The organism is Allobosea sp. OAE752, assembly GCF_050433265.1.
Classification (GTDB): domain Bacteria; phylum Pseudomonadota; class Alphaproteobacteria; order Rhizobiales; family Beijerinckiaceae; genus Allobosea; species Allobosea spartocytisi.
In genome coordinates this window covers 1-55,002 of sequence record NZ_JBNPXO010000003.1, presented here as the reverse complement: position 1 = coordinate 55,002, position 55,002 = coordinate 1, and the positions used below count along the sequence as shown (strand labels likewise).

54 protein-coding genes (1 of these 54 only partly in view) are annotated in these 55,002 nt (G+C 67.0%); 24 read left to right on the top strand and 30 right to left on the bottom strand.

Annotation, left to right across the window (positions count from 1 at the left end):
* The 4 genes from ybgF to glmM form a co-directional block, all read left to right on the top strand.
* On the top strand, nt 1-283 hold the 3' end of the coding sequence (ybgF, locus tag GGC47_RS09390) for a tol-pal system protein YbgF (protein WP_051987575.1). The gene continues 632 nt to the left of window position 1, outside the view; 283 of the gene's 915 nt are visible here — the last part of the coding sequence; the start codon falls outside the window, past its left edge; it ends in the stop codon at nt 281-283.
* 59 nt (nt 284-342) lie between these two features.
* Nucleotides 343-1,335, top strand: a complete 993-nt coding sequence (tilS, locus tag GGC47_RS09385; RefSeq protein ID WP_429067798.1) for a tRNA lysidine(34) synthetase TilS — start codon at nt 343-345, stop codon at nt 1,333-1,335.
* 123 nt (nt 1,336-1,458) lie between these two features.
* Entirely contained in the window at nt 1,459-3,384 is a 1,926-nt protein-coding gene (gene ftsH / locus GGC47_RS09380) for an ATP-dependent zinc metalloprotease FtsH (protein ID WP_038360327.1), read from the top strand.
* Between the two features lie 342 nt (nt 3,385-3,726).
* Nucleotides 3,727-5,070: a phosphoglucosamine mutase gene (glmM, locus tag GGC47_RS09375; RefSeq protein WP_038359611.1), complete on the top strand. Its 1,344-nt coding sequence runs from the start codon at nt 3,727-3,729 to the stop codon at nt 5,068-5,070.
* Between the two features lie 127 nt (nt 5,071-5,197).
* Here glmM and GGC47_RS09370 read toward each other — a convergent pair whose 3' ends face one another.
* Nucleotides 5,198-5,965 (bottom strand): SDR family NAD(P)-dependent oxidoreductase, encoded by a 768-nt coding sequence (locus tag GGC47_RS09370; RefSeq protein ID WP_133564517.1) that lies wholly within the window; start codon nt 5,963-5,965, stop codon nt 5,198-5,200.
* Between the two features lie 136 nt (nt 5,966-6,101).
* On the opposite strand from GGC47_RS09370, the gene GGC47_RS09365 reads away from it, so the two are divergent.
* Nucleotides 6,102-7,139, top strand: a complete 1,038-nt coding sequence (locus tag GGC47_RS09365; protein WP_191125663.1) for an L-idonate 5-dehydrogenase — start codon at nt 6,102-6,104, stop codon at nt 7,137-7,139.
* Nucleotides 7,140-7,266: 127 nt separating this feature from the next.
* Here the strand turns inward: GGC47_RS09365 and GGC47_RS09360 are convergent, their stop codons facing one another.
* The 3 genes from GGC47_RS09360 to GGC47_RS09350 form a co-directional block, all read right to left on the bottom strand.
* Nucleotides 7,267-8,940 carry a formate--tetrahydrofolate ligase gene (locus GGC47_RS09360; protein ID WP_429067794.1) on the bottom strand — a complete coding sequence of 558 codons (1,674 nt, stop codon included), beginning with the start codon at nt 8,938-8,940 and terminating at the stop codon, nt 7,267-7,269.
* Between the two features lie 225 nt (nt 8,941-9,165).
* A complete protein-coding gene (locus tag GGC47_RS09355) occupies nt 9,166-9,852 on the bottom strand; it encodes a glutathione S-transferase family protein (protein WP_038359604.1) in 687 nt (228 codons plus the stop codon).
* The gene (locus GGC47_RS09350) at nt 9,849-10,619 is read right to left on the bottom strand and encodes a haloacid dehalogenase type II (protein WP_038359602.1); all 771 of its coding nucleotides are present in this window, start codon (nt 10,617-10,619) and stop codon (nt 9,849-9,851) included. The genes GGC47_RS09355 and GGC47_RS09350 overlap by 4 nt, the downstream gene beginning before the upstream one ends.
* Before the next feature lie 117 nt (nt 10,620-10,736).
* Here GGC47_RS09350 and gpmI point away from each other — a divergent pair, with 117 nt between their 5' ends.
* Nucleotides 10,737-12,251, top strand: coding sequence for a 2,3-bisphosphoglycerate-independent phosphoglycerate mutase (gene gpmI, locus GGC47_RS09345; RefSeq protein WP_210245664.1), 1,515 nt, complete (start codon nt 10,737-10,739; stop codon nt 12,249-12,251).
* A gap of 186 nt (nt 12,252-12,437) precedes the next feature.
* On the opposite strand, the gene GGC47_RS09340 is transcribed toward gpmI, so the two are convergent.
* From GGC47_RS09340 to GGC47_RS09300, 9 genes are all read right to left on the bottom strand, one after another.
* Nucleotides 12,438-13,301, bottom strand: a complete 864-nt coding sequence (locus GGC47_RS09340; RefSeq protein WP_038359600.1) for an outer membrane protein — start codon at nt 13,299-13,301, stop codon at nt 12,438-12,440.
* A 112-nt stretch (nt 13,302-13,413) separates the two neighbouring features.
* Entirely contained in the window at nt 13,414-13,863 is a 450-nt protein-coding gene (locus GGC47_RS09335; RefSeq protein ID WP_113253719.1) for a low affinity iron permease family protein, read from the bottom strand.
* A gap of 73 nt (nt 13,864-13,936) precedes the next feature.
* A complete protein-coding gene (gene fghA, locus GGC47_RS09330) occupies nt 13,937-14,773 on the bottom strand; it encodes an S-formylglutathione hydrolase (RefSeq protein WP_370954508.1) in 837 nt (278 codons plus the stop codon).
* A 207-nt stretch (nt 14,774-14,980) separates the two neighbouring features.
* Complete coding sequence (locus GGC47_RS09325) at nt 14,981-16,093, bottom strand: S-(hydroxymethyl)glutathione dehydrogenase/class III alcohol dehydrogenase (protein WP_112764469.1); 1,113 nt, start codon at nt 16,091-16,093, stop codon at nt 14,981-14,983.
* A 25-nt stretch (nt 16,094-16,118) separates the two neighbouring features.
* On the bottom strand, nt 16,119-16,409 hold the full coding sequence (locus GGC47_RS09320) for a metal-sensing transcriptional repressor (RefSeq protein ID WP_038359595.1): 291 nt from the start codon (nt 16,407-16,409) through the stop codon (nt 16,119-16,121).
* Nucleotides 16,410-16,608: 199 nt separating this feature from the next.
* Entirely contained in the window at nt 16,609-17,532 is a 924-nt protein-coding gene (locus tag GGC47_RS09315) for a hypothetical protein (protein WP_112764468.1), read from the bottom strand.
* A gap of 335 nt (nt 17,533-17,867) precedes the next feature.
* Complete coding sequence (locus GGC47_RS09310; protein ID WP_051987573.1) at nt 17,868-18,431, bottom strand: NUDIX hydrolase; 564 nt, start codon at nt 18,429-18,431, stop codon at nt 17,868-17,870.
* A gap of 17 nt (nt 18,432-18,448) precedes the next feature.
* Nucleotides 18,449-19,483 carry a DUF3616 domain-containing protein gene (locus GGC47_RS09305; RefSeq protein WP_370954507.1) on the bottom strand — a complete coding sequence of 345 codons (1,035 nt, stop codon included), beginning with the start codon at nt 19,481-19,483 and terminating at the stop codon, nt 18,449-18,451.
* Nucleotides 19,484-19,536: 53 nt separating this feature from the next.
* Nucleotides 19,537-20,349: a helix-turn-helix transcriptional regulator gene (locus GGC47_RS09300; RefSeq protein WP_142021940.1), complete on the bottom strand. Its 813-nt coding sequence runs from the start codon at nt 20,347-20,349 to the stop codon at nt 19,537-19,539.
* Between the two features lie 107 nt (nt 20,350-20,456).
* Between GGC47_RS09300 and GGC47_RS09295 the strand changes: the two genes are divergently transcribed.
* The 4 genes from GGC47_RS09295 to GGC47_RS09280 all read left to right on the top strand — a co-directional run bounded on the left by GGC47_RS09295 (nt 20,457) and on the right by GGC47_RS09280 (nt 22,744).
* Nucleotides 20,457-21,227, top strand: a complete 771-nt coding sequence (locus GGC47_RS09295; protein ID WP_429067787.1) for a class I SAM-dependent methyltransferase — start codon at nt 20,457-20,459, stop codon at nt 21,225-21,227.
* Nucleotides 21,228-21,371: 144 nt separating this feature from the next.
* A complete protein-coding gene (locus tag GGC47_RS09290) occupies nt 21,372-21,581 on the top strand; it encodes a hypothetical protein (RefSeq protein ID WP_038359583.1) in 210 nt (69 codons plus the stop codon).
* 8 nt (nt 21,582-21,589) lie between these two features.
* Nucleotides 21,590-22,537: a dihydrodipicolinate synthase family protein gene (locus GGC47_RS09285; protein WP_142021939.1), complete on the top strand. Its 948-nt coding sequence runs from the start codon at nt 21,590-21,592 to the stop codon at nt 22,535-22,537.
* Nucleotides 22,538-22,576: 39 nt separating this feature from the next.
* A complete protein-coding gene (locus tag GGC47_RS09280) occupies nt 22,577-22,744 on the top strand; it encodes a hypothetical protein (protein WP_156115885.1) in 168 nt (55 codons plus the stop codon).
* Nucleotides 22,745-22,810: 66 nt separating this feature from the next.
* Here the strand turns inward: GGC47_RS09280 and aceB are convergent, their stop codons facing one another.
* The gene (gene aceB / locus GGC47_RS09275; RefSeq protein ID WP_142021938.1) at nt 22,811-24,418 is read right to left on the bottom strand and encodes a malate synthase A; all 1,608 of its coding nucleotides are present in this window, start codon (nt 24,416-24,418) and stop codon (nt 22,811-22,813) included.
* 303 nt (nt 24,419-24,721) lie between these two features.
* On the opposite strand from aceB, the gene GGC47_RS09270 reads away from it, so the two are divergent.
* Nucleotides 24,722-26,098, top strand: coding sequence for a TadE/TadG family type IV pilus assembly protein (locus GGC47_RS09270; protein ID WP_185747947.1), 1,377 nt, complete (start codon nt 24,722-24,724; stop codon nt 26,096-26,098).
* On the opposite strand, the gene GGC47_RS09265 is transcribed toward GGC47_RS09270, so the two are convergent.
* The 3 genes from GGC47_RS09265 to ygfZ are packed head-to-tail and all read right to left on the bottom strand — an operon-like array spanning nt 26,073 to nt 28,245.
* On the bottom strand, nt 26,073-26,687 hold the full coding sequence (locus GGC47_RS09265) for a YfbR-like 5'-deoxynucleotidase (protein WP_142021936.1): 615 nt from the start codon (nt 26,685-26,687) through the stop codon (nt 26,073-26,075). The genes GGC47_RS09270 and GGC47_RS09265 overlap by 26 nt on opposite strands.
* On the bottom strand, nt 26,687-27,349 hold the full coding sequence (locus tag GGC47_RS09260) for a DNA-3-methyladenine glycosylase I (RefSeq protein ID WP_142021935.1): 663 nt from the start codon (nt 27,347-27,349) through the stop codon (nt 26,687-26,689). Before GGC47_RS09260 ends, GGC47_RS09265 begins: the two co-directional genes overlap by 1 nt.
* Nucleotides 27,346-28,245, bottom strand: a complete 900-nt coding sequence (gene ygfZ, locus GGC47_RS09255) for a CAF17-like 4Fe-4S cluster assembly/insertion protein YgfZ (protein WP_142021934.1) — start codon at nt 28,243-28,245, stop codon at nt 27,346-27,348. Before ygfZ ends, GGC47_RS09260 begins: the two co-directional genes overlap by 4 nt.
* Before the next feature lie 150 nt (nt 28,246-28,395).
* On the opposite strand from ygfZ, the gene GGC47_RS09250 reads away from it, so the two are divergent.
* The 4 genes from GGC47_RS09250 (at nt 28,396) to GGC47_RS09235 (ending at nt 32,172) form a co-directional block, all read left to right on the top strand.
* A complete protein-coding gene (locus GGC47_RS09250; protein WP_142021933.1) occupies nt 28,396-29,736 on the top strand; it encodes a dihydroorotase in 1,341 nt (446 codons plus the stop codon).
* A 182-nt stretch (nt 29,737-29,918) separates the two neighbouring features.
* Nucleotides 29,919-30,341: a YciI family protein gene (locus tag GGC47_RS09245; RefSeq protein WP_112764458.1), complete on the top strand. Its 423-nt coding sequence runs from the start codon at nt 29,919-29,921 to the stop codon at nt 30,339-30,341.
* A 74-nt stretch (nt 30,342-30,415) separates the two neighbouring features.
* Nucleotides 30,416-30,841: a YciI family protein gene (locus GGC47_RS09240; RefSeq protein ID WP_142021932.1), complete on the top strand. Its 426-nt coding sequence runs from the start codon at nt 30,416-30,418 to the stop codon at nt 30,839-30,841.
* Nucleotides 30,842-30,900: 59 nt separating this feature from the next.
* The gene (locus GGC47_RS09235; RefSeq protein WP_142021931.1) at nt 30,901-32,172 is read left to right on the top strand and encodes an RNA polymerase sigma factor; all 1,272 of its coding nucleotides are present in this window, start codon (nt 30,901-30,903) and stop codon (nt 32,170-32,172) included.
* Here GGC47_RS09235 and GGC47_RS09230 read toward each other — a convergent pair.
* From GGC47_RS09230 to pdxH, 5 genes are all read right to left on the bottom strand, one after another.
* Complete coding sequence (locus GGC47_RS09230; protein ID WP_370954497.1) at nt 32,169-32,438, bottom strand: hypothetical protein; 270 nt, start codon at nt 32,436-32,438, stop codon at nt 32,169-32,171. The genes GGC47_RS09235 and GGC47_RS09230 overlap by 4 nt on opposite strands.
* 181 nt (nt 32,439-32,619) lie before the next feature.
* Entirely contained in the window at nt 32,620-33,063 is a 444-nt protein-coding gene (locus tag GGC47_RS09225) for a TIGR02301 family protein (RefSeq protein WP_370954496.1), read from the bottom strand.
* Entirely contained in the window at nt 33,060-33,539 is a 480-nt protein-coding gene (locus GGC47_RS09220) for an NUDIX hydrolase (protein ID WP_051987629.1), read from the bottom strand. The genes GGC47_RS09225 and GGC47_RS09220 overlap by 4 nt, the downstream gene beginning before the upstream one ends.
* A 16-nt stretch (nt 33,540-33,555) precedes the next feature.
* Entirely contained in the window at nt 33,556-34,332 is a 777-nt protein-coding gene (locus GGC47_RS09215) for an SDR family NAD(P)-dependent oxidoreductase (protein WP_370954495.1), read from the bottom strand.
* A 53-nt stretch (nt 34,333-34,385) separates the two neighbouring features.
* Entirely contained in the window at nt 34,386-35,000 is a 615-nt protein-coding gene (pdxH, locus tag GGC47_RS09210) for a pyridoxamine 5'-phosphate oxidase (RefSeq protein WP_142021930.1), read from the bottom strand.
* 123 nt (nt 35,001-35,123) lie between these two features.
* Here pdxH and GGC47_RS09205 point away from each other — a divergent pair, with 123 nt between their 5' ends.
* The 3 genes from GGC47_RS09205 (at nt 35,124) to fabI (ending at nt 37,631) form a co-directional block, all read left to right on the top strand.
* Nucleotides 35,124-35,579, top strand: a complete 456-nt coding sequence (locus GGC47_RS09205; RefSeq protein ID WP_112764455.1) for an RT0821/Lpp0805 family surface protein — start codon at nt 35,124-35,126, stop codon at nt 35,577-35,579.
* 159 nt (nt 35,580-35,738) lie between these two features.
* Nucleotides 35,739-36,641, top strand: coding sequence for a DnaJ C-terminal domain-containing protein (locus GGC47_RS09200; protein ID WP_038359563.1), 903 nt, complete (start codon nt 35,739-35,741; stop codon nt 36,639-36,641).
* 150 nt (nt 36,642-36,791) lie between these two features.
* Complete coding sequence (gene fabI, locus GGC47_RS09195) at nt 36,792-37,631, top strand: enoyl-ACP reductase FabI (protein ID WP_038359560.1); 840 nt, start codon at nt 36,792-36,794, stop codon at nt 37,629-37,631.
* A 19-nt stretch (nt 37,632-37,650) separates the two neighbouring features.
* On the opposite strand, the gene folK is transcribed toward fabI, so the two are convergent.
* From folK to folP, 3 genes are read right to left on the bottom strand one after another with little or no spacing between them, the layout of a single operon-like run.
* The gene (folK, locus tag GGC47_RS09190) at nt 37,651-38,166 is read right to left on the bottom strand and encodes a 2-amino-4-hydroxy-6-hydroxymethyldihydropteridine diphosphokinase (RefSeq protein WP_142021929.1); all 516 of its coding nucleotides are present in this window, start codon (nt 38,164-38,166) and stop codon (nt 37,651-37,653) included.
* On the bottom strand, nt 38,156-38,530 hold the full coding sequence (gene folB, locus GGC47_RS09185) for a dihydroneopterin aldolase (protein WP_166653040.1): 375 nt from the start codon (nt 38,528-38,530) through the stop codon (nt 38,156-38,158). Before folB ends, folK begins: the two co-directional genes overlap by 11 nt.
* On the bottom strand, nt 38,527-39,369 hold the full coding sequence (gene folP / locus GGC47_RS09180) for a dihydropteroate synthase (protein WP_142022167.1): 843 nt from the start codon (nt 39,367-39,369) through the stop codon (nt 38,527-38,529). The genes folB and folP overlap by 4 nt, the downstream gene beginning before the upstream one ends.
* A gap of 162 nt (nt 39,370-39,531) precedes the next feature.
* Here folP and GGC47_RS09175 point away from each other — a divergent pair, with 162 nt between their 5' ends.
* The 4 genes from GGC47_RS09175 to ribB all read left to right on the top strand — a co-directional run bounded on the left by GGC47_RS09175 (nt 39,532) and on the right by ribB (nt 47,053).
* Nucleotides 39,532-40,128 carry a histidine phosphatase family protein gene (locus GGC47_RS09175; protein WP_133564470.1) on the top strand — a complete coding sequence of 199 codons (597 nt, stop codon included), beginning with the start codon at nt 39,532-39,534 and terminating at the stop codon, nt 40,126-40,128.
* Between the two features lie 235 nt (nt 40,129-40,363).
* A complete protein-coding gene (locus GGC47_RS09170) occupies nt 40,364-44,383 on the top strand; it encodes a Pls/PosA family non-ribosomal peptide synthetase (protein WP_370954494.1) in 4,020 nt (1,339 codons plus the stop codon).
* A gap of 70 nt (nt 44,384-44,453) precedes the next feature.
* Entirely contained in the window at nt 44,454-45,572 is a 1,119-nt protein-coding gene (gene aroC, locus GGC47_RS09165) for a chorismate synthase (protein ID WP_142021927.1), read from the top strand.
* 200 nt (nt 45,573-45,772) lie between these two features.
* A complete protein-coding gene (ribB, locus tag GGC47_RS09160) occupies nt 45,773-47,053 on the top strand; it encodes a 3,4-dihydroxy-2-butanone-4-phosphate synthase (protein WP_038359548.1) in 1,281 nt (426 codons plus the stop codon).
* Between the two features lie 97 nt (nt 47,054-47,150).
* Here ribB and GGC47_RS09155 read toward each other — a convergent pair whose 3' ends face one another.
* Nucleotides 47,151-48,080, bottom strand: a complete 930-nt coding sequence (locus GGC47_RS09155) for a histone deacetylase family protein (RefSeq protein ID WP_142021926.1) — start codon at nt 48,078-48,080, stop codon at nt 47,151-47,153.
* A gap of 230 nt (nt 48,081-48,310) precedes the next feature.
* Between GGC47_RS09155 and GGC47_RS09150 the strand changes: the two genes are divergently transcribed.
* On the top strand, nt 48,311-48,907 hold the full coding sequence (locus GGC47_RS09150) for a L,D-transpeptidase (RefSeq protein ID WP_112765274.1): 597 nt from the start codon (nt 48,311-48,313) through the stop codon (nt 48,905-48,907).
* A 148-nt stretch (nt 48,908-49,055) separates the two neighbouring features.
* On the opposite strand, the gene GGC47_RS09145 is transcribed toward GGC47_RS09150, so the two are convergent.
* The 4 genes from GGC47_RS09145 to GGC47_RS09130 form a co-directional block, all read right to left on the bottom strand.
* Nucleotides 49,056-49,265, bottom strand: a complete 210-nt coding sequence (locus GGC47_RS09145; protein ID WP_038359543.1) for a hypothetical protein — start codon at nt 49,263-49,265, stop codon at nt 49,056-49,058.
* Nucleotides 49,266-49,480: 215 nt separating this feature from the next.
* Nucleotides 49,481-50,860 (bottom strand): aspartate aminotransferase family protein, encoded by a 1,380-nt coding sequence (locus GGC47_RS09140; RefSeq protein WP_142021925.1) that lies wholly within the window; start codon nt 50,858-50,860, stop codon nt 49,481-49,483.
* A 149-nt stretch (nt 50,861-51,009) separates the two neighbouring features.
* Nucleotides 51,010-52,473 carry an amidase gene (locus GGC47_RS09135; RefSeq protein ID WP_185747946.1) on the bottom strand — a complete coding sequence of 488 codons (1,464 nt, stop codon included), beginning with the start codon at nt 52,471-52,473 and terminating at the stop codon, nt 51,010-51,012.
* Between the two features lie 36 nt (nt 52,474-52,509).
* On the bottom strand, nt 52,510-52,974 hold the full coding sequence (locus tag GGC47_RS09130) for a MarR family winged helix-turn-helix transcriptional regulator (protein ID WP_038359540.1): 465 nt from the start codon (nt 52,972-52,974) through the stop codon (nt 52,510-52,512).
* Nucleotides 52,975-53,178: 204 nt separating this feature from the next.
* On the opposite strand from GGC47_RS09130, the gene GGC47_RS09125 reads away from it, so the two are divergent.
* Nucleotides 53,179-54,804 carry a long-chain-fatty-acid--CoA ligase gene (locus GGC47_RS09125; protein WP_142021923.1) on the top strand — a complete coding sequence of 542 codons (1,626 nt, stop codon included), beginning with the start codon at nt 53,179-53,181 and terminating at the stop codon, nt 54,802-54,804.
* The last annotated feature ends 198 nt before the right edge of the window (nt 54,805-55,002 follow it).

Below are 55,002 nucleotides of genomic sequence, written 5' to 3'. Positions count from 1 at the left end.
TGACCGGCTCGCCACCGACGCGACCTTCTGGCTCGGCGAGAGCTACATGCAGCGCCAGCGCTATCGCGAGGCGGCGGAGCAGTTCCTAAAGATTTCCAAGGAATCGCCGCGCGCCGGCAAGGCGCCTGACAGCCTGCTCAGGCTCGGCATGGCGCTGAACGGGCTCGGCGCCAAGGAGCAGGCCTGCGCCACCTATGCCAAGGTCGGCGTGGATTATCCGCAGGCTTCCAGTGCCGTGCGGCAGGCGGTCGAGCGCGAGCGCCGCCGTTCCGGCTGCGCTTGAGCGCGGTTCCCCCTCTCGATCCTTCGGCGACGCCGGTTTCGGCTGCCGAGGCCAGTGCCTTGTTCGAGCCTCTGGCAGATGAGCCGGGGCTGCTCGTCGCCGTTTCGGGCGGGCCCGATTCCGTCGCTGTGCTGGCGCTGCTGTCGGACTGGGCGAAGCTGCCGGGGCGTCCCTCGATCCACGCCGCGACGGTCGATCACGGCTTGCGGCCGGAGGCTGCGGCCGAGGCCGAGGCGGTCGCCTCGCTCTGCGGGCGGCTGGGCGTCGCACACAGAATCCTGCGCTGGGCCGGGCCGAAGCCCGCCAACGGCCTGCAGGCCGCCGCGCGGCAGGCTCGCTACGACCTCCTCGCGGAGGAAGCGCTGCGGCGCGGCAACGCGGCCATCGTCACGGCGCATACGCTCGACGACCAGGCCGAGACGCTGCTGATGCGGATCGCCCATGGTTCGGGGCCGGCGGGGCTCGTCGGCATGCGCCCGCGCAGCTTGCGAGGCGCGGTCGCGATCGTCCGGCCGCTGCTGGGCCTCGCGAAATCGCGGTTGATCGCTACCGCCGAGGCACGGGGCCTGCCCTTCGTCCGCGATCCCAGCAATGCCGATTCGCGTTTCGAGCGGGTGCGCTGGCGCGAATTGGCGCCGTCGCTCGCGGAACACGGCCTCGATGCGGCGCGGCTCGGATTGCTTGCGGAGCGCATGGCCCGGCAGGAGGGCGCCCTGGCACGCCGGGCGGCGGATGTGCTGGCGCAGCGGCGGCTCCCGGTCACCGTGGGGGAGGAGCGGCGGCTCGGCTTCCGGCAGCTTGCCGAAGAGCCGGAGGAGATCGTCCTGCGCGTGCTGGCGCTTGCGCTGGCGGAAATGACGCAAGGCGTCGAGAGCTATGGGCGGCTGGAGCGGCTGGAGGCCTGCGCAGCGGCGCTGCTCGCCGCATCGCGTGCTGGGTCCGCCACAAAGCGGACGTTCTCCGGATGCATCCTGTCGCTCGACCGGAACGGCGTGCTGAGCTTGCGGCGAGAGGGGCCGCGCAGACGCGGTGTTCACCCTGCGACATCATAGTAACGTGGCGTCGTGCGTTTTGCGTGCGTTTCCCTTGGCAAGGACGCATGTCGCACCTAGATTGCCTGTTAAGTGAAACCAGGCCTTATCCGGTTGGTCCCGGCAGGCCCGATCGGACTGGTGATGAATCCGAATTTTCGCAATTTCGCCCTCTGGGTGGTGATCTTCCTGCTGGTCCTGGCGTTGGTGACGCTGTTCCAGAGTCCGAGCCAACGCTCGAACACCAACGAGATTCCCTACAGCCAACTGATCAACGAGTCCGATTCCGGGCGCATCTCGAGCGTCGTGGTCGCGGGCCAGGAAATCTCCGGCACCTTCTCGGATGGTCGCAACTTCGTGACCTATGCGCCCTATGGCGACCCGAACCTGCTGAAGACGCTGGCCCAGAAGGGCGTGACGGTTTCGGCCCGCGCTCCTTCCGAGGGCACGCCCTGGTTCATGGCGCTGCTGGTGAACTCGCTGCCCTTCGTCATCTTCATCGGCCTGTGGATCTTCATGTCCCGCCAGATGCAGAACGGCGCCGGCCGGGCGATGGGCTTCGGCAAGTCGAAGGCCAAGCTCCTGACCGAGGCCCATGGCCGCGTCACCTTCGAGGACGTTGCGGGTATCGACGAGGCCAAGGAAGACCTGCAGGAGATCGTCGAGTTCCTGCGCGATCCGCAGAAATTCCAGCGGCTGGGCGGGCGCATTCCGCGCGGCGTGCTGCTCGTCGGCCCTCCCGGTACGGGTAAGACGCTCACGGCGCGTGCCGTCGCGGGCGAGGCCAATGTGCCGTTCTTCACGATCTCGGGCTCCGACTTCGTCGAGATGTTCGTCGGCGTCGGCGCGAGCCGCGTGCGCGACATGTTCGAGCAGGCCAAGAAGAACGCCCCCTGCATCATCTTCATCGACGAAATCGACGCGGTCGGCCGCCATCGCGGTGCCGGCCTCGGCGGCGGCAATGACGAGCGCGAGCAGACGCTGAACCAGCTCCTTGTCGAGATGGACGGCTTCGAGCCGAACGAAGGCGTCATCATCATCGCCGCGACCAACCGTCCCGACGTGCTCGATCCCGCCCTGCTGCGTCCGGGCCGTTTCGACCGCCAGATCGTCGTGCCGAACCCCGATGTCGCCGGCCGCGAGAAAATCCTGCGCGTCCATGTCCGCAAGGTGCCGATGGCGCCGGATGTCGACCTCAAGATCCTCGCCCGCGGCACCCCCGGCTTCTCCGGCGCGGATCTGATGAACCTCGTCAACGAGGCGGCGCTGCTGGCGGCCCGTCGCGGCAAGCGCATGGTCACCCATGCCGAGTTCGAGGATGCCAAGGACAAGGTCATGATGGGCGCCGAGCGCAAATCCATGGCCATGTCCGAGGAGGAGAAGAAGCTGACCGCCTATCACGAGGCCGGCCATGCCATCGTCGGCCTCTACGTCCCGGCTGGCATCCCCGTGCACAAGGCGACGATCATCCCGCGCGGACGTGCGCTCGGCATGGTCAAGTTCCTGCCGGAGGGTGATCGCTACTCGATGAAGTTCAAGGAGTTCACCTCGCAGCTCGCGGTCGCCATGGGCGGGCGCGTGGCGGAGGAGATGACCTTCGGCCGCGAGAACGTCACCTCGGGCGCCACCGGCGACATCCAGCAGGCGACCAAGATGGCCAAGGCCATGGTCACGCAGATGGGCTATTCGGACGAGCTCGGCATGGTCGCCTATGGCGACAATCAGGAAGAGGTCTTCCTCGGCATGTCGATGGGCCGCAGCCAGGCGGTCTCCGAGGCGACCGCCCAGAAGATCGACGCCGAGGTCAAGCGCCTCGTCGACAACGGCTACCAGGACGCCAAGGCCATCCTCACCGAGCACCATGACGAGTTCGTCTCGGTGGCCGAGGCGCTGCTCGAATTCGAGACGCTGACGGGCGAGGAAATTCGCGACCTGATCGCCGGTAAGCGCCCGGTGCGCGACGCCGACGACACGCCGCACGCCCCGCGCGGCTCGGCCGTGCCGAGCGCCGGCAAGGGCCGCAAGCGCGGCGAACCCGATGCCGGGCTGGAGCCGCAACCGCAGGCGTGAGGCGGTTCGACTGAAATGAAAAAGGCGGCCTTCGGGCCGCCTTTTTCATGTGTGGTGGGAGATCGCCTCCATTCCGCTTCCGCGCCGTCATCCCGGACAAGCCGCCCATGGCGGCGCCGATCCGGGATCCATGCCAGAGCGCATTTCGGAAACATGCCGGCACGGATCCCGGGTCTCCGCTTCGCTGCGCCCGGGAGGGCAGGGCCTGAATGATGAGAGCGGGGCTATGCGGGGCCGCGTCCCTGTCACGCTCCGTCATATTTTGTGAGAAGGCGGAAAGGTTTTTTGGCTATAGAAGAACGCAAATTCAGGGCGCTGGCGCCCTCTCGGAAGCGATTGGCAATGACGCGCAAATATTTCGGAACGGACGGCATTCGTGGGCGGGCGAACGGCGTCATCACGCCCGACCTCGCCCTGAGGGTCGGGCAGGCCACCGGCCTCGCCTTCCGCCGCGGCGAGCACCGCCACCGGGTGGTGATCGGCAAGGATACCCGCCTGTCGGGCTATATGATCGAATATGCCATGGTGGCCGGCTTCACCGCGGTCGGCATGGACGTCATGCTGCTCGGCCCGATGCCGACGCCGGCCGTCGCCATGCTGACGCGCTCGATGCGTGCCGATCTCGGCGTGATGATCTCGGCCTCGCACAACGCCTATGAGGATAACGGCATCAAGCTGTTCGGGCCCGACGGCTACAAGCTCAACGACGATGTCGAACGCGAGATCGAGGCGCTGATCGACGCCGATCTCGGCCCGCGCCTGGCGACTTCGCCGATGCTCGGCCGGGCCAAGCGCATCGACAGCGCCGATGCGCGCTATGTCGAATTCGCCAAGCGGACGCTGCCGCGCAATCTGAGCCTGGAAGGCCTGCGCATCGTGCTCGATTGCGCCAATGGCGCCGCCTACAAGGTGGCGCCGCAGGCGCTCTGGGAGCTGGGTGCGGAGGTCATCACCATCGGCGTCGAACCCGACGGCTTCAATATCAACCGGGAGATCGGCTCGACCCATCCGTCCACCCTGGTCAGCAAGGTCAAGGAGATGCGCGCCGATGTCGGCATCGCGCTCGACGGCGACGCCGACCGCGTGCTGGTGGTGGACGAGCATGGCCAGGTCGTCGACGGCGACCAGCTCATGGCGGTGATCGCGCGCTCCTGGCTGGAGGATGGCCGGCTCTCGGCACCGGGCATCGTCGCGACGGTGATGTCCAATCTCGGCCTGGAGCGCTATCTGGCGGGCTTGGGCCTGTCGCTGGCGCGTACCGCGGTCGGCGACCGCTATGTGCTGGAGCATATGCGCAATCACGGCTTCAACCTCGGCGGCGAGCAGTCCGGCCATATCATCCTCTCGGATTTCGGCACGACCGGGGACGGGCTGGTCGCAGCGCTGCAACTGCTCGCGGTGGTGAAGCGGATGGACAAGCCGGTCTCGGAGGTCTGCCACTGCTTCGAGCCGCTGCCGCAGATCCTCAAGAACGTGCGCTACAAGACCGGCAAGCCGCTGGAGCAGCAGGCGGTGATGAGCGCCATCGAGGCGGCGAAGCAGTTGCTTGGCGAAAGCGGCCGCCTGGTGATCCGGCCCTCCGGCACCGAGCCGGTGATCCGTGTCATGGCCGAGGGCGACGACCGCGATCTGGTCGAGCGCGCGGTCGACGATGTCGTCGATGCGGTGACGAAGGCCGCGGCCTGAGAAGAGCGCGCGTCATGCTCGGGCTTGATCCGAGCATCTCCTGCCGAAGGAGGCTCCGACGGTTATTCCGGCACGAGATTCTCGGGTCTGCGCTTCGCTTCGCCCGAGAATGACAGCGGCGGTGTCCTTACACTACAGCGGTCAGTCCGCCATCGACCATCAGCAGGTGGCCGTTGACGTAGTCGGAAGCCGCCGAGGACAGGAAGATCGCGGCGCCGACCAGCTCCTTCGTCTCGCCCCAGCGCCCGGCCGGCGTGCGGCTGCAGACCCAGCTGGTGAAGGCTTCGTCGGCGAGCAGCGCCTGGTTGATCTCGGTGGTGAAATAGCCGGGGCCGATGGCATTGGCCTGGATGTTGTGCTTGCCGAGCTCGGCGGCGAGCCCCCGCGTCATCATCTTCACCGCGCCCTTCGAGGCGGTGTAGGGGATGATGGTGGCGCGGCCGAGCTCGCTCATCACCGAACCGATGCTGATGATCTTGCCGCGTTTACGGGGCAGCATCCGCTTCGCCACGGCCTGGGTGACGTAGAACACCGAATGCAGATTGGTGTTCATCACCTCATGCCAGCCCTCGACCGGGAATTCGGTGATCGGCGCCCGCTTCTGCATGCCGGCATTGTTGATGAGGATATCGATCGGGCCGATCTCGGCCTCGATCATGGCGATTCCGGCCTCGACGGCCTTCTGGTCGGTGACATCGAAGGGCGCGATGGAAGCCTTGCGGCCGGCCGCGGTCAGCGTCTGCTGCGCCCGCTCGAGCTTCGTCTTGTCGCGGCCGTTCAGCACGACATGGGCGCCGGCTTCCGAGAGGCCCTCTGCCAGGGCGAGTCCGATGCCCTGGCCCGAGCCGGTGACCAGCGCGACCTTGCCTTCCAGGCTGAACAGCGACAGCGACATGGCGTATCCTCGCAAATTGCCGGAGCCCGGCGTCGGTTTCGTTTGCGCCGGTGGCGCGTCGTTGGGTAAGCAGTTTTCAAACGATTAGACAACGGCGCGGCTAAGCTTGTCTCGCGCCATTTGAGGAGAAGCCGCCATGCGTGCCGTCGTCATCCATGCCGAGAAGGATCTGCGCGTCGAGCAGACGACCGCGCCGGAGCTGGGGCCGCGCGACGTGCGCGTGCGGATGGAAGCCGGCGGCATCTGCGGCTCGGACCTGCATTACTATCTGCATGGCGGCTTCGGCACGATCCGGGTGCGCGAGCCTCTGATCCTTGGCCACGAGATCGCCGGCCGGGTCGAGGCCGTCGGCGACGAGGTCTCGCGGGTGAAGCCGGGCGACCGTGTCGCGGTCAATCCGAGCCGCGCGTGCGGCCATTGCCGCTATTGCCAGATGGGGCTGCAGCAGCACTGCACCGACATGCTGTTCTACGGTTCGGCGATGCGCTTCCCGCATGTGCAGGGCGGTTTTCGCGACGTGCTCGTGGTCGAGGAGCGGCAGGCGGTGAAGGTGGCGCCGGGCGTCACCGCGGCGCAGGCCGCTTTCGCCGAGCCGCTTTCGGTCTGCCTCCACGCCGCCAAGCGCGCCGGACCGCTGCTCGGCAAGCGCGTGCTGGTGACGGGGGCGGGGCCGATCGGCGCGCTCACCATCGTCGCGGCGAAGGCTGCGGGCGCTTCCGAGATCGTCGCGACCGACGTGGTCGATGGCCCGCTGCCGGTGGCGCGTAAGATGGGCGCGACGGCGGCGATCAACGTCATGGCCGAGCCTGACCGGCTGAAGGAGGAATACGGGGCGGAAAAGGGCGCCTTCGACGTGATGTTCGAAGCGTCGGGAAACCAGCATGCGCTGACCGGGGCTTTCGACGCGGTGCGCTCGGGTGGCACCATCGTGCAGATCGGCGTCGGCGGTCAGTTCACCCTGCCGATGAACGTGGTCGTCGCCAAGGAGTTCGACCTGCGCGGCTCCTTCCGCTTCCATGAGGAGTTCGACTGGGCGGTGGCGATGATCGGTTCGGGCAATATCGACCTCTCGCCGCTTCTGACCGCGACGATCCCTGTCGACCGCGCCGTCGAGGCCTTCGACCTCGCCGCCGACAAGGCGAAGGCGATCAAGGTGCAGCTCGACTTCGCTTGAGTTGTAGCTGGCTCGTCATTCTCGGGCCGCCTCAGCGGACCCGAGAATCTCCGGACGAGATAATGCCAGAGCCTTCTTCGGCGAGAGATGCTCGGGGCAAGCCCGAGCATGACGGCTGGAAGCGCTCCTAGAACAACCCCTCGATATGCCCCTGCGCGTCGATGTGGATGCGTTCGGCGGCGGGTTCGCGCGGCAGGCCGGGCATGGTCATGATGTCCCCGCAGATCGCGACGACGAAGCCGGCGCCGGCCGAGAGCCTGAGTTCCCGCAAGGGGACGATGTGGCCGGAGGGCGCGCCGCGGAGCGTTGGGTCGGCCGAGAAGGAATACTGGGTCTTGGCGACGCAGATCGGCAGCTCGCCGAAGCCGGCGGCTTCGAGATCGGCGAAGCGCGCCGCGAGCTTGGCATCGAGGCTGATGCCGGCCGCGCCGTAGATCTCGCGCGCCACCGTCTCCAGCTTCTCGCGCAGCGGCATGGCGTCCGGGTAGAGCGGGGCGAAATCGGCCTCGCCCTCATCCGCGAGCGCGGCGACCTTGTGGGCGAGTTCCTCCGCGCCGGCGCCGCCTTGCGCCCAGTGGCGGCAGATCACCGCCTCGACGCCGAGATGGTTGCGGCAGTAATTGCGGATGAGTTCGTGCTCGGCGGCGGTATCGGTCGCGAAGTGGTTGATCGCGACGATCGGCGGCACGCCGAACTTGCGGATGTTGCCGACATGGCGGGTGAGATTGGAAAGTCCGGCTTCGAGCGCCTTGAGGTTCTCCTGCCCGAGCGCGTCCTTCGCCACGCCGCCATGCATCTTGAGGGCGCGGACGGTGGCGACGACGACGGCCACGGCCGGTTTCAGCCCGGCCTCGCGGCATTTGATGTCGAAGAATTTTTCCGCGCCGAGATCGGCGCCGAAGCCGGCCTCGGTGACGACGTAATCGCCCAGCTTCAACGCCGCGCGGGTCGCGATCACCGAATTGCAGCCATGGGCGATGTTGGCGAAGGGGCCGCCATGGACGAAGGCCGGGGTGCCTTCCAGCGTCTGCACGAGGTTCGGCATCAGCGCGTCCTTGAGCAGCACGCTCATCGCGCCGGTCGCCTTGAGATCGGCGGCGGTGATCAGGCGCTTGTCGCGGGTGCGGCCCACGACGATGCGGCCGAGGCGCTCCTCCAGATCGGCGGAATCACGGGCCAGACAGAAGATCGCCATCACCTCCGAGGCGACGGTGATGTCGAAGCCGTCCTCGCGCGGGAAGCCGTTGCCATTGCCGCCGAGCGAAGAGACGATCGAACGCAGGGCGCGGTCGTTCATGTCGAGCACGCGGCGCCAGGTGATCGTGCGGGTATCGAAGCCGAGCCCGTTGCCCCAGTAGACATGGTTGTCGACCATCGCGGCGAGCAGGTTGTGCGCGCTGGTGATGGCGTGGAAATCGCCGGTGAAATGCAGGTTGATCTGCTCCATCGGCACGACCTGGGCATAGCCGCCGCCGGCGGCGCCGCCCTTCATGCCGAAGCTCGGGCCCAGCGAGGGCTCGCGCAGCGCGATCATCGTCTTCTTGCCGATGCGCGTCAGCCCGTCGCCGAGGCCGACCGTGGTGGTGGTCTTGCCTTCTCCCGCCGGCGTCGGGCTGATCGCGGTGACGAGGATCAGCTTGCCGTCCGGCTTGTCATGGAAGCCGGGAATCGCACCGGTGTCGATCTTGGCGATGAACTTGCCGTAGGGGTGGAGCGCTTCTGCGGGGATGCCGGCTTGCTCGGCAATGGCGCCAACAGGTTGAAGCGTCGCGGCGCGCGCGATCTCGATATCGGTGGGCATCCGTCCTCTCGGAGACTGTGCTGGCCCGCGCGCCTCCCGGGGGCGGGGCGTCGCGACACTGGCCGGAAATGCTGGGCGCTGCCAGCGTTTTCAAAGGGTGATGCACAGCGGAGGCGCTGTGTCCTGCGTCATTCTCGGGCGGCGCCGTGCGCCGACCCGAGAAACTCGGGATTGGCTAGCTGGCTTTAGAGAGGGCCGGGTCAAGCCCGACCATGACGAACAAGCTCACCCCGCCAGACGCGCGTTCTGCGGGAAGAGGAATTTGCGGGCGTCCGCATCGACCTCGGTCTTGAAGGCGAACTGGTCCTTCAGCGCCATGGCGCGCTGGGCGGCCGGCCGTGCCGAGATCTCGTCGGTGTGGCGCTTCACGTTCGGGAACATCGTCGCCCAATCCTCCCCGACGGCGAAGGAAAGCCGCGTCGCCCAGCCCCAGACCGACATGTCGATCAGCGTGTAGTCCTCGCCGAGCATATAGCGCCGGGTCTTCAGCCGCTCGTCGATGATGCCCCAGTGACGCTCGGCCTCGCGGGCGTAGCGGTTGATCGCATAAGGGATCTTCTCGGGGGCGAAGCGGCTGAAATGCACGGCCTGACCGCAATAGGGCCCGATGCCGGTGGCGACGAACATCAGCCAGGACAGCATCTCGCCACGCGCCTTCGGCGTATCCTGCGGCAGGAACTTTCCGGTCTTCTCGGCGAGATAGAGCAGGATCGCGTTGGAATCGAAGACGGTGACGTCGCCATCGGTCAGCGCCGGCGTCTTGGCGTTGGGGTTGATGGCGAGGAAGTCCGGCTTGAACTGGTCGCCCTTGCGGGTGTCGACCGGGACCATCTCGTAGGGCAGGCCGGCTTCCTCGAGGAAGAGCGCGATCTTCGCCGGGTTCGGCGAGGGGTGGTAGTAAAGCTTGATCATGGCAGGCTCCCGCTTGGTCCGGGCAGGTTACGGATCGCGGCATAGGAGACGAGATCGGTCAGCGCGGCAATCGTCACATCCGCATGGAAGCCAAGCTGTTCCGGCTGCAGGCGCAGCGCCTTGAACATCAGCTTCGGGTCGATCGTGCCGGTCGCCTCGATCTCGACCCGCAAGGCCGCGGCCGGCACGCGTTCGATGCGCGCGACCGTGAAGCCATGGGCCTTGGCGCCGGCGATGTCGAAGCCGTTGGAGGAGACGAAGAGGATCTCGTCGCGCGAGAGGCCGAGCCGCTTCTCGACATGGGCATAGCCGCGCGGATCGGGCTTGTAGACGCCGATCTCGTCGACGCTGATGACGGTCTCCAGGAACTCGCCGATGCCGGCATGGGCGACGAGCCGCTTCAGCATGGCCGGGCTGCCGTTCGAGAAGATGGCGAGCCGGTAGGAGGCGAGCCCTTGCAGCGCGGCACGCGCCTCGGGATAGAGCGCAAGCCCGTCATAGGCGCCGGCGATCTCCGCCAGGAATGCGGGCGTCGCGGTGAGGCCCAGTGTTTTCAAGGTGAAGTCGAGGGATTCGGTCGTGACCGTCCAGAAATCCTCGTAGCGACCCATCAGCGCGCGCAGCCAGGTGTATTCGAGCTGCTTCAATCGCCAGATCTGGGTGATGGTCGCGCCATGGCCGGGGAAAGCGGCCTCGGTGACGGCGGCGACGGACTGGACGTCGAACAGCGTTCCATAAGCGTCGAAAACCAGGGCCTTGATCGGCATGGACATCCTCCGTCCGGGGCTAGGTCTCTGATCGTTCGCCTTCTTAGCACTCGCATCGGCGGCGCAGCACATGGTATCCGCACCAGCACCTTTTCCTGAATGCCGAAGGTCAAGCCGATGCCGCCTCGTCCCGTGATGTTGATGATCCTCGATGGCTGGGGCTGGCGCGAGGATGCCGAGAACAACGCGATCAAGCTGGCGAAGACGCCGAATTTCGATCGCTTCTGGGCGAGCAGTCCGCATACCTTCCTGCGGACCTCGGGGCTCGATGTCGGTCTCCCTCCCGGGCAGATGGGCAATTCCGAGGTCGGCCATCTCAATCTCGGTGCCGGGCGCGTGGTGATGCAGGATCTGCCGCGCATCAACCAGGCGATCGCCGATGGCTCGATCGCGAAGGCCGTGGGGGAGAGCGGGCTCGTCGCTGCGCTGAAGGCGAGCGGCGGCGCCTGCCACCTGCTTGGCCTCGTCTCGCCGGGCGGCGTCCATGCGCATCAGGACCACGCCGTGGCGCTGGCGAAGATCGTCGCGGCGCAGGGCGTGCCGGTGAAGCTGCATGTCTTCACCGATGGACGCGATACCCCGCCGCAATCGGCCGCCGATTATGTGAAGAGCTTCGCGGCCGCGCTGCCGGCCGGCGCGACCATCGCCAGCGTATCCGGGCGCTACTACGCGATGGATCGTGACAACCGCTGGGAGCGCGTCGAGAAGGCCTGGAGCGCGATGGTGCTGGGGCAGGGGAATGCCTTCCCCGATGCGCAGGCGGCCATCGCCGACGCCTATGCCGGCAAGGTCACGGACGAGTTCATCGTGCCGGCCGTGATCGGCGGCTATGCGGGGATGCGGGACGGCGACGGGCTGCTCAGCTTCAACTTCCGCTCCGATCGCATCCGCGAAATCCTGAACGCGGTGCTGGAGCCGGATTTCTCGGGCTTCGCCCGGCTGCGCGTGCCGAAGCTGGTCAAGGCGGTCAGCATGACCTCCTACAGCGCCGAGCTCGACAAGGTGATGCCGGCGCTGTTCCTGCCGCAGACGCTCGCCAATGGGCTGGGCGAGACGGTCGCCAAGGCCGGGCTGAAGCAGGTGCGCATGGCGGAGACGGAGAAATATCCGCACGTCACCTATTTCTTCAATGGCGGCGAAGAGACGCCTTATCCCGGCGAGGATCGGGTGATGGTGCCGTCGCCCAAGGTCGCGACCTATGATTTGCAGCCGGAAATGTCGGCGCCGGAGCTGACCGCCAAGGCGGTCGAGGCGATCGATTCAGGCCGCTACGACCTCGTCATCCTGAACTTCGCCAATACCGATATGGTCGGCCATACCGGCGTGCTCGCCGCGGCGATCAGGGCGGCCGAGACGGTTGATGCGGGGCTCGGCGCCATCGCGGAGGCCGTGCAGCGGCAGGGCGGGGCGCTGCTCGTCACCGCCGATCACGGCAATGCCGAATTGATGGTCGATCCGGTCACCGGTAAGCCGCATACCGCCCACACCACCAATCCGGTGCCGCTGATGCTGATCGGCGGGCAGGGCAGGGCATTGGCGGAGGGCCGGCTCGCCGATATCGCGCCGACGCTGCTGGCGCTGATGGGGCTCGCCCAGCCGGCCGAGATGACCGCGCAGTCGCTGCTGCGCTGACGGGGAGTTTTTCCAGTACAGCCCGCGCGGAATCGTCATCCCGGACAAGCCGCCTTTGGGCGGCGCCGATCCGGGATCCATGCGGTCGCGCAGGACGACCCTGCGTGCAGATGTTTCGAAGAGATGAAAAAAGCGAAACGGCGCGGAGATAATCCGCGCCGTTCGCTTGTTGGAAGGCCGTGAGCCTCAGTATTTGCGCACCGTCGGCGGCGGCATGTAGGCGACCGGCGCGGGCTCGGGTGTGCCGCAGCAATTCGGGTCGCCGAAGTTCCAGCGCATGCCGATGCGGAAATCGTGGCTGTCGATGTCCTTGGCCTTGAGCGGGCCCTGGATCTGGCCCGTGAAGGCGTTGATGAGGCGGCCCGACTGGGCGTCGCCGAGATTGAGGTAGCGATAGCCCAGTTCGAGGGTGAGGTTCTTGTTCACCTCGTAGCCGACGCCGGCCATGAGCGCCCAGGCGACATTGGTCTTGGTGCCGGTGTTGGCATAGCCAAGCGTCGGACCGACGAAGTTGCCGAACAGAGCGCCCTGATCGGTCAGCCCCGCAATGCGGTTCTGCGTGAAGCCGATGCCGGCGCCGATATAGGGTGTCAGGCAATTCCAGGTGCCGAGGTCGAAGTAGCCGTTGAACAGCGTGACCAGCGAGGTCAGGTTGCCCTTGTAGGTGTTGGTCTGGTTGCCGTTGTTGAAGGGGTTGAAGACGATGTCGTTCACCCCGATCTGGCCGGCGCCGCGATACTCGCCGGTGACGTCGAAGCGCAGCCAGTTGTTGAAGCGGTAGCCGATGCCGAGGCCGGCGAAGAAGGTGGAGTTGTCGCTCTTGCCGAAGAAGCTGCCGCCGAACTCGGCGACATCGTCCTGATGGTACTTGCTGACGCTCTGAACGCCGACGCCGACATCGCCGCGCAGATAGATGCCGCTTGAGATCGTGCCCTTGAGCACCGGCGGCTCCATCGGGGGCGGGGGAGGCAGGAAGTCGGCGGCATGGGCTGCCGCAGCGGCGCTGAGGGCCAGGGCGCCCCCAAGCGCAATGGATTTCAGGCTGCCCATGGCAGGATCCTTCGCGTTGCGCGCAAGGACAAGGACGCAGTCCCGCGCAGTTACCGTTGCGCAGGACCATGCCAGCGATTTCTTAAACGAGACTTAACCCTAACGGCTAACCTTACTTTTTGGTTGAAGGGGGCGCTTCTTCCCCGGTCGCGACCTTTTGCAGGGTCTGGCGTGCCTTTGCCGCCATCGCCTCGAATTCCGAGCGGAAGTGTTCGATCTTCTCCTCGTCGAGCTCTTCGAGATCGAGCAGCTCCTCGCGCGCGCCTTCCAGCTTCAGGATCAGCTCGTCGAGCTTGATCTGCATGGCGGCGGTGTCGCGGTTCTGGCTGTTCTGGATGATGAAGACCATCAGGAAGGTGACGATGGTCGTCGAGGTGTTGATGACCAGCTGCCAGGTGTCGTTGTAGCCGAAGAACGGCCCCGACAGGGCCCAGATCACGATGACGATCGCCGCGCCGAAGAACGTCTGCGGCTTGCCGGACCAGTGGGCGACGCGCTGAGAGAGGCGCGTGAAGAACGAGCGGTCGCTCTGCGGCAGGCGGCGCTTGGATCTCTTTGCCATGATGGCCCCCCGAGCCGTGTTGAGGCTGTGACAGCTTCAACGCGATGCCGGGACGGCCGTTCCCTCAGGCCGTTCAGGCGAAGAGGCGCTCGGCGTGCCAGGCGATGTGCTGGGCCATGAAGGTGGAGACGAAGTTGTAGGAGTGATCGTAACCCTCCCGCAGCGTGAGCTGCAGCGGGATGCCGGCGGTGGCGCAGGCGATCTCGAGCAATTGCGGGCGCAGGCCCTCCTCGAGGAAGCCGTCGGCACCGCCCTGATCGACGAGCAGTTCCTTGAGGCGATGCCCGTCCGCGATCAGCAGGGTCGAGTCGTAGGCGCGCCAGCCGGCCTCGTCGGGGCCGAGATATTTCTCGAGGGCCGGGCGCGACCAGTCGGCGGTCGAGGGTTGCGAGATCGGCGCGAAGGCGGAGACGGAACGGTAGCGCTCCGGGTTCTTGAGGGCGAGCGTGATCGCGCCATGGCCGCCCATGGAATGGCCGAAAATGCCCTGACGGGACATGTCGAGCGGGAAGTTCCGGGCGACCAGCTCCGGCAGCTCGTCGCGGATATAGCTCTCCATGCGGTAGTTCGCGGCATAGGGGGCCTGGGTGGCGTCGAGGTAGAAGCCCGCGCCCGAGCCGAACTGCCAGTTGCCCGGTTCGTCCGGCACGTCCTCGCCGCGCGGGCTGGTGTCCGGGCAGATGATGGCGATGCCGTTGGCGGCAGCCGCCGCGCGGTATTCGCCCTTGTCCATGACGTTCTGGTGAGTGCAGGTCAGGCCGGAAAGATACCACAGCACCGGCACCGGCCCTTCCTCCGCCTGATGCGGCAGGTAGATCGCGAAGGTCATCGGGCAGGCGCAGGCCGTGCTCTCATGCCGATAGACGCGCTGCGAGCCGCCGAAGGCCTTGGAGGCGGAGAGGAGTTCCATGCGGGGTCCTTTCTTGCGGCGCGCGCTTTTGTCGTTCCGGGGCGACCCGTCAGGATCGAATCCGGACCGACGACCGGGCGAGCCCTTGCCCAGTCGGCTTGTTCAAGCGTCATGCCCCGTCGCGGGTTCCGGGTTCAGCGCTTCGCGCTGCCCCGGAATGACTTAGGATGCTTCACTGCCTCACAGATGAGGCGGCAAAACGACGCCTCAATAGACCACGACGCTGCGGATCGACTTGCCTTCATGCATCAGGTCGAAGCCGTGGTTGATCTCCTCGAGCTTCAGCTTGTGGGTGATCAGGTCGTCGATGTTGATCTTGCCCTCCATGTACCAGTCGACGATCTTCGGCACATCGGTGCGCCCGCGCGCGCCGCCGAAGGCCGTGCCCTTCCAGACGCGGCCGGTGACGAGCTGGAAGGGGCGCGTCGCGATCTCCTTGCCGGCCTCGGCCACGCCGATGACGATCGACTCGCCCCAGCCGCGATGGCAGCATTCCAGCGCCTGGCGCATCACATTGGTGTTGCCGGTGGCATCGAAGGAGAAATCGGCGCCGCCGCCGGTGAGATCGACGATCGCCTGCACGACCTTGTCGTTGCCGATCTCCTTCGGGTTGATGAAGTCGGTCATGCCGAACTTGCGCGCCATCTCCTGCTTGGCCGGATTGATGTCGACGCCGATGATCTTGTCGGCGCCGACCATGCGGGCGCCCTGGATGACGTTGAGGCCGATACCGCCGAGCCCGAAGACGACGACATTGGCGCCCGGCCAGACCTTCGCCGTGTAGATTACCGCACCGATGCCGGTCGTCACGCCGCAGCCGATATAGCAGATCTTGTCGAAGGGGGCGTCCTCCCGGACCTTGGCGAGCGCGATCTCGGGCAGGACCGTGAAGTTCGCGAAGGTCGAGCAGCCCATATAGTGGAAGATCTCGCCGCTATCGCAGGAGAAGCGCGAGGTGCCGTCCGGCATGACGCCTTGCCCCTGGGTGGAACGGATCGAGGTGCAGAGATTGGTGCGCTGCGACAGGCAGGATTTACAGTTGCGGCATTCCGGCGTGTAGAGCGGGATGACGTGATCGCCGACCTTGAGCGTGGTGACGCCCGCGCCGACCTCGCGCACGATGCCGGCGCCCTCATGGCCGAGAATCGCGGGGAACTTGCCCTCCGAATCCAGGCCCGAAAGCGTGTAGGCGTCGGTGTGGCAGATGCCGGTCGCCATGACCTCGATCAGCACCTCGCCGGCCTTCGGGCCGCCGATCTCGATGGTTTCGATGGTGAGCGGCTTGCCGGCTTCCCAGGCAACGGCGGCGCGGGTCTTCATCGGGCGGTTCCTTCTTTCAGGCTGTTCATTTCAGATAGGGGCGGATCACGCGCATGATGGCGGCGATCTCGTCTTCGTTCGCGTCATCGGCGGAGCCGATGGCCGGGCCGGCGCCGGCTTGCATGGTTTCGCGCAGATGGCTTTCGAGCACCTCCGCCATCAGCCCGGTTGCCGCGCCGCGTAACGCCGCGAGCTGCTGCAGCAGCGCACCGCATTCCTCGCCGCGCTCGACGGCCGCGATCAGGGCATCGGTCTGCCCTCTGATCCGGCGCAGCCGCGTGACCGCGCGCTTCTTTTCTTCAGGCGTGTGAGGCATGGGCACCGAGGCTCCGGTTGCCGCGACGCTATGGTACTGAGGGGGAGTATGTCAACGCGCGAGGCGGGCCGAAACGAAAAGAGCGGCAGCGTTGCCGCTGCCGCTCTTCGCTTTGCGCAAAATCATGACCCAGCCTTCATCCTTCGAGACGCCGCATTCGCGGCTCCTCAGGATGAGGGCTGAGGCCTCGATTGGATCGTCAGAAGCTGTAGCCCAGCTTCACCTTGACGAGATGCTGGCTGAAGTTGGTCAGGTCGAGATCGCCGGGCTGGCCCTTGGCCTTGCCGGCGACCTGGATGTTGTAGGCTGCCGAAAGGGCGAGCTGTTTCGTCGCCTGCCAGAACACGCCGGGGCCGACATAGGTGGCGTAACCGGCCTCCTTGTCGAAGCCGAGCTCGTTATGCTTGCGCATGTGGCGGACCTCGCCGCTGAGATAAAGCCCGTCCTGCACCTGCCAGGCGAGCGAGCCGGCGAGCGTCAGCGTCGAGGAGCGGCCATAGGGCGAGGGGCCGGTCCAGGTCAGGTCCTGCGAGACGTTCACCGCCGCATAGAGCGTGTTCGGGATCAGCGTCTTGTCGGCGAAGAGGCGGATGCCGGTGTTGTAGGTGGTGAAGTTGCGGGCGATGCCGTCCGGATCGGTGCGGGTGACGCTCGGGTCGATCACCAGCGTCAGGCCGATGCCGTGCATGTCGCGGCCGAGCAGGCGGTACTTCATCTCGACGCCGGCGCCATAGCCGCGCGAATCGGCGCTGATACCGCCAGCCGAGGCATCGGTGAAATTGCCGAGGACATAGGGGCCGACCTCGGCGCAGGGGAACAGGCCGTAGGAGCCCTGCAGCGTCAAGCCGTGGCTGTTGGAGGTGCCGACCCGGGTGCCGAAGCCGCCATTATAGGTCAGGCTGGGGCCGAAGGAGCCGACATCGGCCACGTCGGAGCCGGTGGTGAAGCCGAAGGCGTCGGTCGGAATGCCCTCGCTCTCGGTGCAGCGGGAGACGACCGGCGCAGGTGCCGCGGGCGCGCCCTTGCGGGAGGGCAGGTCGGCGGCAGTGGCTGCGGTGGCGACGCAGGCCCCGAGGAGCGCGAAGGCGAGGCGGGAGGAGAGGAGGGCTGAGGCCAGCTTCATCGCGGACATTCCAGTTGAGGAGGGGCGGGGCACCGTGCGTGCAAAGCGTGCTCAGTCACTCGGATCGGTGTGATGATGCATTCGCGGCCCGCTTTCCGCGATAAAAGAGCCATAGGTATTTCGGCAATCCGTTCGGCTGTTGCGGCGTTGCAACAGAAGAAGAAGGGCTGTCGGCATGGCGGCTCCGGCGGGGTGAGCAATGACCTTATGCTATTGCGATTGATTTGCAATAGCATAATCGCTTCCGACCAAACTATGGCGCGCCGATGACGGGGAAGCGAGAGAGGGGAGGCTCTCTTTTCGTAATAATATTACATGTTGCGCCGCCGCAACAATCAACCAGGCAGGGCCAGCATCGCGATCCGGGCCAGCGCGCGCGGCGCGATCGCGGCCAGCTCCTCCACCGGCTTCCAGGCGGCGGCATGCACCTCCTCGACCTGAGCGACGAGCGGCCGGGCCGGGTCGGCGAGGAAGAGATATTGCAGGTCGTGATGGACATGGTCCGGCTCGCCGCGAGCGGGCTTGCCCGGCACGTCATGGCTGTCGATGGCGAAGGGGACATCCGCCTCGCGATGCCAGGGGTGGAGCTGCAAATCCTGCACGCCGGTCTCCTCGACCGCCTCGCGCGCCGCCGATTGGTGGAAGTGCTCGGCCTCCTCCCAATGCCCGCCGGGCTGGAGCCAGCGGCCGATGACGACATGGTCGATCAGCAGGATGCGGGCGTGGTCGGGAGAGAGCACGAAGGCGCTGGTGGTGACGTGGCCGGGAAAGGTCTCGCGCCGGTCGAGGGCATGGCCTTGCTCGATCTGCCAGCGCAGCAGCGAGAGATGCTCGCGGGAGCCCGCGACCTCGCTGCGATAGCGTGCGACGGCTTCGGTCAGGCAGGGCATGAAATCCATGGCTTCGCTTCAATCTCTCAGGGCAGTTGCAGGTGGTAGGATTCGAAATGGCCGTTGCGCGGGCCGTCATAGCCGATGAGGACATCGAGCTTGCGGCCCTGCTGCGCGAGCACCGTCAGGGATTCGGCCTTCGCGTTGCGCCGCTCCGGCAACTCGCCGAGATCGGCGGCTGCATCGGGCCGGGCGGGGTCGACCAGCAGCAGGGCATAGGGCCGTTGCTGCTCCTGCGCCGGCCCGATCAGCGCGAGCAGCCGCCCGCCGGCAAGGAGGGCGAGATCGCGGATGCCGCGATCCGGCCCGGCCGGCAGCGCAACCACGCGCGGTGCCTCTGTTGCCGGCGCATGGCCCGGCGCGAACAGCTCCTTGAGCGAGGCTCCGACCAGGAAGACACGCCCGCCGAGCGAGGGTGCGCGAAGCCCGACCCAGAGCGTGTCGCCCTGCGCCGCGATGCCTTCGACATTGAGGCCGTTATCGTCCATCAGGCTCTTGCCGAAAAAGGCGCCGGCCTCGCCCGCGCGGCGCAGGACATCGCTCAGGCGATAGGTCAGCTCGACCTGCCCGGCCGGCGCACCGGTTGCGTCGACGCGAAGACGCGCGAGATGGAAGGCCGAGAGCCGGAACTCGCCACTCTTGCGCGAGCAGCCATGCGAGCCCGCGATGTAGAAGGCGCCATCGGCATAGGCGACGGCCTCGCCGTCGAGCTCGCCGAAGCGGCCGGGCTTCTTGCAAATGCCCTGCGGGGCTGTGCCCAGCACGGCCGGCGAGGCTTCATCGCCGATAATCGGCAAGGTGGCGCCCGGCGTGATCCGGTTCTCGGCGATCTCCGCGAACTGGGCGAAGGCGCCTTCGTCATTGATCAGCAGGCAGCGCTGGGCGCCGTTGGCGACAGGCATGCAGGCGAGGCCGCTGACATCATGCGCGGCCTTTCCGGGCTTCTTCCCGGCAAAATCGCTGATGGCCTTGAAGCGCTGCTCTGGTGCGAGCGTCGCGGCCTGAGCGAATGAGGCAGCCAGCAAGGCAGCCGTGGCGAGAGACAAGAAGCGATACCGCATGCGGCGAATCCGGCGAACAGGGGGCGGGATTGAGCGCGCCGAGGGGGGCGATGTCAAAGCGCGTCGGCCGTTGTCCCTTCCGCCGGAACGAGCATGGACAGCTTCAGCTCCGGCTGGCTCGCGACCGCGAAGCTGACCTGATGATAGGCCAGCCGGCCCTGCGCCGGATGGTTGAAGGTGCGTTCGCCGCCTTCGCGTTCCAGCACGACGCGTTCGCGCCAGTAGCGCGCAAAGGCCTCGCTGCGCTCGCTCAACGCGTCGATACGGTTCCGTATCGCCGGATCGTTCAGATGGGCGCTGACATCCGCGCGAAACTCCGCGACGACGCGGCGCGCCCGATTCTCGAAGTCGCAGATCAGGGCCGACGCAGCCGGGGTGAGGAAGATGAAGTTGAGGAGATTCCGATCGGCGTCGCCGTCCAGCCAGCCACGAAAGAGGCGGCTGGCCGGCTCGTTCCAGGCAAGCGCCGTCCAGCCGCGATCGAGGATATAGGCCGGGGCGGCGATCAGGCCGACGCAGGCGAGGACATCGGGCGGCACGGCATGGCTTTCGCTGTCGCCCTGTTCGGGGTCGCGCCGGCCGGCAAGCTCGAAGAGATAGGCCCGCTCGGCCCGGCCGAGACGCAGCGCCCCGGCGAAACGGGCCAACGCCAGCGGCGAGAGCGCCATCTCCCGCCCCTGTTCGAGCCAGGTGTACCAGGTCACGCTCAGCCCGCAGAGCTGCGCCACCTCCTCGCGGCGCAGGCCGGGGGTGCGCCGCCGCCCGCCATCCGGCAGGCCGATGCCGGACGGCTTCAGCCGCTCGCGCAGGGTTCGCGCGAAATCGCCGAGCTCGCGGCGCTGCTCGGGTGAGGGGCCGGATATCATGACGCAGCTATCATGGTGCAATTTATACCAGTTAAAACTTCTCTCTGAAGCTAGTTATAAGCACGTGCTAAGCCGGCCGCCATCATCGATCGAACGGAGATCACACGATGTCGGAAGGCAGTCACGAAGCCCTGGTGGGCGCGCAGTTCGGATCGCGCGCCGAGGCTTATCTGCACAGCGCGGTGCATGCGCAGAGCGCGGATCTCGATGCGCTGGCGGCGCTGGCGAAGGGGCGGGATGGCGCGCGCGTGCTCGATCTCGGCTGCGGCGGGGGGCATGCCTCGTTCAACATCGCCCCCTTCGTCGGCGAGGTCGTGGCCTATGACCTGTCGTCCGAGATGTTGCAGGTGGTGGCCGATGCCGCCGGCAAGCGGGGCTTGCGCAATGTCGTGACGCAGCAGGGGCCGGCGGAAAAGCTGCCCTTCGCGGATGGCTCCTTCGACATGGTGGTGAGCCGTTTCAGCGCCCATCACTGGCGCGATGTCGATGCCGGCCTGCGCGAGGCGGCGCGCGTCCTGAAGAGCGGTGGCGAGTTGGTGATGTCGGACACGGTCGCGCCGTCGAACCCGCTTGCCGACAGCTATTTCCAGGCGATCGAGATGCTGCGCGACTGCTCGCATGGCCGCAACTACACCCGCGCCGAATGGGAGGCGGCGGTCGCCCGCGCCGGCTTCCAGGCCGAAGTCGCCACGCGCTTCCGGATGCGGCTGGAGTTCAAGTCCTGGGTCGAGCGGATGAACACGCCGAAGCTGCAGGTCGAGGCGATCCGGGCGCTGCAGACCTCCGTCTCCTCGGCGATCACCGGCTATTTCGACACCGAGCCCGATGGCAGCTTCAAGATCGAGGTGCTGCTGCTCCAGGCGAAGAAGGCGGGCTGAACGGCCGCCGGAGCGCCCTGTGAGGCGCTCCGGCGAAATCCTATGCGATCTTGATGTTCCGGGACCGGAGTCCGTCTCGAACGGCTATGGCTGCGACCCTATCCTTTTCCGTGCGGTCCCAAAGGCCGTTCGGAAACCAGGATTATGAACCAGATCCATCACAGGCGTTTCGCCGATCCTCCCGCCTTCCTCATCGGCCGCGATGCCGAAGGGCATTGGCTCGCCATCGAGACGCATGGCCGCGGCGGCGGCATCTTCGCCGACCGGAGCGCTGCCTTGCGCTATGCCGCGGCCGAGACGGCCCATCGGCCGCGCGCCGTCCGGATGACGGCGAGACAGCTGCGCCTGCTTTGAGGCATGCCATGAACCACTGGCTTCACGGCATGTTCACGGCGCTGGTCACGCCGTTCGACAGCGGGGCGATCGATTACGGCGCGCTGGAGCGTCTGATCGCCTGGCAGATCGCCCAGGGCGCAGACGGCATCGTGGTCGGTACCGCGACCGGTGAAATCTCCGCGCTGACCGAAGGCGAACAACAGTCGCTGCTGACCGCAGCGCGCAGCATCGCGGGCCGGCACTTTCCCGTCATCGTGGCCGCCGGAACTTACGGTACGGCCGATACGATCGCGGCCGTCATGGCGGCGGAGAAGGCGGGCGCCTCAGCCCTGCTGCTGCGCATGCCCTATTACAGCCGGCCGACCCAGGCCGGGCTTGCCGCCCATGCGCTGGCCGTCGCGCAGGCGACCGGGCTCGAGATCATCCTCGACAACGATCCCGACCGCTGCGGCGTCGAGATCGCGCTCGAGACGCTGGAGCGGCTCGAAGGGGCGGCGAACATCGTCGGCATCCTGGAGCGGCGTGGCGATCTTATTCGCTGCGACCGGATCGCCAGGATCCGCGACCGCCGTTTCATGCGCCTGACCGGCGCGGCCGAGACCCTTCCGGCCTATCTGCTCGCCGGAGGCTGCGGCGCCATCACCAGCATCGGCAATCTCGCCCCGCATTGGCTGGCGCGGCTGGAGAGCGCGGCGCGCTCCGAGTTCTACGGCCAGGCGCAGATCCTGCAACGGCGGCTCATCCCGCTGCTCGACCTGCTGGCGAAAGAACCCGATCCGATCCTCGTCAAGCTCGCGCTCTCGCTGCTTCATCCGGGCATCGAAGCCGCTTGCCGGGCGCCGTTGACACCCGCACGGCCGGAGCTGGTTCCACTCGTCCGCGAGGCGATCGAGGATCTGCCGCGCCCGCTCCCGGAAACCATGACGGCGCAGTCTCTCGGCCGCGCCGCCGCAGGGGTGGCCGGGCGGCGCTGACACCGCGCTACCGGCTCCCCACTCTCGAAGGAGGCTCTCATGTCCGTGATCGGCAGCTACCGTCGCCGCCGCGAGGCGGTCTATCAAAGCACAAGGCGCGTTTCCGCCGGCGGCTGGAAAGCCGATGTGCTGCATCTTTGCGTTTCGATCGCCCTGATGGCGGCGGTCATCGGCATCCGCGTCCTCTGGTCCCTGCACCATGGCTGAGGTCCTCAAACGACAAGGGCGCCGTCCTAAGACGGCGCCCTCTTTGCGATCATCCGAGTCCGCCCGTCAGGCGAGCTTGGCGTAGGCCGGCACGGTGAGGAAGTCCTCGAAGTTCGGCGCCAGCGACAGCGTCTCGAAGAGCGCAATCGCCTCGGGGAAGCGGCCCTTGGCATAGTTCTCAGGGCCGAGTTCGCCCTTCACGCGCTCCATCTCCTCCGGCAGGCAGCGCTTGAACAGCGCCGCATCGGCCTTGATGCCGCCTTCGAGCGCGACGCCGTACTGGACGAACTGCCAGATCTGGGCGCGGCTGATCTCGGCGGTCGCAGCGTCCTCCATCATGTTGTAGATCGGCACCGCGCCGCGGCCGCGCAGCCAGGCCTCGATATATTGCACGCCGACGCGGATGTTCTCGCGGAAGCCTTCCTCGGTGCGCGTGCCCTGGTGGACTTCGAGCAGGTCCTTCGCGCCGATCGAGACGTCGTCGCGCTTCTTGCCGAGCTGGTTGGCCTGCGGCATCAGCCGGTCGAAGACCTCCATCGCGACCGGGACGAGATCGGGGTGGGCGACCCAGGTGCCGTCATGGCCGTCGCCGGCCTCGCGCTCCTTGTCGGCCTTGACCTTGGCGAAGGCAGCGGCATTGGCCTCGGGGTTGTTCTTGACCGGGATCTGCGCCGCCATGCCGCCCATCGCGAAGGCGCCGCGCCTGTGGCAGGTCTTGATCAGCAGCAGCGAATAGGCGCGTAGGAAAGCCTTGGACATCACGACCTGCGAACGATCCGGCAGGACATAGGCCTTGTTGCGGGCGAGCTTCTTGATGAAGGAGAAGATGTAGTCCCAGCGGCCGCAATTGAGGCCGGCCATGTGCTCGCGCAATTCGTAGAGGATCTCGTCCATCTCGAAGGCGGCGGGCAGGGTCTCGATCAGGACGGTCGCCTTGATCGTGCCGTTCTTTAGGCCGAGCGCCGATTGGGCGGCGACGAAGACGTCGTTCCAGAGCCGGGCTTCGAGGTGGCTCTCCAGCTTCGGCAGGTAGAAATAGGGGCCGGAGCCGGCGGCCAGCGCCGCCTTGGCGTTGTGGAAGACATAGAGCCCGAAATCGACCAGGGAGCCCGAGGCTTCCTCGCCATCGATCTCGATATGGCGCTCCGGCAGGTGCCAGCCGCGCGGGCGGATGATCAGGACGGCCGGCTTGTCCTTGAGCTTGTAGTCCTTGCCGTTCGTCGGATCGGTAAAGTCGATCTTGTTCGCCCAGCGGTCCCGCAGATTGATCTGGCCTTCGATCATATTGGCCCAGACCGGCGAGGAGGCGTCCTCGAAATCGGCCATGAAGACCTTGGCGCCGGAATTCAGCGCGTTGACAATCATCTTGCGATCGACCGGGCCGGTGATCTCGACGCGGCGATCGAGGAGGTCGGCCGGGATCGGCGCGACGGTCCAGTCGCCTTCGCGGATATGCTTGGTTTCGGCCAGGAAGTCCGGCGTCTCGCCGGCGTCGAAGCGCTTCTGGCGCTCGGCCCGGAGCGCGAGCAGGCGCTTGCGTGTCTCGTTGAAGCGGCGATGCAGCTCCGCGACGAAAGTGAGGGCATCGCGGGTCAGAATTTCATCGAAGCGGTGCGCGAGCGCACCCTTGACGACGACGCCGGCCGGCAGATTGAGCGAGGGGATGTCGGACATCAGCATTCCTCCTGAAACATTGGGCCGATGCTGGCTCGAAACGGGTCATTTCGAAATCCAGAAAAAATGACGATCACTTTTTCCTGTAAGGAAATTATCTCTCATGCCGAGAGGGAGAGGAATTATGCGCGCCAAGGTTGTTTTCTCGGCTAAGTTAGCGCGATATGACGTAAGGGCATCGGCTTTTCCCTCAAAATGCGCAGATAGGTTCGACTTCCTCAAATCGGTTTTAGTAATTTGTAAGTTCCGGCGCCCAAGGCTCGCCCCGTCGAATGTGTCAATTCGGCCGGGGGTGAGTGGATAATGAGCAAGTTCGGTTCCCTGCGTGACATGATGGGCCGGTTCCGCAAGGACCAGAGCGGCAACATCATGATGCTGTTCGGGCTTTCCCTGGTGCCGCTGATGGGGGTTGTCGGCGTAGCCGTCGACTATTCGCGCGCCAGCAACGCCCGGCAGTCGCTGAACGCCGCGCTCGACTCCGCCGCCCTGATGGCGGCGCGCGATGCTCAGAAGCTCACCGATGTGCAGCTGACCGCACGGGTCAATGCCTGGCTCAAGGACAACCTGCCGGCCGACGTGAAAAGCGAGTTCACCAGTGCCCAGGTCAGCATCGACCGCACGGCGCGCACCGTCAAAATCGTGGCCAACGCGCAGGTGCCGACGACCATCGCGCGGGTCCTCGGCTCCGACAATCTCGCTGTGTCCAGCTCGAGCCAGTCGACCTGGGGGTTGAACACCATCGAGCTTGCTCTCGTGCTCGACAACACCGGCTCGATGGCCCAGAGCGGCAAGATGACAGCGCTGAAGCAGGCGTCGCTAGATCTGATCCAGATCATGAAAGACTCCACCCAGGAGACGGATCAGATCAGGATCTCGATCGTCCCCTTCAATACGCAGGTCCGGATCTCCCGCAGTCTCAAGGACGAGCTGTGGATCCGCTACGGGATGACCCGTAACGTGAACGTGAGCGTCACTTGCGACACCAAGGGCCAGAACTGCGTGTTTGCGAACACCAATACCAAGATCGGCAGCGATGTGTCGAACTGCGTTCCGACCGGGCAAGGGAAAAAGAACCAGACCTGCACGCAGCTCCAGACGCTGACCAAGGCAACCTGGGCGAACAGTGAAGGCTGCATTGCCGACCGGGATCAGAACTATGACGTGACCGATGGCGGCGCCACGGCCTCCAACGCGCAAGCCTATCCGGCGACCTGGTGCGGCCAAAGTTCGCTCGTCGAGGCGATGGGCCTGACGTCCGATTGGACGTCGCTGTCGAGCAAGATCAATACGATGACCCCGGTGGGCAACACCAACGTCACGATCGGCGCGGTATGGGGATGGGCGACGCTTTCGACGGACGTGCCTTTCACGGAGGCGAAGCCTGCGGAAACGCCGCGGCTGAAAAAATACATGATCTTGCTCACGGACGGCGACAATACTCAAAACAGGTTCACCACCTCCCAGTCGGCGATCGACTCGCGGACGGCGCTTGCCTGCACGGGTATCAAGAACGCGGGCATCACCGTCTATACCATCCGCGTGATGGACGGGAACGCGACGCTGCTGCAGAACTGCGCATCGGATCAGAGCAAATATTACGAGGTTACGTCCGCCTCCCAGCTCAGCCCTATCTTCAAGGCGATCGCGAACGAGATCAGCCAGGTTCGGCTGACGCAGTAAGCTCACCGAAGCGCGCCAGGAAACGCGCCTGCGCCGTCTCGGTGTCGAGCGGCTCGAGCCAGGCGAGAACCGCGGGCGGCAGCGCCTGCGGCCGGCCGAAGAACTTGAGCGCCTCCTGCCGGCCGAAGCCGGCGAGCTGCGTCGCCTCGAAGAAGGCCGCGATGGTATCGGCCTCCTTGGTCCTGCGCTTCTGCAAAGCGGGCGTCGCGGCGGGCAATCCGAAGCGCAGATGGATCGCCGTCAGAAGACGCAGTTCCACGCTCTTATAGGCGTCGCCCATCACCACCTTGAAGGGCGAGATCATATCGCCGATGACGTATTCCGGCGCATCGTGCAGCAGCGCTATCATTCGCCATGCGTCGCTCCAGTCGGGATTGAGATGGCCGGCGATGGCCTCGACCAGCAGGCAATGCTGCGCGACTGAGAAGGAATGGGCGCCGCGCGTCTGGCCGTTCCAGCGGGCGACGCGGGCGAGGCCATGGGCGATGTCCTCGATCTCGACATCGAGCGGCGAGGGGTCGAGCAAGTCGAGCCTCCGGCCCGAGAGCATGCGCTGCCAAGCGCGCGGCTGTTCGGGGGCGCGGGGCATCAGGCGGCGGGGCGGCTGTCGCGCGCGAGCGCTGCGCATTCGCTCCAGCGGAAGCAGCCCGTCAGGTGGTCGTTGACCAGCCCGCAGGCCTCCATGAAGGCGTAGACGATGGTCGGGCCGCAGAAGGCGAAGCCGGCTTTCTTCAGCTCCTTCGAGATTGTCTCGGACACTTTGGTCTGGGTCGGCACCTCGCCCTGCGTCCGGTAGCTGTTCTGCAGCACGCGGCCGTCGAGATGCTTCCAGAGAAAGTCGGCGAAGGGCTCGCGCTCGCTGAGCCTGAGATAGGCCTGGGCGCTCTTGATCGTGCCCTCGATCTTGCCGCGATGGCGGATGATGCCGGGGTCGGCGAGCAGGCGCTGGACGTCGGCTTCGGTGAAGCGGGCGACGGCTTCGGGCTCGAAGCCGGCGAAGCCGGCGCGGAAGGCGTCGCGCTTCCTGAGGATCGTGATCCAGGACAGCCCGGCCTGGAAGCCGTCGAGGATCAGCTTCTCCCAGAGCGCGCGGGAATCATATTCCGGCACGCCCCATTCGGTGTCGTGATAGGCGAGGTAGAGCGGATCGGTGCCCGGCCAGCGGCAGCGGAACTTGCCGTCCGGCCCCTCGATGGCGATGCGTTCCTCGCTGGAGACACTTGCCTCGCTCAGGAGAGCTGTCTCGCTCATAGGACGGCTCCTGCGGCGACGCCGAAGCTTGGCTCGCCGGGGAAGGGGAAGCGGATGAAGCCCGGCTTTTCCGCCAGATGGAAGGCGAGGCCGCCGCCGAGCGGCGTCTGCCCGGCTGCGAGCGCATCGGCCAGCCGGTCGAGCCGGAGCAGGGCGAGCGCCTTGCCGTTCGCGCCCGAGCCGATGGTGCCGAGCGTCTTGCCGCCGGCTGTCGCCTCGGCACCGGTTTCGGTGGCGATGCCGTCGTCGAAGACGATGGGCACGACGCGGGTGCGAGCGGTGCCGCGATGCTGCATGCGGGAGACGACCTCCTGGCCGATATAGCAGCCCTTCTTGAAGGAGACGCCGCCGAGCTGGTCGAGCAGGGCTTCATGCGGGAAGGTCTCGCCATAGGCGAAGTCGCGGCCGCCTGCGGGCACGCCGAGCGCGATGCGGCGGGCGTGATAAGCCTCCGGCTCGGCATCGACGAGGCTGTCAATCCCGGCCGCATCCGCGATGGCGCGCTGGCCGAGCGCCGGCAGGCGCGGGTCGTCATAGACGAAGCCGGCATCGGCCGGCAGCGGCGCACCATCGGCGGAGGCGAGGACGGCGCTGGACTCGGTCAGGTCGTCGAGCGCCACCTTGGCGCGCAGCTTGTAGAGCTTCAGGCGTTTCATCAGATCGGCAGTCTGGAGCAGGGGCGTATCGAGCAGGAAGCCGCCGCCATCTTCCGCCGGCAGCGCGACGACGAAGAAATCGCAGAGGATCTTGCCCTGCGGTGTCAGCAGCGCGCCATAGCCGGCCCGCTCCGGCGTCACCTCGTCCATCTCGTTGGTCACGATGTTCTGGAGGAAGTCGCGGGCATCCTCGCCGCTGACGCGGATGACGCCGCGATCGATCAATCTTGTGGCGGACATGGGCAGCCGGTCCAGTTCTGATGTCGGGTCGAGGTTCGTCAGCCGAATGGGGATGATGTCGCCACCGAAAACTGTTTGGGCTTCCGGGACGGCGCGTTGGCCGATAGGTAGGCTGCATCCCGTCTTTGCTCAACCTCCCGGAGACCCGCCATGCCCCAGACCTACGACGTCATCCTCAAGGGCGGCACGGTGGTCAATCAGGATGGCCGCGTGACGCGCGACATCGGCATCACCGGCGGCAAGATCATGGCCCTGGGCGATCTCAGCCGGGCCTCGGCCGGCGAGGTCGTGAACTGCTACGGCCTGCACATCCTGCCGGGCGTGATCGACAGCCAGGTGCATTTCCGCGAGCCCGGGCTCGAGCACAAGGAAGATCTCGAGGCCGGCTCGCGCGCGGCCGCGCTCGGCGGCGTGACCTGTGTCTTCGAGATGCCGAACACGATTCCCCAGACGACGACGCCGGAGGCGCTGGCCGACAAGGTGAGGCGCGGCAGGCATCGCATGCATTGCGACTTCGCCTTCTGGGTTGGCGGCACGCATGAGAACGCGGCCGATGTGCCCGATCTCGAAAGGCTGCCGGGCGCGGCCGGCATCAAGGTGTTCATGGGCTCCTCGACCGGCGACCTGCTGGTCGAGGACGACCAGGGCGTCGCCGAGATCCTGAAGCGCACGCGCCGTCGTTCCGCCTTCCATTCCGAAGATGAGATGATGCTGCGCGAGCGCATGGGCCTGCGCGTTCAAGGCGATCCGTCGAGCCATCCGGTCTGGCGCTCGCCCGAGGTGGCGCTGACCTGCACGACGCGATTGGTGCGGATCGCGCGCGAGACCGGCGCCCGGGTCCATATCCTGCACATCTCGACGGCCGAGGAGATGGTCTTCCTCAAGGACCACAAGGATGTCGCGACCGTCGAGGTGCTGCCGAACCACCTGACCCTCGTCGCGCCCGACTGCTACGAGCGGCTCGGCAACTATGCCCAGATGAACCCGCCGATCCGCGACGACTATCATCGTCAGGGAATCTGGTGGGGCGTCGAGCAGGGCATCGTCGACGTGCTCGGCTCGGACCATGCGCCGCATACGCATGAGGAAAAGCACCACCCCTATCCGGAGAGCCATTCCGGCATGCCGGGCGTGCAGACGCTGGTGCCGATCATGCTCGACCATGTGAATGCCGGAAGGCTCTCGCTGGAGCGCTTCGTCGACCTCAGCAGCGCCGGGCCGCAGCGCATCTTCGGGCTGGAGGGCAAGGGCCGCATCGCGGTCGGCTACGACGCCGACTTCACCATCGTCGACCTCAAGCGCAAGCACACCATCACCAATGACGGGATCGCCTCGAAATGCGGTTGGACGCCCTATGACGGCGTCACCGTCACGGGCTGGCCCGTCGGCACCTATGTGCGCGGCCTGAAAGTGATGTGGGAGGGCGAATTGACGACGCCGTCGCAAGGCGAGCCGGCCCGCTTCCTGGAGGCGCTGCCGCGCGGAGCCTGAAACGGATCGGTGTCGCCCGCGTTCGGCTCTGCACGAGCACGCGGGCGGCTCCGCAAAAAAAACGGAAAAAGATTCCCGGCGCTGTCGATTCCAGCCGCGCCCGTTCGACGTGCAGTCAGAGAACGGGTTTCGGCGGTTCTCGCCGAAGCCGCCCGGTTCTCCCAAACCCAAGGAGAAGACCGATGCGTGTGATGGTTCTGGTCAAGGCCAGCAAGGACAGCGAAGCCGGCGTGATGCCGGACCCGGACGTCTTCGCGAAGATGGGCGCCTACAACGAGGAACTGATCAAGGCCGGCATCCTGCTCGCCGCGGAAGGCCTGCAGCCTACCTCCAAGGGGCTGCGCATGCGCTTCTCGGGCAGCGAGCGGGCGATCACCGACGGCCCCTTCGCGGAGACCAAGGAGCTGCTGGCCGGCTTCTGGCTCTGGCAGGTGAAGTCGTTCGACGAGGCCGTCGAGTGGCTGAAGCGCGCGCCCTTCGACGGTGGCACCGAAATCGAGCTCAGGCCCGTCTTCGAGATGGAGGATTTCGGCGAGTTGGTGACGCCGGAACGGCGCGAACGGAAAGAACACCTGCGCGCCGAATTCGAGAAGCGCCCCGGCTGACCCGGCTAGGTTTCCCACATCCAACTCAACGGGCGGTGCAGGCGATGCCTCCGTCCCTCCAAAGGAGAAAACCGATGCGTTTCATGGTGATGGTCAAGGCGACGAAGGACAGCGAAGCCGGCGCTCCGCCGAGCCAGGAGCTGCTCGAGGCGATGATGGCCTACAATGAAGAGCTGGTGAAAGCCGGCATCATGAAGGGCGGCGACGGCCTGCAGCCCAGCTCGAAGGGCGCGCGCGTCCAGTTCGACGGCGCCAAGCGCTCCGTCGTCGACGGGCCCTTCGCCGAGACCAAGGAGCTCGTCGCCGGCTACTGGCTCTGGGAATGCGCCTCGCTCGACGAGGCGATCGCCTGGGTCAAGCGCTGCCCCAACCCGATGCCCGGCCCGTCCGAGATCGAGATCCGGCCCTTGTTCGAGCTGGCCGATTTCGGCGAGATCGTCACGCCGGAGACCGCGGCGCAGTGGGATCGCCTCAAGGGCGAAGTGGAAGGCAAGGGCTGAACGGCACGCGAAGCGCGCCGCTTGCCAGCGCAGGCTGCTGATGGTGTGTATCGCTTCCCATGTCGGCAAGCGATACACACCGCACCGTCGAGACGGTCTGGCGCATGGAGGCGCCGAAGCTGATTGCCGGCCTGGTGCGGCTGACGCGCGATATCGGCCGCGCCGAGGAGCTGGCGCAGGACGCGCTGGTCGCGGCGCTGAAGCAATGGCCGGAAGAGGGCGTTCCCCGCAATCCCGCCGCCTGGCTGATGCAGGTCGCCAAGCATCGCGCGCTCGATGCAGCCCGTCGCGAGGCGATGGCGCGGCGCAAGCAGGAAGAGCTCGGCCGCGATCTCGAAGACGGCGGCCCGTCCATGCCCGATCTCGATGCGGCGCTGGATGACGAGGTCGGCGACGATCTGCTCCGGCTGATTTTCACCGCCTGCCATCCGGTGCTGTCGCAGGAGTCGCGGGTGGCGCTGACGCTTCGGCTCATCGGCGGCCTGACGACCGAGGAGATCGCGCGCGCCTTCCTCGTGCCGGAGCCGACGATGGCGCAGCGCATCGTGCGGGCCAAGAAGACGTTGAGCGATGCGAGAGTGCCGTATGAGGTGCCGGCCGGGGCGGAGCTCGGCGAGCGCCTCGCCTCGGTGCTGGAGGTCGTCTACCTGATCTTCAACGAGGGCTATGCCGCGACGTCCGGCGACGACTGGGTGCGCCCGGTATTGTGCGAGGAAGCGCTCAGGCTCGGGCGCATCATCGCGGCGCGGGCGCCGCAGGAGCCGGAGGTTCACGGGCTGGTGGCGCTGATGGAGCTGCAGGCCTCGCGGCTCCGGGCGCGGACCGGCCCGAACGGCGAGCCGATCCTGCTGCTCGACCAGAACCGCGCCCGCTGGGACCGGCTGCTGATCGGGCGCGGCCTGGCCGCGCTGGAGCGGGCGCAGCGGCTCGCGGCGACTTCGCCGGGCCCCTATCTGCTGCAGGCCGCGCTCGCCGCCTGCCATGCCCGCGCCCGGACGGGCGACGAGACCGACTGGGCGCGAATCGCGGCGCTCTATGCGGTGCTCTCCCGTGTGGCGCCGTCGCCGATCGTGGAATTGAACCGGGCTGTCGCGGTCGCCATGGCGGAGGGGCCGGCGGCGGGGCTGGAGTTGGTCGAGGCGCTGGCGGCGGAGCCCGCGCTCAAGCGCTATCACCTGCTGCCGAGCGTGCGCGGCGATCTTCTGTCCAAGCTCGGCCGGCATCGGGAGGCGGCGGAGGCCTTCGAGCAGGCGGTCGCGCTGACTGGTAACGTCAAGGAGCAGGCGCTGATGGCCGAGCGGGCCGTGAAGGCGCGGGCGGCTGCCGGCTAGTGCCGCGTGCCGCTGGTGAAGGCACCGCAGCGGACCTTCTCGGGCAGAGCCTCGGTGAAGACGGCGGTTGCCTCCTCGCCATAGGTCTCGACCAGGGTGCGCAGGGCCGCGAAGAGCGCGGCGTGGGCCATGGCGTCGGAATCCAGCCCATCCTGCTGGCCCTCGGCAAAGGCGTCCTCGACATAACCGTAGGCAACACGGCGAGCGTCGCCATGGTCCTCGGGGAGGTTCGGGTCGAGCATCGGGTCGTCTGAAAGGATCGACATCGAGACGGGACTCTGCTGCCTCTGGCTGGAGCGAATCGCGGCGGTTCTGCCCCGGATCGCGACGTTTGATGACGTTCCCGTCATAGGCCGTGCCAGAGCGGCACGCCAGCGTGGTGTTTAGGAAAGGTTAACGCGACCGCAAGAATTCCACCGAACATCGCATTCGTGCAACATCTGTTGCCTATCCGCCATAGCGCCCCGCGAGCATCCGCGAGAGCTGCTGGCCCTGGTCGGCGAGGCGGGAAGAGGCCTCCTGGCTGGCGTCGGTGCAGGTCCGGTGCGTTAGCGAATAGGCCTTGAAGCCGCGGTTGAAGGCGGCCGTCAAGCGGTCCCGCCGCAGCGGCGTGCGGCCTTCGGCGTCGATCAGGGCCGCCATGCGATCGCGCCAGTCCTGAGCCTCCTTGCCGCCGCAGAGCGTGCGCAGATAGGCGAGCGAGCCCATGATCTCGGCAAGCTGGAGGAGCTGCGGCTCGTAGGGCGGACCATCCGGCTCCGGCGGCACGGGCTCGGCCGGTTTCGCGCCCTGTGCGGGTTTCGCTGCCGGAGCGGCGGGGCGCTGCTGGGCGAGAGCCGCCACGGGCGCGACGGCGAGCACCATGGCGAGCGCGGCGGCGAGCGCCCTCACACCGAGGCTCCCCCGGTGAACAGCTTGTGGGCGCGGCGCAGCACCTCGCCAAGCTCGCGCGTGGTGGCGAGACCGCCGAGGCTCAGCGGATCGGCCCACATCACCGCGCCGGCCTCCGGCCCCGGACGCGGCTCGCCGGAGAGCCATTCGCCGATGAAGGAGGCGACGACGAAATGATGTGTCACGTCGCCCTTGGCATCGCGGCCGAAGATCTCGACATGGCGGTTGAAGCCGAGGATGCGGGCGGTGACGCCGACCTCTTCCTCGAGCTCCCGCAAGGCAGCTTCCTCGAGCGTCTCCCCAGCTTCGACCTTGCCGCCGGGCAGGGACCAGAGCCGGTCGGCCGGAGGCTTGGTGCGCGTCGCCAGCAGCACCTTGCCGTCGCGGAAGACCGCGACGGAGGCGGCCAGAACCGGTCGCGCCGGCGCCTTGCCGACCGCCGGGAAGCGGATGACCTGGCCGTCCCCCGCCGTCATCGGGCGCGGCTCCGGCTCAAACGTGCTGCCCGCCATTGATGTGCAACTCCGAGCCGGTGACGTAGCTCGATGCATCCGTGCAGAGGAAGTAGATCGCCTTGGCAACCTCCTCTGTCTTGCCGAGCCGTTTCATCGGCAAGGTCGCGACGATCTTTTCCGTGCCCGGCGAGAGGATGGCGGTGTCGATCTCGCCCGGCGAGATCGAGTTCACCCGGATGCCGAACGGCCCGAAATCGGCGGCCATCTCGCGGGTCAGGCTGGCGAGCGCGGCCTTGGAGGTGGCGTAGGCCGCGCCGGCGAAGGGGTGGACGCGCGATCCGGCGATCGAGGTGACGTTCACGATCGCCCCCTTCGCGGCGGTCAGTTCGTCGAGGAGCCCGCGCGCCAGCATGATCGGCGCGAAGAAATTGACCTGGAAGACCTGGTGCCAGTCGTTGAAGGAGGTGGTGGCGGCGCCCAGCCGCTCGCCCTTCGCCCCCTTCGGCGAGATGCCGGCATTGTTGACGAGCGCGTTGAGCTTGCCGCCCTCGGCGGCGAGACGCTTCTTGATCTCGGCGATGCCGCGCATCGTGTCCTCGGGATCGCCGAGATCGATCTGGATGTGGTCGTCGGCCCCCGACGGCCAGGGGCATTTCTCGGAAAAGGCCTGGCGCGAGCAGGACAGGATGCGCCAGCCCGCCATGGCGAACTGCATCACGGTGGCATGGCCGATGCCCCGGCTCGCGCCGGTCAGCAGCATGACCGGGCGCTTGCCGGCTTCAGTCTTGGGAAAGTCGAATTTCGGCATCGCCATGGGTCTTGAGTCCTCAAGTGCAGAGGCGTGTCTTCAGGGGTAGAAGCGCGGCATCAAGGGTAGAAGCGCGTCTTGGTCCAGGGCTCGGATGGCGAGCCCCGGCGGAAGATGATGCGGTCGTGCAAGCGGAAGGCCCCGTCGCGCCAGAACTCGATATAGACCGGGGTGATGCGAAAGCCACGCCAATAAGGCGGGCGCGGAATCTCGCCGACGCCGAATTTGAGCGCATAGCTCGCGACGGCCTTCTCCAGTGCGAAGCGGCTCTCCAGCGGGCGCGACTGCTGCGAGGCCCAGGCTCCGATTCGGCTGTCGCGCGGGCGAGACCGGAAATAGGCGTCCGATTCGGCATCGGTGACGAGCGCGACCGTGCCGCGGATGCGGATCTGCCGGCGCAGGCTCTTCCAATGGAATAGAGCCGCGGCCTTGGGCTGGCCGAGCAGTTCCTCGCCCTTCTGGCTCTCGGTATTGGTGTAGAACACGAAGCCGTCCGGCCCATGCCCCTTGAGCAGAACCATGCGGCTGTTGGGCATTCCATCGCCGTCCACGGTGGAGAGCGCCATGCCGGTCGGATCATTGGGCTCGGACTTCACCGCCTCGTCCAACCAGCTCTGAAACAGCGCGAAAGGCTCGTTTTCCTCGGTGAAGTCACCGCTCGTTAACGGTTGCACAGTCTAATCCTCAGCAATTGGAAGTGGGCGTTGGGCGAGCGCAAAGTGATCCGGTTTCGGGCGGCTGATTTATATAGGGCAGGGTCGGAGGCGTTCCAAAGCCTTCCTCGCTGCGTGGCGCCCATGCGCTCATGCGTCGCCGCCGTCGCGTTGGGGCTGCTGGCCGCCGGCTGCTCGGTGTCCTTCCCGATCCTGGGCCTGTCGAGCAAGAGCGAGGACGAGGTCGCGACGACCTCCGCCATCCTGCCGAGCCGGGGGCCGGACAAGGCCGCCGGGCTGGGCACCCTCGCCAGCGAGCTCGGCCCCGAGGATCTGCGCCGGGCGGATGGCGCCATGTCGGTCGCGCTCGACCCGCAGGGCAATGGCGCCGCCGTCTCCTGGGACAATCCGCAAACCGGCATCAAGGGCTCCTTCGTGCCCGTCGGCGGCCCGTTCCTGCGCGCCGACGAAATCTGCCGGGCCTTCATCGCCAGCGTCCAGACGCAGACCCGGCCGCTCAAGCTGCAAGGCACCGCCTGCCGCCCCTCGGGCGGAGACTGGGCGGTCAAGGACATGGAGCCCTGGAAGGGGCTGGGCTAGAGCATCCGCCCGGGCCATTCGCCTCGGCCGGTAAGGCGGGAGCGGAAGCGTATCCCGCACGATGTTGCGTACGGGCCACACCATCCCCAGATAAGGCGTAGCGGACGGCTTGCCGGCAGACGGGGCCGTCCTAGTCTTGCGTGGAAACGAGGTTTTTGGATGCGCGATCCGTATCAGGTTCTGGGCGTCGCCCGCGGCGCGAGCGATGCGGAGATCAAGAAGGCTTTCCGTCGCCGCGCCAAGGAGCTGCACCCTGACGCGAACCGGGACGATCCGAAGGCGCAGGACAGGTTCGCCGAGCTGAACACGGCCTATGAGGTGCTGGGCGACGAGACCAAGCGCAAGCAGTTCGACCGCGGCGAGATCGACGGCGAGGGCAAGCCGAAATTCCAGGGCTTCGAGGGGATGGGCGCCGGCCGCGGCGGCCGGGCCGGCGGCTTCGAGTTCAATTTCGGCCAGGGCGCGCCTTTCGGCCGTGGTGGCGACGCCGGATTCGATGCCTCCGACATCTTCTCCTCGCTCTTCGGCGAGGCCGGCCGGCGCGCGCGCGGCAAGGCCGAGCCGCAGAAGCCGCCGGAGCAAAGCTTCACGCTCGAGGTGACGCTGGCTCAGGCGGTCAGCGGCGCCACGCGGCGTGTCAAGCTGCCGGGCGGGCGCGAGGTCGAGATCACCATTCCCGAAGGGGTGAGCGACGGCAAGGTCATGCGCCTGCGCGGGCTCGGCCAGACCGATCCCTATTCCGGCGAGACCGGCGACGTACTGATGACCATCAAGGTCAAGCCCGATCCGCGCTTCACCATCGACGGCCAGGATCTGCGCACGCGCGTCGCCGTGCCGCTGGCCAAGGCGGTTCTGGGCGGGCCGCTGCATGTGCCGACCCTGACCGGCGCCGTGGAAATGACCATTCCGCCGATGACCGGCACGACCAAGCAGTTCCGGCTGCGCGGCAAGGGCCTGAAGGGCGAGAAAGGTGCCGCCGGCGACCTCTTCGTCGCCATCGACATCGAGATGCCGGCGAGCGATGCGGAGCTCTCCGCATTGATGAAGGCGCGCGCCGAGTAACGAGCCGCCAGCCGAAGAAACGGGCCTGGGCGAGGCCCGGTTCGGCCTCGCGGGGCTGCAATCCAGGCGTGGGGACAGCGTTCAAAAGCGGTTTCCACTTCCCCGCGACTGTTCTAAGAGACCTGCTCCTCGTTTATCTGCGGGTCCCCCATGCCTGATTCCAACGCCGTTTCGCCGACCGCCAATCTCCTCAAGGGCAAGCGCGGCCTCGTGATGGGCGTCGCGAACAACCGGTCCATCGCCTGGGGCATCGCCAAGGCAGCGGCGGATGCGGGCGCGGAACTCGCCTTCACCTATCAGGGCGATGCGCTGAAGAAGCGGGTCGAGCCGCTCGCCAAGGAGCTCGGCGGCCATGTCGTCGGCCATTGCGACGTCACCGACGGCGCCACGATCGACGCGGTCTTCGCCGAGGTCGAGAAGCTCTGGGGCAAGCTCGACTTCGTCGTCCACTGCATCGCCTTCTCGGACAAGGACGAGCTCACCGGCCGCTATGTCGAGACCACCGAGGCGAATTTCTCCAAGTCGCTGCTGATCTCCTGCTATTCCTTCACGGCGATCACCCAGCGCGCCGAGAAGCTGATGCCGGATGGCGGCTCGCTGCTGACGCTGACCTATTACGGCGCCGAGAAGTGGATGCCGCATTACAACGTCATGGGCATCGCGAAGGCGGCGCTGGAATCGAGCGTGCAGTATCTCGCCGCCGATCTCGGCCCCTCGAAGATCCGCGTCAACGCGATCTCGGCCGGGCCGATCAAGACGCTGGCCGCCTCGGGCATCGGCGATTTCCGCTACATCCTGCGCTGGAACGAATACAACTCCCCGCTGCGCCGCACGGTGACCATCGAGGAGGTCGGCGAGACCGCGGTGTTCCTCGTCTCGGACATGTCGCGCGGCATCACCGGTGAGATCATGCATGTCGACGCCGGCTATCATGTCGTCGGCATGAAGGTGCCGACCGCGCCGGACATCTCGCTCGACAAGGGCGAGTGAACCGGAAGGCCGCCGGCCTCTATTGCGCCAGCAATCTCTTCAACCGATCCGTCGCGGCATCGTCGCGGCGGATCGTTTCGTCTGCGATCGCCTCCAGCAAAGCCGCGACCGTTCGCGCGCCGATCAGCTTGGCCGGCAGGATCTGCGCCAGCGGCGCCAGCACGAAGGCGCGCTCGGCGATGCGCGGATGGGGGATCTGGAGGCCGGGCCGGTCGATTGCCGTCTCGCCATAGGTCAGGATGTCGATGTCGAGCGTGCGGGGCCCCCAGCGCTCGCGGCGCTCGCGGCCGCCAGCGCGTTCCAGCTCGAGGCACAGCGCGAGCAGGTCGTCGGCGGTCAGCGTCGTCTCGATCCGCGCCGCCATGTTGAGGAATTCCGGCTGGTCGGTCTTGCCCCAGGGCGGGGTGCGATAGACGGCAGAGAGCTGCCCGAGCCTGACGGCCGGATGCCGGCGCAAGGCGATCAGCGCCGCGGCGAAGGCCGCGACGGGATCGCCGAGATTGCCGCCAAAGGCGAGTGCGGCTTCAGTCGCCACGCCGGAAGCTCAGCTTGACGCCGACCGCGCCCAGCGTCGCCGGGATGGGTGGGGCGGGCTTGCGCAGGGTGACCTCGACGCCCGCGACGGGGGCGAAGGCCTCGAACAGGGCGAGCGCGACGGCGCGCGCGGCGCCCTCCAGCAGATGATAGCGCCGGGCCGTGAAGGCCTCGCTGACGATGGCGACGGCGCGGCCGTAATCGACCGTATCGGCAAGGCGGTCGCTCAGCGCGGCGGCGCGCAGGTCGACATCGAGCACGAGGTCGAGGACGAAGCGCTGGCCGAGCCGCTCCTCTTCCGAGAAGAAGCCGTGATAGGCGTAGATATCGAGCTGCTCGATCAGGATGCGGCCGGTCTCGCTCACGGGATCACCTTCGTTTCGTCCGCGATGGCGGCCCAGACCTTGAGCGCGTCGACATGCGGCGCGACGTCATGGACGCGCAGGATGGCGGCGCCGCGGCTGGCGCCGTAGAGATGGGCGGAGAGCGTGGCGGCCAGACGCTCGGCCGGGACCTTGCGGCCGGTGACGAGGCCCAGCGTCGATTTGCGCGAGGCGCCGAGCAGAATCGGGCAGCCGAGCACGTTGAGCCGGTCGAGCTCGCGGATCAGGTCGAGGTTCTGGCGCGGCGTCTTGCCGAAGCCGATGCCGGGATCGACGACGATCTGGCTGCGCGGCACGCCGGCGGCGGTGGCGATGGCGATGGAGCCTTCGAGGAAGCCGATCACCTCGTCGAAGATATCGAGGGAACCATCGACCGTGTCGCGGTTGTGCATCAGCACCATCGGGGCTCCGGCCCGTGCCGCGACCTCGGCGATGCGCGGATCGCGCCGGCAGCCCCAGACATCGTTGACGATGGAGGCGCCGGCGGCGAGCGCGGCCTCGGCGACCTCCGCCTTGTAGCTGTCGATCGAGAGCGGCACGGCGCTGCGGGCCTTCAGCCCGGCGATGACGGGGAGCACGCGGGCAAGCTCCGTCGCGGCATCGACGGTTTCGTGGCCGGGTCTGGTCGATTCGCCGCCGATATCGACGATCGCCGCGCCTTCCTCGGCCAGCCGCAGACCGTGCGCCACCCCCGCCTCGGCGCTGCCGAGCAAGCCGCCATCCGAGAAGGAATCCGGCGTGACGTTGACGATGCCCATCAGCAAGGGCCCCGCGTCGAGCGCGAGGCGGCGGCCATCGGGGAGAGTGAGGGCAGGAGGCATGGCGGTCCGCGAATTCGGAGCCATGAGGCTCACCTGCCGCCTATACACAGCCTGTTGCCGATCGGCCACCCAAAGCGACGGATCGTCGCGATCGGCCCTGCGCATGGCCGATGGGCGCATTAGGCTTTTGACCTCCCCCGGCGAGGCGTGCAGAAGCCGGGCATGATCCCGCTCTCGCTTCCGCACCGGCTCATTCTCGTCCGCCATGGCGAGACCGACTGGAATCGCGAGGGGCGGCTGCAGGGCGGGCAGGACATCCCGCTCAACGCGCTCGGGCGCGAGCAGGCGGCGGAGGCGGCCGGGCGGCTCAAGGCGCTGGAGCCGGGCTTCGCGACGCTCGACTATATCTGCTCGCCGATGGAGCGGGCACGGGAGACGATGGACATCCTGCGTCGCGATCTCGGCCTGCCGGCGGGAGAATACCGCGTCGATCCGCGATTGAAGGAACTCACCTTCGGGGCGTGGGAAGGTTTCACCTGGCGCGATATCCGCAAGGCCGAGCGCGAGCAGGCGCATCTGCGCGAGCGCGACAAATGGAGCTTCGTGCCGCCGGGCGGGGAGAGCTACCGGATGCTGGCGGAGCGGGTGCGGCCTGTGTTGGAGGAGTTGCAGCGCGAGACGGTGATCGTCAGCCATGGCGGGGTGGCGCGTGCGGTGCTGGCTCTCGTCGGCGCGGTCTCGCCGCTGAAGGCGTCCATGGTCGAGATCTGGCAGGGCAAGCTGCTCGTCGTCGAGGGCAGCAAGGCCGAGTGGCTCTGAGCCCCGGCTTTACCGCGCCGGCATTCATCACCGGTTCACGGATGATCTGGCACGAGGAATGTGCTAGCAGGGCGCGCGGAGCGGCGGCTTGCCCGGCCGGGGGGCTCGACCGGATAGCGCGGTCATCAGAGCGTCGATTCCGGGTTTGTTTAAAGGTGCGTGGCAAGGTGCGAATGAAGGATGCGGGAGCCGCGCTTCCCGCCCTCCATCCGGGCTTTGAGCGCAGCGGGGCGCCATGAACGATTTGAGCAAGCTGTCGGTGGCGACGGATGCCGCGGCGAATCCACTCGCGATGCTGGCCGGCGAGAAGCGTCCGGAGCTGCTGCGCGATGAAGTGCTCGCCGAGATCTTCGCGGCGACGGTCGCGTCGCGCGCCGAGCATCCCGCCCTGGTCGATGGTGCTCGCCGGCTGAGCTATGCCGAGGTCTGGGCGGCTGCCGGCCGGCAGGCGCGCGGGCTCCACCTCGCAGGGGTCGGGCCGGGCGACATGGTCGGCCTGTGGATGCCGCGCGGCATCGACCTGCTGATCGCGCAGATCGCGATCACGCGCGCGGGCGCGGCCTGGGTGCCGTTCGACGCCGAGGCGCCGGTCGAACGCATCGCGACCTGCCTGAACGACGCGCAGGCCAAGGGCATCGTCACCTGCGGCGGCTGGGCCGTCCGCGCCGAGGACACCGGCCGCACGATCTGGACGCCCGATGCGCTTGCCGCGGGCGCCGACGGGGTCGAGCCGCCGGCACGCGCCGCCGGGCTGACCAAGGACCACCCCGCCTATCTGATCTACACCTCGGGCTCGACGGGCACGCCGAAGGCGATCGTCATCAGTCACCGCAACATCTGCCATTTTCTGCGCTCGGGGAACGCGTTCTACGGCATCGGCCCCGACGATGTGGTCTTCCAGGGCGCCTCCGTCGCCTTCGACCTGTCGATGGAGGAGATCTGGACGCCCTATCTCGTCGGCGCGACGCTGTTCGTGGCCTCGCCGGAGATGATGGGCGATGCCGAGAAGCTGCCGGGGCTGCTGGAGCAGGCCGGCGTCACCGTCATCGACACGGTGCCGACGCTGCTCGGCATCCTGCCCTCCGACGTGCCGTCGCTGCGCCTCATCCTGCTCGGCGGCGAGGCGCTGCCGCCGGCGATCGTGCAGAAATGGTCGCGGCCAGGCCGGCGCATCCTCAACACCTACGGCCCCACTGAGGCCACGGTCGTCGCCACCGCCGCCGAGGTCGTGCCGGGCGAGACGGTCACCATCGGCCGGCCGATCCCGAACTACACGGCCTATGTCGTCAGCGAGGGCCTGCACCTCGTCCAGCCGGGTGAGCAGGGCGAATTGCTGATCGGCGGCCCCGGCGTGGCCAAGGGCTATCACGGCCGTCCGGAGCTCACCGCCGAGAAGTTCATCGCGAATCCGTTCTCCGGAGTCGCCGGCTCCGACGATCCGATCCTCTATCGCTCGGGCGACGCGGTCAGCCTCGATGCCGACGGCAACATCGTCTTCCACGGCCGCATCGACGATCAGATCAAGATCCGCGGTTTCCGCGTCGAACTCGGCGAGATCGAATCCAAGCTCGCCGACGAGCCCGGCGTGGCGCAGGCGGCTGTCGTGCTGCGCACGGATGACGGCATCGAGCGGCTGGTCGCCTTCGTCGTGCCGGAGCCGGGCATCGCGGTCGATGGGCCGGCGCTCAGGGCCGCGCTGCGCGAGAAGCTGCCGCCCTATATGGTGCCGGCGCATTTCGAGGCCGTCGGCTCGCTGCCGCGCATGGTTTCCGGCAAGGTCGACCGCAAGATGCTGAAGGCGGCGCCGCTCACGGCGCCCAGCGCCGATGGCGAGCAGGAGCCGCCGCGCAACGCCACTGAAGCCGCGCTGCTGGACGCGGCCAAGCGCGTGCTCGGCGCAGCGAGCCTGCCGCTGGAGGCGGATTTCTTCGTCGATCTCGGCGGGCATTCGCTGCTCGCCGCCCGCTTCATCTCGATCGTGCGCGAGACGCCGGCCTATGCCGGCATCACGCTGCAGGATGTCTACGGTGCCCGCACGCTGCGTGCGATGGCCGGGCTCCTCGACGAGCGCGGCGCGGCGGTGAGCGAAGACCTCTCCTTCACGCCGCCGCCCTTCCTGCGCCGCTTCCTCTGCGGGCTGGCGCAGGCGGCGGTGCTGCCGGTCATCATCGGGCTCTCCACCGCGCAATGGCTCGGCGTCTTCGTCACCTACATGATCGTGTCGGGCGAGGATCTGTCGCTGCTCGGTCAGATCGGCGCGCTGCTCGGCATCTATGTCGCGATCATCGTCGTGACCGGGCTCATCGCCATCGCGCTGAAATGGATCGTGCTCGGGCGCACCAAGCCCGGCGTCTATCCGCTATGGGGTGTCTATTATTTCCGCTGGTGGTTCGCGGCGCGCGTCGCCGGGCTTGTCCATATCAAATGGCTGCAGGGCTCGCCGGTGATGCGCTTCTACTGGCGCCTGCTCGGCGCCAAGGTCGGGCGCGACGTCATCCTCTCCGATTACGAGGCCGGCGCCATCGACCTGATCGAGATCGGCGAGGGCTCGACCTTCGGCACCAAGACCACCTTCGCCAATGGCGAGGCGATCGGCGACAAGCTGGTGATCGGCCGCATCACCATCGGCAAGGACGTCTCGGCCGGCGCCTCCGTCGTGTTCGGCCATGGCGCGGTGATCGGCGACCATGCCGAGATCGCCGATCTCACCGCCATCGCGCCCGGCACCCATGTCGGCGCGGCCGAGATCTGGGACGGTTCGCCCGGCCGCAAGACCGGCATGGTCGATGTCGCCGCATTGCCGCCGCAGGCGCAGGCCTCGCGGGGGCGGCGGGCGCTGATGACGGCCTTCTACATTTTCATGCTGATCGTGCTGCCGCCGGTCAGCCTGCTGCCGATCTTCCCGGCCTTCTGGCTGTTCGACAAGATCGACTACTGGATCGCGGGCTGGACCGACATCAGCTATCTCTGGTTCCTGCCGATCCTGACCTGGCCGACCGCGATCGGCCTCATCGCCTTCACCGTGCTGATGATCGCGGCGCTGCGCTGGGCGATCCTGCCGCGGGTGACGAGCGGCTCCTATTCGATCCATTCCGGCTTCTACGCCCGCAAATGGACGGTGGCGCTGGCCACCGAGGTGACCTTGGAGACGCTGTCGTCGCTCTTCGCCACCATCTATATGCGGGCCTGGTACCGGCTGATGGGCGCGCGGATCGGGAGCGGGGCGGAAATCTCGACCAACCTCTCCGGCCGCTACGACGTGACCGGCATCGGCGCCGGCAATTTCATCGCCGACGAGGTCGTGTTCGGCGACGAGGAGATGCGGCGCGGCTATATGCGCCTCGACGAGACGCGCACCGGCGAGCAGGTTTTCGTCGGCAACGATGCCGTCGTGCCGCCGGGCGCCGTCATTCCGGACCGCGTGCTGATCGGCATCAAGTCGAAGCCGCCGGCGAACGACAGGATGCAGCCCGGCGATACCTGGTTCGGTTCGCCGCCGATCAAGCTGCCGACGCGCCAGAAGGTCGATCTCGGGGCCGACTGGACCTACAAGCCCTCCTTCGCCAAGCAGTTCGGGCGCGGCGTCTTCGAGGCGCTGCACACCTCCTTCCCCTCGATGCTGTTCATCACCTTCGGCACCATCGCGGTCGACATGGTACTGCAGCAGAAGATCAACGAGGGCGATTGGCTCGGCCTCGTCACCTCTTTCATGGGCGTCGCCGTCGTCATCGCGCTGGTGCAGGCAGTGATCTGCGCAGGCGTCAAATGGCTGATGATGGGCGTCTACAAGCCGGTGATGAAGCCGATGTGGTCCTGGTGGGCGATGCGCACCGAGGCGGTCGCGGTGATGTATTGGGGCCTCGGCGGCAAGGTGCTGTTCGACTATCTGCGCGGCACGCCGTTCCTGCCCTGGTTCCTGATGCTGTTCGGCGCGAAATACGGCAAGGGCGTCTGGCTCGACTCCACCGACATCACCGAGTTCGACTGCATCAAGGTCGGCGACTTCTGCACGGTCAATGCTCATTCGGCGCTGCAGACACATCTCTACGAGGACCGGGTGATGAAGGTCGGCCGGGTCAGGCTCGGCAAGGGCGTCTGCGTCGGCGCCGGCGCGACCGTGCTCTACGACACCCATGTTGGCGACTACGCCCAGATCGGCCTGCTCACCGTGATCATGAAGGGCGAGAACCTGCCGGCGCATACGCGCTGGGAGGGAGCGCCTGCGGTGCCGGCGAAGGCGGCTGCGGGGCATTGAGCCGCTCGCTTCGTTTGACCATGGGTCCCGGCACGGACTAAGACCCTGCGCAGATTTCGCGCAGGCTCCCATGTCGCATAACAGCTTCGGCCATCTCTTCCGTGTCACCACCTTCGGCGAGAGCCATGGGCCTGCCATCGGCTGCGTCGTCGATGGCTGCCCGCCGCTGATTCCGCTGACGGAAGCCGATATCCAGGGTGATCTCGACCGGCGCCGGCCCGGCCAGTCGCGCTTCACGACGCAGCGCCAGGAGCCGGACCAGGTCCGCATTGTCTCGGGCGTCTTCGCGCGTGAGAGCGACGGCGCGCAGGTGACGACGGGCACCTCGATCGGGCTGATGATCGACAATGTCGACCAGCGCTCGAAGGATTATTCCGACATCAAGGACAAGTACCGGCCCGGTCACGCCGACTACACCTATGACGTCAAATACGGCATCCGCGACTATCGCGGCGGCGGTCGCTCCTCGGCGCGCGAGACGGCGATGCGCGTCGCGGCCGGCGCCATCGCCCGCAAGGTCGTGCCGGGCATGGTGGTGCGCGGCGCCCTCGTACAGATGGGGCCGCACAAGATCGACCGCGCCAATTGGGATTGGGAGGAGGTCGGCCGCAACCCGTTCTTCTGCCCGGACGCAAAGGCCGCCGCCTTCTTCGAGAGCTATCTCGACGGCATCCGCAAATCCGGCTCCTCGATCGGCGCCGTGCTGGAGATCGTGGCGGAAGGCGTGCCGGCAGGGCTGGGCGCGCCGATCTACGCCAAGCTCGATTCCGAGATCGCGGCCGCGCTGATGAGCATCAACGCGGTGAAGGGCGTCGAGATCGGCGAAGGCTTCGGCGCCGCCGAACTCTCCGGCGAGGAGAATGCCGACGAGATGCGCGCCGGCAATGACGGGCGCCCGCTCTTTCTCTCCAACCATGCCGGCGGCATCCTCGGGGGCATCTCGACCGGCCAGCCGATCGTGGCGCGTTTTGCCGTGAAGCCGACTTCCTCGATCCTGGCGACGCGCGCGACCGTGACGCGGACCGGCGGCGAGGCCGAGATGTTCACCAAGGGGCGCCACGACCCCTGCGTCGGCATCCGCGCCGTGCCGGTGGGCGAGGCGATGGTCGCCTGCGTGCTGGCGGACCACTATCTGCGCCACCGCGCGCAGGTCGGCGTGGTCGAGCCGCGCTGGCCGTTCCAGGAGTGACATCGCCGTCATTCTCGGGCGAAGCGAAGCGCAGACCCGAGAATCTCTGGCCGAAAGGGGCTCTGGTACGAGAGCCTTCCTCGTCATGAGATGCTCGGGGCAAGCCCGAGCATGACCGCCAGAGAACTTGCATTTCAGCAATACTGAAAATGCATCGTTCCTTCATTGCGGATGAAGTCGTGCCGTATTAGCTTGCCGGCATGAAGCTCGACGCCTGGCTCCGGCAGAACAAGATCGCGCGCAGCGCCTTTGCCAAGCAGGTCGGCCTGTCGCCGGCCAGCGTGACGGCGCTGTGCAACGATCCGGCTGCCTGGATCTCGCGGGAAAGCGCCGAGCGTATCGCCGCCGTCACGGGCGGCTCCGTTACCCCCAATGATTTCCTCGGCCTGTCCGGGCCGCGCGAGGCTGCCATGTTCAACAATGTCACCGAGACCATCGAAGCCTTCGCCCGCGGCGAGATCGTCATCGTCACGGATGACGACGATCGCGAGAATGAGGGCGACCTCATCGTCGCAGCCTCGCTCTGCACGCCGGAGAAGATGGCCTTCATCATCCGCAACACCTGCGGCATTGTCTGCGCGCCGCTGACGGCGAGCGAGGCGCGGCGCCTGCGGCTCGACCCGATGGTCTCCTCGAACGACGCGCCGCTCGGCACCGCCTTCACCATCACGGTCGACGTCAAGCATGGGCTGACCACCGGCATCTCGGCCGAGCAGCGCACCAACACGGTTCGCGCGCTCGCCAACGGCAATATGGGCGCCGCCGATTTCGTTCGGCCCGGCCATGTCTTCCCGCTGATCGCCAAGGATGGCGGCGTGCTGATGCGCTCCGGCCATACCGAAGCCGCCGTCGATCTGTGCAAGCTCGCCGACCTGCCGCAAGTCGGCGTGATCTGCGAGCTCGCCAATGACGACGGCACGGTGATGAAGGGCGCGCAGATCGCCGCCTTCGCGCAGAAGCATGGCCTCAAGCAGATCACGGTGGCCGATCTGATCGCCTACCGGCAGTTGCGCGAGAAGCTCGTCGAGCGGGTGCATTCCTTCCCGGTCAAGACCGCGTTCGGCGAGATGACCGGCCATGTCTACATCACGCCCTTCGACGACACGCAGCATTTCGCCTTCGTGATGGGCAAGCTCGGCGATGGCGAGAAGGTGCCGGCGCGGCTGCATCGCGCCGATGTCGTCGCCGATGTGCTGGGGGGCGCGAGCTCGATCCAGTGCGCATTGCGGCGCTTCCAGCAGGACGGGCGGGGCGTGCTGATCTATCTGCGCGACGGCACCGCCGGCGTGCCGATCAAGAGCGTCGAAGAGGAGGGCTCGGACGCGCTGCGCAGCCAGCAATGGCGCGAGGTGGGCCTCGGCGCGCAGATCCTGCGCGATCTCGGCGTCGCCTCGATCGTCAACCTCGCCTCCTCGCCGCGCTCCTTCGTGGGCCTGAGCGGTTTCGGTATCGAGATCGCGGATACGCAGCCGTTGGAGTGAAAGCGCGCAGCCATTTTGGCGGTCATGCCCGGGCTTGACCCCGGCATCTCGAGACGAGATGGGCCCCGTACCGGAGGCTGCCGGACGGGGAGCTTCGTCAGCTGCCCATCAGCGCGCCAACATGCGCGGCCGTCGATGTCGCGAGGCCTTCGAGATCGTAGCCGCCCTCCAGGACCGAGACGAGGCGGCCGCTGGCGTGCTTGTCGGCGAGATCCAACAGCTTCTGCGTCGCCCAAGCGAAATCGCCCTCGCGCAGGTTGATGTTGGCGAGCGGGTCGCGCCAATGTGCGTCGAAGCCGGCGGAGACGATGACGAGATCGGGTCGGAAGGCCTCGATCCGCGGCAGGATCGCGACCTCGAAGGCCTCGCGGAATTGATCCGAACCGTCGCCGGGCGCGAGCGCGGCATTGACGATGGTGCCGTGGCTGCCGCGCTCGGATGGGGCACCGGTGCCGGGATAGAGCGGCATCTCGTGCGAGGAGGCATAGAGCACGCTGGCATCGTCCCAGAAGATGTCCTGCGTGCCGTTGCCGTGGTGAACGTCCCAGTCGACGATGGCGACGCGTTCGGCGCCATGGACCTTCTGCGCGTGCCGGGCCGCGATCGCCGCACTGTTGAAGAAGCAGAAGCCCATGGCGCGCTCGCGCTCGGCATGGTGGCCGGGCGGGCGCATGGCGCTGAAGGCGTTGCGCGCCTTGCCCGACATCACCTCGTCTACCGCCATGATGGCGCCGCCGACGCCGCGCAAGGCAGCCTCGGCCGTGCCGGGCGACATGGTCGTGTCGGCGTCGAGCTGGACGAAGCCCTCCTGCGGGGAGGCGTCGAGGATCGCCTGCACATAGGCCGGCGGGTGGCAGAGCGCCACTTGATCGATCGTGCCGAGTGGCGCCTCGAGGCGAATCAGCGGCGCGAATCGCTCGGCTTCGAGGGCGCGCTCGATCGCCCGCAGCCGGTCGGGCCGTTCGGGGTGGCCCGGGGGCATGGCATGGAGCAGGCTGGCGGGGTGGGTGATGAGGAGGGTCGTCAAAGGTCTCTATCCGGTGGCGGCGCCATTCAAGCGCAAAACCGTGACCACTTTGCCACGTTCATCGCTGTTGCGGCCGCCATGTCCGGAACAAGATTGCGCCATGCCCGTTTGGAGCCTAGTTCTGCGCGCGACCATCGCTCCCTGCGCCTTGCAGGCCAAGCATCGGCGATACGAAGCGTTAACGTTTGATTCATCATAAAGGCTGCCTGCGGGTCGCTCGGGTGGGGACTATGAAGAAGACCGTTTTCGTTGCCTTGGCGCTGTCGGCCCTTCTGGGTGCCTGCCAGTACAAGAGCGTCGCCGCTCCGGAGCTCTCCGCCCGCGACGCCGAATATATCGCGCTGGTTCCGAAGTTCGACACCTATCTCCCCTATCTCCCCTACGAGATCAGCGATCCGACCGGCCAGCCGCCCGGCACGATCTACATCGATACCAAGGAAAAGTTCCTTTATCTCGTGCTGCCGAACAAGAAGGCGATCCGCTACGGCGTCGCCACCGGCGACGAGGCTTATGGCTGGACCGGCGAGGCCGTGGTGCAGCGCAAGGCCGAGTGGCCGCGCTGGACGCCGCCGGCCGAGATGGTCAAGCGCTGGCCGCATCTGAAGCCGGTGGCGGGCGGTATGAATGGCGGGCCGGAAAATCCGCTCGGCGCGCGCGCGCTCTACCTCTACCAGAACGGCCACGACACGCTCTATCGCATCCACGGCACCAACGAGCCGGAGACGATCGGCCGTTCGGCCTCCTCCGGCTGCATCCGGATGCGCAATATCGATGTGATCGACCTGTTCAACCGCGTTCCGGTCGGCGCCAAGGTGGTCGTGATCTGACGCTCTGCGCGATCGCATTTTCGATGGCGGGTGCCTGTGGCGCCCGCCATTTTTGTTTTCAGCTCCTGCCGAACAGAAAAAGACCGGCGGGAGAGGCTCCGCGCCGGTCAGTTTATTGGGTCAAAAGAGAGTCTCGAAATAGGAGGTCTCAGTCGTCGAAACCGTGGCGAAGGACGCCGGGCAACTCTGCCCTGCGCTCATCGTCCAACTTCCTCAACGCAGGTGAGCTCTGCCGGGTTCCGGCCGCAACGGCCTGAATCGCGATCGGGCGGAAACGCGATGCATAGGTCTCACGGGCGGAGGCGTCGTGAAAGCCCTTGCGAGATTGGGTCTGGGAACGCGCGTCGAGGTGAATCATGGCTCCTGACTTCACTGATGGTCCGATGTCGAAAGGCTTTCGCCTGCCGACCCAAGGGAGCCTGATGCGGGATCGGGACGGCGGCAGGGCGCGATCGTGATCCATTCAAGGCAATTTGTGCCGGCTCATCACATTCGGCCATATTGCTGAACGAATCGGAAAGGGCCGGGCGCCTGGCGCCCGGCCCTTTGCTATTTGTCGCGGAGCCCGAGTCGTCAGGCCGCCAGCAGCCCTTCGCCCTTGGCCCAGGCCAGGGTCTTGTCGAGGGCGCGCTCGCAGCGGTCGAACATCTCGTTGATCTCCGCCTCGGAGATGACGAGCGGCGGGCAGAAGGCGAGACGGTCACCCATGGCGCGGGTGATCAGGCCTTCCTGCAGCGCGAAGGAGACGGCCTTGGCGCCGACGCCCTTCTTGACCTCGAAGGAGGCCTTGGTCTGCTTGTCCTTGACCAGCTCGGCGCCACCGATCAGGCCGACGCCGCGCGCCTCGCCGACGAGGGGGTGCTCGGCGAGCTTGTCGAGGCGGCGCAGGAAGGTCGGAGCGACCTTGGCGACATGGTCGACGATCTTTTCGCGCTGGTAGATTTCCAGCGTCTTCACCGCGACGGCGCAGCCGACCGGGTGGCCGGCATAGGTGTTGCCGTGGCCGAAGGTGCCGATCTTGCGGCTCTGATCGACGAGAACGTCGTAGATCTTGTCGTTCATCATCACGGCGCTGAGCGGGAAATAGGCCGAGGTGATCTGCTTGGCGAGCGAGATCGAGTCGGCCGCCATGCCGTAGGTCTCGGTGCCGAACATCTTGCCGGTGCGGCCGAAGCCGGTGATGACCTCGTCCGAGATGAAGAGGATGTCATATTTGGTGAGGACGGCGTTGACCTTCTCGAAATAGCCCTCCGGTGGGATGATCGCGCCGCCGGCGCCCATCACCGGCTCGGCGATGAAGGCGGCGACCGTATCCGGCCCCTCGCGCAGGATCATCTCTTCCAGCTCGGCGGCAAGGCGCGAGGAGAAGTCCTGCTCGCTCTCGCCGGGCTCGGCGAAGCGGTAATGGTGCGGGCAGGAGGTGTGCAGGATGCCCGGCAGCGGCAGGTCGAAATCGATATGGTTGTTCGGCAGGCCGGTCAGCGAGGCCGAGGCGACGGTGACGCCGTGATAGCCCTTCAGCCGCGAGATGATCTTCTTCTTCTGCGGGCGGCCGAGCGCGTTGTTGAGATACCAGACGATCTTGACCTGGGTGTCGTTCGCATCCGAGCCGGAGGCGCCGTAGAACACCTTGGAGATCGGGACCGGGGCGATCTCCTTCAGCTTCTCGGCCAGCTCGATTGCCGGGTCATGGCTGCGGCCGCCGAAGATGTGCGTGAAGGGCAGCTTCTTCATCTGCTCGTAGGCGGTCTCGATCAGCTCCTGGTTGGAGTAGCCGAGCGAGGTGCACCAGAGCCCCGCCATGCCCTCGATATATTCCTTGCCGGTCGAATCGTAGACGTAGATGCCCTTGCCGCTTTCCAGCACCAGCGGGCCGTTCTCGCGGTGGGTCGCGAGATTGGTGTAGGGATGGACGAGGGTCTCGATGTCCCTGACGGCGACGTTCGACAACATGATGGGGCTCCCGGTCCCTGTTGAGAATACTTGCCACCATACGCCTGAATGTCCGCAAATGTTGAGCGATTTCGGCGCAGGGGACCGCAGACTCTGCTGCAATGCGCCCGGCGGCGTAAAGGCCTGCGGCCCGGCGCGTGAACGGCGCCTCAGCGCGCGAGCGGCGGCGGGGTGAAGCGACTTCCGGCCTCTTCCAGCATGGCGCCGACGGCGATCGCGGTGCGGTCTTCCCCGAAGGGCGCGATGATCTGGACGCCGAGGGGCAGGCCCTCACGCGATTGCATGACCGGCGCGCAGAGCGCCGGCAGGTCGGCGCCGGTGGCGGGTGCGGCCCAGAGCAGAAAATCGAGATAGGGGCGCGGCTCTCCGTTCACGATCAGGCGGCGGGCATGGATGTCCGGGCCGTGATCATGCGGGATCGCGGCGACGGGGGCAGGCGGGCAGAGCACGACATCGTAGCGCGTGAAGAAGCGGGCCCATTGCCGCTTCTGGGCCAGACGGCGCTGGGCGAGCTGGTGGTAGAGGCCGGGCGTCATCCGGGCGCCGCGCGCCTGCAGCGCCTGATGCGAGAGGTCGCCCGGGCTGAAGCGCGAGGCCTGCGCCTGGATGCGGGCGCGCACCTTCGGCGGCAGGCCATAGGCGACGACGGCGTGGTTCAGCAGCGCGTAGACCTCGAAGGCATCGGCAAGGCTGACCGAGGGCCGGGCCGTCTCGTCGATGATGGCGCCGCCTTCGGCCAATCGGCGAGCGGCCTCGCGCACGGCCTCGGAAACCTCCCGGTCGACCGGCGCGAAGGAATCCTCGGCCCAGAGCGCGACACGCAGGCCCTTGGCGCTTCGGGCTCGCGGTTCCGGCAGGGGCGGGCAGGCAAGCACGACGTTACGCGGACCGGCGATCACCGGCAGGATGAGGTCGAGGTCCTCGGCCGCGCGCGTGATCGGCCCAGCGACCATCAGATCGACATTGCGCGCGGTGCGCCGTTCGGGCGGTGGCGGGATCGCACCCCAGGTCGAGACCAGCCCCCAGCTCGTCTTCAAGCCGAAGACGCCGCAAGCATGGGCCGGCCAGCGGATCGAACTGCCGAGGTCGGAACCGAGCTCGAAGGCGCTCATGCCGGTCGCGACCGCGACCGCCGCGCCGCCGGAGGAGCCGCCGGGAGAGCGGGCCTCGTCCCAGGGGTTGTTCGTCACGCCATGGGCGGGATTGTAGCTCTGGAAATCGCCGGAGAAGACCGGGACATTGGTCTTGGCCATGATGACGGCGCCGGCGGCGCGCAGCCTTGCGACTGCCGCGGCATCCTCGGTCGGGACGCGCTCGCGATAGGCCGGCAGACCGCCGGAGGAGGGCAGGCCGGCGACGTCGAAGGCGTCCTTGATCGTGATCGGCAGGCCTTCGAGCGGGCGCGCGGAGCCGGCGGCGATGCGGGCATCGGAAGCCTTGGCCATGGCGCGGGCCGCCTCGCGATCCTCAGCCACCACGGCATTGAGGCGCGGGTTCAGCGCGTCGATGCGGGCGAGGCTCGCCTCCAGCAAATCGGCGGCGCTGAAGCGCCGGGCCAGAAGCGCCTTGCGCAACGCGGTCGCGGATGCGGTCAGGTCGATGGTGGCAGGCACGGCAGCAACCTCACGCGGCATCCTCGGGGCGTATCGTCAGGGAGCATCCGCGGCGCGGGCGAGATCGCGCCAGAGCACGATGAGGCGGTCGAGCTCGGAGAGTTCCTGCGGCGCGAGCTTGCCCAGCGTGCTCGCGACGAAATCGCGCTGGATGGCGATCCCCCTCTCGGCGAGGCGGCGGCCTTCCGGCGTCAGGTGCATGGCGTAGGAGCGCCGATCGCCGGCGATGGCGCGGCGCTCGACCAGTCCGGCCTGCACCAGCCGGTCGACCAATCCGGAGACGTTGCCCTTGGTGACGTAGAGCCGTTCGGCCAGCTCGCTCTGGCTGATGCCTTCCTGTTCGGTCAGCGTCGAGAGCAGGTCGAATTGCGGAATCGAAAGGCCGATGGTGCGGATGCGCGCCGTGATCTGCGTCAGCATGCGCTGGTGCAGCCGCATGACGCGGAACCAGACGCGGTCGGCCTCGGACGAGGCTTGCGGCACGGGCTTGGTCGCTGACAAAAAAGCATACCCCGACGAATGACGGATCAGACCTAAACCATCTCGACCGGTCAGGCGAGATCGCCATGCGTCTTACCTTACGCAAAGTGGAGGTCACGCTCCTGGGTGCTGCACCGGACCGGGCGTCCGAAGGGCTCACTTCACTTTCCGCGGAAGCCGTCGCTATCCTGCCGGCAAAACAGATGACGCCCGGGAGAAACGACCATGCTCGGCCTGATGCAGAACTGGCCCCTTCTGCTCCATCGCATCATCGACCACGCCGCCATCCAGCACGGCACGCGCGAGGTCGTCACCCGCGCGATCGAGGACGGAACGCTCCGGCGCCGTCCCTATGCCGAGATCAGGAGCCGCGCGCTGCGAGTGGCCAAGCGCCTGCAGCGCGAAGGCATCGGGATCGGCGACCGCGTGGCGACGCTGGCCTGGAACAGCGACCGCCATCTCGAGCTCTGGTACGGCATCAGCGGCATCGGCGCGATCACCCATACGGTCAATCCGCGGCTGTTCCCGGAGCAGATCGCCTGGATCGTGAACCATGCCGAGGACCGGCTGATGTTCCTCGACCTGACCTTCGTGCCGATGATCGAGGCGATTCAGGAGAAGCTGCCCAGCATTGCGCGCTTCATCATCCTCACCGATGCGGCTCACATGCAGCCATGCACGCTCAGGGGTGCGGTCCCCTATGAGGAGTGGCTGGCCGAGGCCGACGATGATTTCGCCTGGGCGGATTTCGACGAGAACACGGCGGCCGGGCTCTGCTACACCTCGGGCACGACAGGCGGGCCGAAGGGCGTGCTCTATTCGCACCGCTCGAACGTACTGCACGCGCTGGCCTGCGCCGCGCCGGATTATATGGGGCTGTCGTCGCGCGACACGGTGATGCCGGTGGTGCCGCTCTTCCATGCCAATAGCTGGTCGCTGGCCTATTCGGCGCCGATGACCGGGGCGAAGCTGGTGATGCCGGGCGCCAAGCTCGACGGTCCCTCGCTGCACCAATTGCTGGAGGATGAGGGCGTGACCATGACCGCGGCGGTGCCGACGGTCTGGCTCGGGCTTTTGCAGCATCTGGAGGCGACGAACGGCAAGCTTTCAACGCTGAAGCGCGTCGTCATCGGCGGTTCGGCCTGCCCGCGCGCGATGACGGAAGCCTTCGAGCGCAAATACGGCGTCACCGTCGCCCATGCCTGGGGCATGACCGAGATGAGCCCGCTCGGCTCCTTCTGCTCGGTCAAACCGGTCTATCAGGAGCTCGAGGGCGAGAAGCTCTACGATCTCAAGGTCAAGCAGGGCCATCCGCCCTTCACGGTGGAGTTCCGCCTCACCGACGATGCCGGGCGGGACCTGCCCTGGGACGGCAAGACCTTCGGCCGGCTGAAGGTGCGTGGCCCAGCCGTGGCCGGCGCCTATTTCAAGCGCGATGAGGAGATCCTCGACGATCTCGGCTTTTTCGACACCGGCGATGTCGCCACCGTCGATCCTGCCGGCTACATGCAGATCACCGACCGCTCGAAGGACGTGATCAAATCCGGCGGCGAGTGGATCTCCTCGATCGATCTGGAAAACCTCGCCGTCGGCCATCCCGACGTGGCGGAGGCGGCGGTGATCGGCGTCGCCCATCCGAAATGGGACGAGCGGCCGCTGCTGGTGATCGTGCCGAAGGCGGGCCGCACGCCGAGCAAGGACGAGATGCTCGCTTTCATGACCGGCAAGATCGCGAAATGGTGGCTGCCGGACGATGTCGTGCTGGTCGAGGCCATTCCGCATACCGCAACCGGCAAGATCCAGAAGACGGTGCTGCGCGAGATGTTCAAGGATTACCGGCTGCCGGGGTGACAGGGAGAGGCCGCAACGCAAAACGGCGCCCTTTCGGGCGCCGTGTCGTTATCGTGGATGTAATGCGGCTAGGCCGCGTCTGAGGTCCTCAGAACTCTTCCCTTCCGGTGTCGATGGCGCGGCCATTGGCGACCTTGCGGGGGGCTGGGGCGGTCCGGGACTGGACGAAGGCGGCCTCGGCGAGCTGGCGCAGCCGCG

Excerpts from the sequence above, each read along its gene's own strand:
- ftsH (WP_038360327.1), top strand. The coding sequence starts at position 1,459 with ATGAATCCGAATTTTCGCAATTTCGCCCTCTGGGTGGTGATCTTCCTG.
- glmM (WP_038359611.1), top strand. The coding sequence starts at position 3,727 with ATGACGCGCAAATATTTCGGAACGGACGGCATTCGTGGGCGGGCGAAC.
- GGC47_RS09370 (WP_133564517.1), bottom strand. The coding sequence starts at position 5,965 with ATGTCGCTGTCGCTGTTCAGCCTGGAAGGCAAGGTCGCGCTGGTCACC.
- GGC47_RS09365 (WP_191125663.1), top strand. The coding sequence starts at position 6,102 with ATGCGTGCCGTCGTCATCCATGCCGAGAAGGATCTGCGCGTCGAGCAG.
- GGC47_RS09360 (WP_429067794.1), bottom strand. The coding sequence starts at position 8,940 with ATGCCCACCGATATCGAGATCGCGCGCGCCGCGACGCTTCAACCTGTT.
- GGC47_RS09355 (WP_038359604.1), bottom strand. The coding sequence starts at position 9,852 with ATGATCAAGCTTTACTACCACCCCTCGCCGAACCCGGCGAAGATCGCG.
- GGC47_RS09350 (WP_038359602.1), bottom strand. The coding sequence starts at position 10,619 with ATGCCGATCAAGGCCCTGGTTTTCGACGCTTATGGAACGCTGTTCGAC.
- gpmI (WP_210245664.1), top strand. The coding sequence starts at position 10,737 with ATGCCGCCTCGTCCCGTGATGTTGATGATCCTCGATGGCTGGGGCTGG.
- GGC47_RS09340 (WP_038359600.1), bottom strand. The coding sequence starts at position 13,301 with ATGGGCAGCCTGAAATCCATTGCGCTTGGGGGCGCCCTGGCCCTCAGC.
- GGC47_RS09335 (WP_113253719.1), bottom strand. The coding sequence starts at position 13,863 with ATGGCAAAGAGATCCAAGCGCCGCCTGCCGCAGAGCGACCGCTCGTTC.
- fghA (WP_370954508.1), bottom strand. The coding sequence starts at position 14,773 with ATGGAACTCCTCTCCGCCTCCAAGGCCTTCGGCGGCTCGCAGCGCGTC.
- GGC47_RS09325 (WP_112764469.1), bottom strand. The coding sequence starts at position 16,093 with ATGAAGACCCGCGCCGCCGTTGCCTGGGAAGCCGGCAAGCCGCTCACC.
- GGC47_RS09320 (WP_038359595.1), bottom strand. The coding sequence starts at position 16,409 with ATGCCTCACACGCCTGAAGAAAAGAAGCGCGCGGTCACGCGGCTGCGC.
- GGC47_RS09315 (WP_112764468.1), bottom strand. The coding sequence starts at position 17,532 with ATGAAGCTGGCCTCAGCCCTCCTCTCCTCCCGCCTCGCCTTCGCGCTC.
- GGC47_RS09310 (WP_051987573.1), bottom strand. The coding sequence starts at position 18,431 with ATGGATTTCATGCCCTGCCTGACCGAAGCCGTCGCACGCTATCGCAGC.
- GGC47_RS09305 (WP_370954507.1), bottom strand. The coding sequence starts at position 19,483 with ATGCGGTATCGCTTCTTGTCTCTCGCCACGGCTGCCTTGCTGGCTGCC.
- GGC47_RS09300 (WP_142021940.1), bottom strand. The coding sequence starts at position 20,349 with ATGATATCCGGCCCCTCACCCGAGCAGCGCCGCGAGCTCGGCGATTTC.
- GGC47_RS09295 (WP_429067787.1), top strand. The coding sequence starts at position 20,457 with ATGTCGGAAGGCAGTCACGAAGCCCTGGTGGGCGCGCAGTTCGGATCG.
- GGC47_RS09290 (WP_038359583.1), top strand. The coding sequence starts at position 21,372 with ATGAACCAGATCCATCACAGGCGTTTCGCCGATCCTCCCGCCTTCCTC.
- GGC47_RS09285 (WP_142021939.1), top strand. The coding sequence starts at position 21,590 with ATGAACCACTGGCTTCACGGCATGTTCACGGCGCTGGTCACGCCGTTC.
- GGC47_RS09280 (WP_156115885.1), top strand. The coding sequence starts at position 22,577 with ATGTCCGTGATCGGCAGCTACCGTCGCCGCCGCGAGGCGGTCTATCAA.
- aceB (WP_142021938.1), bottom strand. The coding sequence starts at position 24,418 with ATGTCCGACATCCCCTCGCTCAATCTGCCGGCCGGCGTCGTCGTCAAG.
- GGC47_RS09270 (WP_185747947.1), top strand. The coding sequence starts at position 24,722 with ATGAGCAAGTTCGGTTCCCTGCGTGACATGATGGGCCGGTTCCGCAAG.
- GGC47_RS09265 (WP_142021936.1), bottom strand. The coding sequence starts at position 26,687 with ATGCCCCGCGCCCCCGAACAGCCGCGCGCTTGGCAGCGCATGCTCTCG.
- GGC47_RS09260 (WP_142021935.1), bottom strand. The coding sequence starts at position 27,349 with ATGAGCGAGACAGCTCTCCTGAGCGAGGCAAGTGTCTCCAGCGAGGAA.
- ygfZ (WP_142021934.1), bottom strand. The coding sequence starts at position 28,245 with ATGTCCGCCACAAGATTGATCGATCGCGGCGTCATCCGCGTCAGCGGC.
- GGC47_RS09250 (WP_142021933.1), top strand. The coding sequence starts at position 28,396 with ATGCCCCAGACCTACGACGTCATCCTCAAGGGCGGCACGGTGGTCAAT.
- GGC47_RS09245 (WP_112764458.1), top strand. The coding sequence starts at position 29,919 with ATGCGTGTGATGGTTCTGGTCAAGGCCAGCAAGGACAGCGAAGCCGGC.
- GGC47_RS09240 (WP_142021932.1), top strand. The coding sequence starts at position 30,416 with ATGCGTTTCATGGTGATGGTCAAGGCGACGAAGGACAGCGAAGCCGGC.
- GGC47_RS09235 (WP_142021931.1), top strand. The coding sequence starts at position 30,901 with ATGTCGGCAAGCGATACACACCGCACCGTCGAGACGGTCTGGCGCATG.
- GGC47_RS09230 (WP_370954497.1), bottom strand. The coding sequence starts at position 32,438 with ATGTCGATCCTTTCAGACGACCCGATGCTCGACCCGAACCTCCCCGAG.
- GGC47_RS09220 (WP_051987629.1), bottom strand. The coding sequence starts at position 33,539 with ATGACGGCGGGGGACGGCCAGGTCATCCGCTTCCCGGCGGTCGGCAAG.
- GGC47_RS09215 (WP_370954495.1), bottom strand. The coding sequence starts at position 34,332 with ATGGCGATGCCGAAATTCGACTTTCCCAAGACTGAAGCCGGCAAGCGC.
- GGC47_RS09205 (WP_112764455.1), top strand. The coding sequence starts at position 35,124 with ATGCGCTCATGCGTCGCCGCCGTCGCGTTGGGGCTGCTGGCCGCCGGC.
- GGC47_RS09200 (WP_038359563.1), top strand. The coding sequence starts at position 35,739 with ATGCGCGATCCGTATCAGGTTCTGGGCGTCGCCCGCGGCGCGAGCGAT.
- fabI (WP_038359560.1), top strand. The coding sequence starts at position 36,792 with ATGCCTGATTCCAACGCCGTTTCGCCGACCGCCAATCTCCTCAAGGGC.
- folP (WP_142022167.1), bottom strand. The coding sequence starts at position 39,369 with ATGCCTCCTGCCCTCACTCTCCCCGATGGCCGCCGCCTCGCGCTCGAC.
- GGC47_RS09175 (WP_133564470.1), top strand. The coding sequence starts at position 39,532 with ATGATCCCGCTCTCGCTTCCGCACCGGCTCATTCTCGTCCGCCATGGC.
- GGC47_RS09170 (WP_370954494.1), top strand. The coding sequence starts at position 40,364 with ATGAACGATTTGAGCAAGCTGTCGGTGGCGACGGATGCCGCGGCGAAT.
- aroC (WP_142021927.1), top strand. The coding sequence starts at position 44,454 with ATGTCGCATAACAGCTTCGGCCATCTCTTCCGTGTCACCACCTTCGGC.
- ribB (WP_038359548.1), top strand. The coding sequence starts at position 45,773 with ATGAAGCTCGACGCCTGGCTCCGGCAGAACAAGATCGCGCGCAGCGCC.
- GGC47_RS09150 (WP_112765274.1), top strand. The coding sequence starts at position 48,311 with ATGAAGAAGACCGTTTTCGTTGCCTTGGCGCTGTCGGCCCTTCTGGGT.
- GGC47_RS09145 (WP_038359543.1), bottom strand. The coding sequence starts at position 49,265 with ATGATTCACCTCGACGCGCGTTCCCAGACCCAATCTCGCAAGGGCTTT.
- GGC47_RS09140 (WP_142021925.1), bottom strand. The coding sequence starts at position 50,860 with ATGTTGTCGAACGTCGCCGTCAGGGACATCGAGACCCTCGTCCATCCC.
- GGC47_RS09125 (WP_142021923.1), top strand. The coding sequence starts at position 53,179 with ATGCTCGGCCTGATGCAGAACTGGCCCCTTCTGCTCCATCGCATCATC.